Source organism: Microbacterium sp. AR7-10 (genome assembly GCF_001878835.1).
GTDB classification, from domain to species: Bacteria; Actinomycetota; Actinomycetes; order Actinomycetales; family Microbacteriaceae; genus Microbacterium; species Microbacterium commune.
In genome coordinates this window covers 1-56,697 of the sequence record NZ_MJIR01000060.1, presented here as the reverse complement: position 1 = coordinate 56,697, position 56,697 = coordinate 1, and the positions used below count along the sequence as shown (strand labels likewise).

The window sequence follows — 56,697 nt, the reverse complement described above, 5'->3', positions numbered from 1 at the left end:
CCACCGAGAACTCCCCCCTAGAGTTCGTCGGGAGCCCCGCGCGCCGAAGGCCACCAACCTCGCCGAGCGCGATTACGGCGTGTGCGACGTGTGCTTCATGGTGAAGAACGCTTCGGGACGGTGCGGCTGCGACGAGTGACGTCGGCGGCCGCTCAGGACAGCTGAGCCTGCACGCGACGTGAGATCTCGGCGATCGGCATCGACCGCGGGAACACGGCGACGACGACATCGTCATCCGACGGCGTGATCGCCTCGGGAAGCACACCGTAGCGGCGACGCACGTCGTCGAGCGCCTCCCGCAGAACGCTCAGCGGCACGCGGCCGCCGCGCAGCAGCTGGCGCAGCACGTGATTGTGCACGGCGGTGATCAGGGCAGAGAACCCGACCGCGTCGATCGGCGCGATCCCGGGCAGGGAGGCGCGCAGGTATTCGTCGAACAGCCGCTCATACCGGAACACCGTGACGATCTCGCGGTCGCGCAGCACGGGCACCTCGCGGACGACCTCGTAGCGTCGGCGGGCGAGCTCGGGGTCTCGCGCGAAGTGCGCGAAGACGCGCTCCGATGCCTCGCACACCGCCGCCCACGGGTCGTCGTGCGGCTCGGCGAGGAACTGCCGCAGCTCGTCGAGCAGGGCCTCGTGATCGATGAACACGACATCCTCCTTGCCGCCGAACTGGCGGAAGAAGGTCGACCGCGAGACGCCCGCGGCCTTCGCGATCTGCTCGACGGACGTCTGATCGAACCCCTGGGCGCTGAAGAGTTCGAGGGCCGCGGCGACGACACCGGTGCTCAGATCTGCGGATTCGTGCATGGCGAAAGCCTAGACCGCGGCGCCCCCCGGCGTCCGTCGACGTCGCGGGACGGCGACGGCGCGCTCAGACGGCGGTAGTAGGCTGGGGGACTGGTCGATGTCTCGACATCGAGAGAATCACCAGACCAGACAGCAGCCCAGTGAAGGAACCACAGTGGATCTGTACGAGTACCAGGCACGAGACGTTTTCGAGAAGTACGGAGTGCCGGTCCTCGCCGGCATCGTCGCCGACACCCCCGAGGAGGTGAGGGCGGCCGCCGAGAAGATCGGCGGTGTCGTGGTCGTCAAGGCTCAGGTCAAGACCGGTGGGCGCGGCAAGGCCGGCGGTGTCAAGGTCGCCAAGACCCCCGACGAGGCGTACGAGGCCGCGAAGGCGATCCTCGGCCTCGACATCAAGGGCCACGTCGTCAAGCGCGTCATGGTCGCGCAGGGCGCGCGCATCGCGGAGGAGTTCTACTTCTCGGTGCTGCTCGACCGCGCCAACCGCTCGTACCTGTCGCTGTGCAGCGTCGAGGGCGGCATGGAGATCGAGCAGCTCGCCGTCGAGAAGCCCGAGGCCCTCGCGCGCGTCGAGGTCAACCCGCTGACCGGCATCGACAAGGCCAAGGCCGTCGAGATCGCCCAGGCGGCGAACTTCCCCGAAGAGCTCGTCGAGAAGGTCGCCGACGTGTTCGTCAAGCTCTACGACGTGTACAAGGGCGAAGACGCCACGCTCGTCGAGGTCAACCCGCTGGTGCGCACCGAAGACGGCGAGATCATCGCCCTCGACGGCAAGGTGACCCTCGACGACAACGCGTCCGAGATCCGTCACCCCGAGCACGAGGCTCTCGCCGACAAGGACGCCGAGAACCCCCTCGAGGCGAAGGCCAAGGCATCCGGCCTCAACTACGTCAAGCTCGACGGACAGGTCGGCATCATCGGCAACGGCGCGGGTCTGGTCATGTCGACCCTCGACGTCGTCGCCTACGCCGGCGAGAAGCACGGCGGCGTGAAGCCGGCGAACTTCCTCGACATCGGCGGCGGTGCGTCCGCCACGGTCATGGCGGCCGGACTCGACGTCATCCTCGGCGACGAGCAGGTCAAGAGCGTGTTCGTGAACGTCTTCGGCGGCATCACCTCCTGCGTCGCCGTCGCCGAGGGCATCGTGAAGGCCCTCGAGATCCTCGGCGATGCGGCGACCAAGCCTCTCGTCGTGCGCCTCGACGGCAACCAGGTCGAAGAGGGTCGCGAGATCCTCGCCGCAGCCAACCACCCGCTGGTCACCCTCGCCGCCACCATGGACGAGGGTGCCGACAAGGCCGCCGAGCTGGCGAACGCCTGACGCGCCGGAAGGAATCACAGACATGTCGATCTTCATCAACAAGGACTCCAAGGTCATCGTCCAGGGCATCACCGGCGGCGAGGGCACCAAGCACACCGCCCTCATGCTCAAGGCGGGCACCAACATCGTCGGCGGCGTGAACGCCCGCAAGGCCGGCACGACCGTCGCGCACACCGACAAGGACGGCAACGCCGTTGAGCTCCCCGTCTTCGGCTCGGTCGCCGAGGCGATGGAGAAGACCGGGGCTGACGTCTCGATCGCCTTCGTGCCCGGCGCGTTCACCAAGGACGCCATGGTCGAGGCCATCGACGCCGAGATCCCGCTGCTCGTCGTCATCACCGAGGGCGTGCCCGTGGGCGACAGCGCCGAGGCGTGGGCGTACGCGACCGAGAAGGGCAACAAGACCCGCATCATCGGTCCGAACTGCCCCGGCATCATCACCCCTGACGAGGCGCTGGTCGGCATCACCCCGGCGAACATCACCGGCAAGGGCCCGATCGGTCTCGTGTCGAAGTCGGGCACGCTGACCTACCAGATGATGTTCGAGCTGCGCGACCTGGGCTTCTCGACAGCCATCGGCATCGGCGGCGACCCGGTCATCGGCACCACGCACATCGACGCGCTCGCCGCGTTCGAGGCCGACCCCGAGACCAAGGCCATCGTCATGATCGGCGAGATCGGCGGCGACGCCGAGGAGCGCGCGGCCGACTACATCAAGGCCAACGTCACCAAGCCCGTCGTCGGCTACGTCGCCGGCTTCACCGCGCCCGAGGGCAAGACCATGGGCCACGCCGGCGCCATCGTCTCGGGCTCGGCCGGAACCGCACAGGCCAAGAAGGAGGCCCTCGAGGCCGCCGGCGTCAAGGTGGGCAAGACGCCTTCTGAGGCGGCCGACCTGATGCGCGCCATCGTCGAGGCGCTCTGACCGCGACGCGTCCACCTGCGCACGATGGCCCCGGGATCCGCTCCCGGGGCCATCGGCGTCTCCGGGTGCAGGAGCGACGCCACGGGCGTGGCAGGATCGAGGCATGCGCTCCTCGAGGCTCCCGCTGCTGCTGCGCGGAACGTCAACGTGCCGCCGAGGCGGTAGACTCGTACACGAAGGCCCCGGGCTCCACCCCGGGGCCTTCGTCATACCCGCGACCGCGAGACGCCCGCTCAGCTGAGAAGCATCTCCACCGGTCCGCGGGCGAAGTAGATCACGAAACCGGCAGCCACGATCCACAGCAGCGGGCTGATCTCCTTCGCCTTGCCCGAGAACGCGCGTGCGGCGACCCAGCCGATGAAGCCGGCGCCGATGCCGTTGGCGATCGAGTACGTCATCGGCATCACCGACACGGTGAGGAAGACACCGAACAGTGCGGAGAAGTCGGTCAGGTCGATGAAACGGATCTGGCTCATCATGAGCGCTCCGACGATCACCAGCGCGGCGGCGGCCACCTCGGTGGGCACGATCGAGACCAGCGGGGTGAAGAACATCGCGATGAGGAAGAGCCCGCCGGTGACGAGGTTCGCGAAGCCGGTGCGGGCGCCTTCGCTGATGCCGGCGCCCGACTCGACGAACACCGTGTTCGACGAGGACGAGGTGGCGCCGCCGACCACAGCGCCGACGCCCTCGACGATCAGCGCCGACTTCAGACGCGGGAAGTTGCCGCGCTCGTCGGCGATCTCCGCCTCCTTCGCGAGGCCGGTCATGGTGCCCATGGCGTCGAAGAAGTTCGTGAAGACGAGGGTGAAGACGAGCATCAGGGCGGCCAGCGCGCCGATGCGACCGAAGCCGCCGAACAGGTCGAACTCGCCGACGAGCGACAGGTCGGGAAGGCTGACGAGCTGCGCGGGCAGCGCCGGCACCGACAGGCCCCAGCCGCCGGGGTTGTCGTCGCCCTTGGCGCCGATGTGCCAGATCGCCTCGACGATGACGGCCAGCACCGTCCCCGTGACGAGTCCGATGAGGATGCCGCCCTTGACCCGGCGCGCCACCAGCACGCCGGTGAGCAGCAGGGTGATCACGAACAGAAGTGTGGGCACGGTGGCGACCGAGCCGCCCACGCCGAGGGCGACCGGCGGCGAGGCGGCGGCCGTCACGAAGCCGGCGTTGACGAAGCCGATGAACGCGATGAACAGGCCGATGCCGACGGTGATGGCGATCTTCAGCTGCATGGGGACGGCGTCGAAGATCATGCGGCGCAGTCCGGTCGCGCTGAGCAGCACGATGATCAGGCCGTTGATGACCACCAGGCCCATCGCCTCGGGCCAGGTGACCTCGCCGACGACGGAGAACGCGAGGAACGCGTTGATGCCGAGACCGGCCGCGAATCCGAACGGCAGGCGCGCGACCAGACCGAACAGGATCGTCATGACGGCCGCGGTGAGGCCGGTCACCGCGCTCAGCTGCACGAAGTCCAGCTGGGCGCCGTCGATGTCGGTTCCGCTGGAGAGGATGATGGGGTTCAGGATGACGATGTACGCCATCGTCACGAACGTGACCACACCTCCGCGGATCTCGGCGGCGAAGCTCGAGCCTCGTCGGGTGATCTCGAAGAAACGGTCGATCGCATTACGCGGTTCGGCGTCAGGGCGCACAGGGGCATCAGTCATCGGGTGGACCTCCGAAGAGAATCTACCGGGTTCGCCGCACCGCGCGTGGCCGCAGCAGACCGGGCGGATGCACGACGTAGGCTCGATCCGTCATGCAACGCCTCATCGTCGCGCTCCTCGCCGCCCTCGACGCCGCCATCGCGGCCGCTGTCGGGCTCGCCGTCGTGCTCGCGCCCTTCACCCTGCTCTGGGTGCTGGCGTTCGGACTCGCCGCCGACTGGGGTTCGCTCTGGCCGGTGAGCGGCACGCTCTGGCAGTTCGGGCACGGGGTCCCTCTCGAGGTGGTGCTTCCGGATGCCGTGGTCTCCGCCCTCGCGATCCCGAAGGACGCGGCCCGATTCGCCCTCTCGGTGCCGCCGCTGGCGCTGCTGCTGTTCACCCTGCTCTTCGCGGCGCGGTCGGGCCGTCGTGCCGCCGTGGCCGGCCGGTGGGTCTCCGGTGTCATCGGGGGAGTGGCGGGGTTCACCGCCCTCTCGGTCGCCGTCGCGGTGACCTGCCGCTCTGACGTGCTGCGCGCGCCGCTGTGGGCCGCGATCGTCATCCCCGCCGCGGTCTACGCGGTCGGTGCGCTGGCCGGCGCGCTGCGCCACGCGTGGGCGGAGGGCGACGACGGGCTCATCGATCGGCTGCGTGACGTCGTCGACGCCTGGGGCGACTGGGCCGCGGTGCCCGGCGAGGCCGTCCGGGGCGCTGCCGTCGCCACGGTCGCGCTCACGGGCGCATCGGCCGTGGGCATCGCCGTCATGACCCTGCTGCGCGGCGGAGAGGTGGTGGCGCTGTTCGAGGCGGCGCACGTCGACGCCCTCGGTGCCGCCATGCTCACCCTCGGGCACCTGGCCTACCTGCCGACCCTGATCGTGTGGGCGGCGAGCTGGCTCGCCGCCCCGGGCTTCGCCCTCGGCGCGGGCACCTCGGTGTCGCCCGCCGGCACCGAGCTGGGTGTCGTCCCGGGCATCCCGGTTCTCGGGCTGGTGCCCGAGAACTCGTCGATCTGGATGCTGGTGAGCGTGCTCGTGCCGATCGCCTGCGGCGCGGTGGCCGGCTGGATGGTGCGCTCGAGGCTGGTCTGGGAGAACACCGCGGGCGGGCACGGCCCGCGAGCGGCGATCGCGGTCGCGATGGCCGGCCTGACCGCCGGCGTCGCCGCGATCGCGGCGGCACTGGCGTCCGGCTCGATCGGCCCGGGCCGACTCGCGCAGGCCGGACCCGCGCCCGGAGCGCTCGCGCTCGCGATCGGCATCGAGGTGCTCATCGGCGCCGGCATCCTGCTGCTCGCACCGCGGCACCGCGACGAGCTCGCCGAAGAGCGCATCGACCGCTGGAACACGGAGATGGCGGGGCTCACCACCCCGGTAGACTGACCGGGTGCTGACGCTCGCTGTTCTGATCTCCGGTACCGGCTCGAACCTTCGAGCCCTTCTGGAGGCGGCGAGTCACCCCGATTTCCCGGCCAGGGTGATCGCCGTCGGCGCCGACCGGGACGCGGAAGGGCTCGCGCATGCCGAGGAGTTCGGCATCCCCACCTTCACCGTGCCGTACACCGCCTACGCGAGTCGCGAGGAGTGGGGGCGGGAGCTGGCCGCCCAGCTGGACGCCTGGCAGCCGGACCTCATCGTGCTCAGCGGGCTGATGCGCCTGCTGCCGCCGGCGGTCGTCGAGCGCTACGCGCCGAACATCATCAACACGCATCCCGCGTACCTGCCCGAGTTCCCCGGCGCGCACGGCGTGCGCGATGCGCTCGCCGCCGGCGTCGCCGAGACCGGAGCGAGCATCATCGTGATCGACGACGGCATCGACAGCGGACCGATCCTCGCCCAGGAGCGCGTGCCCGTGCTGCCCGGCGACACCGAAGCCACCCTGCACGACCGCATCAAGCCCGTCGAGCGTCGCCTGCTGATCGATGCCGTGCAGCGCATCGCCACGGGCGACCTGACCCTCTCCCGCTGACCCGCACGACCTCCCCCGAACGAAGGAGCACCCCCATGGCCGGCCCCAGCCTCGACCCCTCGCTGTACCGCGACCGCGACCTGGTGCGGGTGAAGCGCGCCCTGGTGTCGGTGAGCGACAAGTCCGGCCTGATCGAGCTCGCCGAGGCGCTGACCGAGGCGGGCATCGAGATCGTCTCGACCGGCTCCACGGCGCAGACCATCCGCGACGCGGGTCACCAGGTCACGGATGTGGCATCGGTCACCGGGGTCGCCGAGATGCTCGACGGCCGCGTCAAGACGCTGCACCCGAAGGTGCACGGCGGGCTGCTCGCCGACCTGCGCCTCGAAGAGCACGAGCGTCAGCTCGAGGACTTCGGCATCGAGCCGTTCGAGCTCGTCGTGGTCAACCTCTACCCCTTCGTCGAGACCGTGGCATCAGGAGCACACCCCGACGCCATCGTCGAGCAGATCGACATCGGCGGACCCGCCATGGTGCGCGCCGCGGCGAAGAACCACGCCAACGTCGCGATCGTCGTGTCACCCGAGTCGTACCCCGCCATCATCGAGGCGATCGCCGAGGGCGGCACCACCCTCAGCCACCGTCGCGAGCTCGCCGCACGCGCCTTCGCGCACACCGCCAACTACGACTCGGCCGTCGCGCAGTGGTTCTCGGAGCGCACCCTCGCCGAGAGCGGAGACCTGCCGGCGCACCTCACGGTGAAGGCCGAGCGCCTGGCCACGCTGCGCTACGGCGAGAATTCGCACCAGCGCGGCGCGATCTACACCCGCGCCGGCGGCCACGGCATCGCGCAGGCGACCCAGCTGCAGGGCAAGGAGATGTCGTACAACAACTACGTCGACGCCGACGCCGCGCTGCGCGCCGCGTACGACATGGTGCAGCCGGCCGTGGCGATCATCAAGCACGCCAACCCGTGCGGCATCGCGACGACCGCGCGCAACGCCCTCGACCCTATCGCCAGCGCGCACCTGCGCGCACACGAGTGCGACCCGGTCTCGGCTTACGGCGGAGTGATCGCGGCCAACGGCACCGTGACCCTGAAGATGGCGGAGAACCTGAAGGACATCTTCACCGAGGTCATCGTCGCCCCGGCGTTCGAGCCGGCCGCGCTCGAGGTGTTCAAGGCGAAGAAGAACCTGCGTCTGCTGCAGCTGCCCGCCGACTGGAGGCAGGAGCGGATGGACGTGCGTCTGGTCTCGGGCGGTCTGCTGCTGCAGGATGCCGATCGGTTCCCCGACGACATCGTCTCGGTGGCGACGAACTGGGAGCTCGTCTCGGGCGAGCGGCCCGACGACGTCGAGATGGAGAACCTCATCTTCGCGTGGAAGGCCTGCCGTGCGGTGAAGTCGAACGCGATCGTGCTGGCGAAGGACAACGCGACCGTGGGCGTGGGCATGGGGCAGGTCAACCGGGTCGACTCGTGCCGCCTGGCCGTCGAGCGGGCCGGAGACCGGGCCGCCGGCTCGGTGGCCGCATCCGATGCGTTCTTCCCCTTCGCCGACGGCGCGCAGGTGCTCATCGACGCCGGCGTCACGGCGATCGTGCAGCCCGGCGGCTCGGTGCGCGACGAAGAGGTGGTGGATGCCGCCCGCAAGGCCGGCGTGACGATGTTCTTCACCGGAGAGCGTCACTTCTTCCACTGACCGGGAGCGAAGCGACCGGTCAGTGGAAGAAGTGGCCTCACAGCGGCCGAGCTGCGCGAGGGCGCAACCCGATCGTTGAGCGAGTTCGGCGGAGCCGATCGAGTCGAAACGTCGTGACCTGATCGCATGACTGCGATGTCCGATTTCCGCCAGCCGAGGGCGCGCGGGCGTGACAGCATGAAGACATGGGCAGCACCGCAGAGCACGACCGGCGCTACCGTGCGATCGCCGCGCGGGACACGCGCTTCGACGGGCAGTTCGTCACGGCGGTGCGCTCGACGCGCATCTACTGCCGCCCGAGCTGCCCCGCCCGCACCCCGAAGCCCGAGAACGTCACCTTCTACTCCACGAGCGCAGCGGCGCACGAGGCCGGGTACCGCGCCTGCAAGCGCTGCCTGCCCGAAGCCGCGCCGGGTTCGCCGGCGTGGGATCTGCGCGGAGACGCGGCCGGGCGCGCGATGCGTCTGATCACCGCGGGAGTCGTCGAGCAGGAGGGGGTGCCAGGGCTCGCCCGCCGGCTCGGCTACTCGCCCCGGCATCTGACGCGGATGCTGACCGCCGAGCTCGGCGCCGGCCCGCTCGCCCTCGCCAGGGCGCACCGCGCGCACACCGCGCGCATGCTGCTCGTCGGCACCGACATGCCCATCTCGGAGGTCGCGTTCTCCGCGGGATTCTCGAGCATCCGGCAGTGCAACGACACGATCCGAGAGGTCTTCGAGATGACCCCCGGAGAGCTGCGCGCGACGCGCCGTGCAGCCGCCCGCGGCTCACACGCTGCGGCGGACGGCGCCGAGACGCCGGGCGCCATAGACCTGCTGCTGCCGCACCGCGCGCCCATCGACGCCTCGGGCCTGTTCGTCTGGATGGCGGCGCGCGCTCTGCCCGGGGTGGAGACCGCCACGGCGACCTCGTTCGGTCGTCACCTGCGGATGCCGGGCGGCCCCGCGCACCTCGAGATCCGGCAGACGCCGGAGGGACAGCTGCGGCTGCGTGCGACGGTCACCAGGCTCGCCGACCTCGCACCCCTCGTCGCGACCGCCCGCCGGCTGTTCGACCTCGACGCCGACCCGCAGGCGGTCGACGACGCGCTCTCGGAGCACCCCGAGCTGGCGCCGCTCGTGGCCGCCGTCCCCGGCATCCGGGTGCCGGGCACGGCGGATCCGCACGAGATGCTCATCCGCGCCATGGTGGGACAGCAGATCACCGTCGCCGCAGCGCGCACCGCTCTCGCCGCGCTGGCCGAGCAGCTGGGCGAGCGCACTCCCACCGGCGGGCTGCTCTTCCCGACGATGGACGCCATCGCCGAGCACGGTGCCGAGGTGCTGCGCGGGCCTGCGGCGCGCATCCGCGCCATCACCGGCGCTGCCGCGGCGCTCGCCGACGGGCCGCTGACCCTCACGGTCGGCGATGACGCCGCAGCGCAGCGGGCCGCCCTGCTGGCGATGCCGGGCATCGGGCCGTGGACGGCGGACTACGTGCGGATGCGCGTGATCGGCGACCCCGACGTCTTCCTGCCCGGTGACGTGGCCGTGCGCGCGGGTGCCGTGGCCTCAGGGCTCCCCGGAGATCCGGCGTCCCTCACGGCCTGGGCCGCGCGCACGGCGCCCTGGCGCAGCTACCTCGCCGCGCACCTGTGGCGGGCGGTACCCGCCCGGCCGCCGCGCCGCTCCGCACGCTCAGCCCCGAAGGAGAAGCCATGACCGCGCTCGTGCAGACGATACCGACAGCCGACGGCGCCCTGACGATCCTCGTCGACGAGGCGCAGCGGGTGCTCGCCTCCGGCTGGACCGACGACCACGCGGCGATCATCGCGCGGGTGCATCCCGCGCTGCGCCCGACCGCGGTCGACGAGGGGGAGACGGATGCCGCACACGCGGCGCGCGCGTTCTACGCGGGCGACCTGCACGCCATCGACGCCGTGATCGTGCGCCAGCGCGGTACGACGATGCAGTCCGCCGGATGGGAGGCCCTGCGGCGCATCGAACCGGGACGCCCGCTCAGCTACCGCGAGTTCGCGGCCGAGCTCGGCAGCCCGCAGGCGGTGCGCGCGGCCGCGTCGATCTGCGCGCGGAACGCCCCCGCCCTGTTCGTGCCGTGTCACCGCGTGCTGCGCGCGGACGGGTCGCTGGGGGGCTTCGCATGGGGGCTCCCGGTGAAGCGGAGCCTGCTCGCCCGCGAGCGCGGCGAGATCTGATCGACGCGTCTGCCTTGCGCGTCGGACAGCGTCGGCAATAGGCTCGAAGGCTGTCGCGTCGACCGGGCGACGCAGCGGATGCCACGGCATCCGCCTCACCTTCGGCACCCACTCGCCACGCAACCGAGAGTCATGTCTGTCAGCTCGTCTTCGTCGTCCCTGTCCACATTCGCCGCGCTCTGGCGGCTGAAGCCCTTCGTGCAGCCGATCCTCGGCCGCCTGATCGGGGGTGCGCTCAGCGCGCTCGCCGCCGCGGTGATCGCCCTGATGATCCCGATCGTGCTCGAGCAGGTCGTGAAGAACTTCGATCTCGGCGGCGGCGCCGACGACTCCGTCGGATTCGTCATCGCCGGCGCGTTCGGCGTGCTGGCCCTCTCTCTGGGCGAGGCGGTGATGGTGTGGCTGCGCCGCTGGTTCGTGCTGACCCCCGCCACCGAGGTGGAGTACCAGATGCGCTCGCAGCTGTACTCGCGACTGCAGGGACTTCCCGTCGCCTTCCACGACCGCTGGCAGTCGGGGCAGCTGCTCAGCCGCATGATGCAGGACATCAACATCATCCGGCGGTGGCTGGCGTTCGGCCTGATCCTGCTCGTGGTCAACATCCTCACCATCGCGATCGGCGCCGTGCTGCTGTTCCGCTGGCACTGGCTGCTCGGCGCGATCTTCCTCGTCACCGGGGTGCCCATGTGGATTCAGGGCTACCTGTTCGAGAAGCGCTACGGCGCGCTCGCCCGGCGCAGTCAGGATCAGGCCGGCGACCTGGCCACCAGCGTCGAGGAGAGCGTGCACGGCATCCGCGTGCTCAAGGCCTTCGGGCGCGGCAAGCACGCGCTCGTGCGGTTCAGTCGCCAGGCCGAGACGCTGCGCGAGACCGAGCTGCGCAAGGGGCGCGCGGTCGCCGAGATCTGGTTCTGGCTCGACCTCATGCCGCAGATCGCGTTCGGGCTCAGCCTGATCGCGGGCATCTGGCTGATCGTGCAGGGGCAGATCGACGTGCCGCAGCTGTTCGCGTTCTTCGCGATGGCCGCCGTGCTGCGCTGGCCGATCGAATCGATCGGCTTCCTGTTCTCGTTCATGCTCGACGCGCGCACCGCGACCGACCGCGTGTTCGAGATCTACCAGGAGACGAACACCATCACCGACCCCGCGCAGCCGGTGCGGCTCGCCGAGCCCCGTGGCGAGCTGGCCTTCGAGGGCGCTCACTTCCGGTATCAGGACGCCGGCGCGCACGAGCGCGACCTGCTCGACGGGATCGACCTCGTGCTGCGCCCGGGGGAGACCATGGCCCTCGTCGGTCTCACCGGCTCGGGCAAGACGACGCTCACCACGCTGCCGGCGCGCCTGTACGACGTCACCGGTGGCCGGGTGACACTCGACGGCGTCGACGTGCGCGACCTCGAGCTGTCCGAGCTGCGCCGGCACGTGGCGATGGCGTTCGAGGACGCGACGCTGTTCTCGGCATCCGTGCGGGAGAACGTGCTGCTGGGCCGGGCCGATCTCGACATCCACGGCGACGAGGCGGAGCGGGTGCTGCGCGAGGCGCTCGATGTCGCCCAGGCCGGATTCGTCGACACGCTGCCCAACGGCGTCGAGACGGTCATCGGCGAAGAGGGGCTGAGCCTGTCGGGTGGGCAGCGTCAGCGCCTGGCGCTCGCCCGCGCCGTCGCCGCAGCCCCGAAGGTGCTCGTGCTCGACGACCCGCTCTCCGCCCTCGACGTTGACACCGAGGCGCTCGTCGAGGAGGCGCTGCGTCACGTGCTCGCCGAGACGACCGCGCTGATCGTCGCGCACCGCCCGTCGACCGTCGCGCTCGCCGACCGCGTCGCGCTGCTCGAGAGAGGGCGCATCACCGCCGTGGGCACGCACTCCGAGCTGCTGCGCACCAGCTCGCACTACCGCCACGTCATCTCGAGCCTCGAGGCCGAGGAGGCGGCGCGCACCGGCGCGATCGACATCGTGGCATCAGCAGACGAAGAGGAGGTGCAGGCGTGAGCATCGCAGGCACCCGGGGCGAAGACCGCTCCGACTACACCAGGAGCGAGAGCCGTGCGATCCGGCAGCGATCGCTGCGGCTGCTCGGCTCGCTCATCGCGCCGCTGCGGCTGCGCATCGTCCTCGCCGCGCTCGTGCTCGTCGTCTCGACCGCGCTGCAGGTGGCAGGTCCCATCCTCATCGGCATCGCGCTGGATCGTGCTCTGCCGCAGCTGCTGCAGACGGCCGACTGGATGCCGGCGGTCACCGTCACGATCGTCTACCTCGTCGCCGGGATCCTGGCCTCGGCGCTGATCGGGCTGTACGTCGTGCTCGCCGCCCGCATCACGCAGGCGGTGCTGCTGGATCTGCGCAAGCGGATCTTCCTGCACACCCAGCGCCTGAGCCTGGAGTTCCACGAGTCGTACACCTCCGGGCGCATCATCTCGCGTCAGACGAGCGACCTGGACTCCATCCGCGAGCTGCTCGACGGCGGTCTGAACAACCTCGTCTCCGGCCTGCTGTTCGGGCTGTTCACGTTCATCGCGCTGGTGATCGCGGACTGGCAGTCCGGGGCGATCCTGCTGCTCGCGGGCATCCCGCTGATCGTGCTCATGCGCTGGTTCTACACGCGCTCGCAGGCCGTCTACCGCGAGTCCCGAGTGATCAGCGCCAAGGTGATCGTGCAGTTCGTCGAGACCATGACCGGCATCCGCGCCGTCAAGTCGTTCCGCAAGGAGCCGCGCAACGACGCCTCCTTCCGCGCCGTCGCCGGCGACTACCGCGACGTCAACCGACGCTCCATGGTGCTGTTCGGCACGTTCGAGCCGGGGCTGATGGGCATCGCCGCGCTCACCCTCGCCGCCGTGGTGCTGTGGGGCGGTCTGCGTGTCGCCGACGGCGCGCTGGGCGTCGGGGTGCTGCTCGCGACGGTGCTGTACGTGCGCAACTTCTTCGCGCCCATGCAGGAGATCGCGATGTTCCTGAACTCCTACCAGTCGGCCACCGCGGCGCTGGAGAAGGTCTCCGGCGTGCTCGAGGAGCAGCCGACCGTGCCTGATCCGGAGAAGCCGGTGGACCTGTGGGAGTCACGCGGCGCGATCCGCTTCGACGACGTCACCTTCGCCTACAACGACGACAAGACGATCCTGCCGGACTTCTCACTCGACATCCCCGCGGGCCAGACGATCGCGCTCGTGGGCACGACCGGTGCGGGCAAGTCCACCCTCGCCAAGCTCGTCTCGCGCTTCTACGACCCGACCGCCGGGCGGGTGACGCTCGACGGCATCGACCTGAGGATGCTGCACCCGAAGGATCTGCGCCGCGCGATCGTGATGGTGACGCAGGAGGCCTATCTGTTCAGCGGCACGGTCGCCGACAACATCGCGCTCGGCAGGCCCGACGCGACGCTCGACGAGATCCGCGCCGCGGCGCGTGCCGTCGGCGCCGACGAGTTCATCTCGTCGCTGCCCGACGGCTACGGCACCGACGTCAACAAGCGCGGAGGTCGCGTCTCGGCCGGACAGCGGCAGCTGATCTCGTTCGCCCGAGCCTTCCTGGCCGACCCCGCGGTGCTGATCCTCGACGAGGCGACCGCGTCGCTCGACATCCCGTCCGAGCGACTGATCCAGGAGGCGCTGCAGACGCTGCTCGCCGACCGCACGGCGATCATCATCGCGCACCGTCTGTCGACGGTCGCGATCGCCGACCGGGTGCTGGTGATGGAGCACGGCCGGATCATCGAGGACGACACCCCCGCAGCGCTGATCGGCGGCACGGGGAAGTTCGCCCAGCTGCACGCCGCGTGGCAGGAGACCCTCGTCTGAGATCAGATCGGCGGGCGTGGCCGCGGACACCGGTCTGAGATTAGGTTAAAGGGGTGGACCCGATCCTTCTGCTGGCCACCGAGCTGTGGTGGGTCGCCCCGGCCGTCGCCGGAGTGGGAGCGAGCGGGTACGCGATCGTGCGAAGGCGGGGGACGGTGAACGGCAGACGGCTCGGCTACGACGCGGCGCGACTCGAGCTGCGCCAGGCCCAGGTCGAGGCCAGGGCGGCGGCGGACGCCGCTCGCATCGCCAGGGCGGATCTCGCGAGAGTGACCGCCGACCGAGCTGCAGCACGAGTGGATGCCTCGGCCGTGGCATCCGCTCGTCGTGCGCTGCGCGACGCCCAGCTGGCGGCGCGTGCCGCCGCCGCGCGCGTCAAGGCCAGCCGGGTGCGGGTCTCGACCGAGCGGTCGTCGATGTCGACCGGCGGCACGTCGCCACTCGAGCGGCTGCGCGGCCGCCACGACGCTCTGCTCGCGCGCTGGATGGAGTACGAGACGGATCCCGCTCGAGCGATCGCCTTCCCGCAGATGAGCGACGGACGTCAGCCCGCGACGGCGGCGTTCCTGGTCGCGCTGCGCCGAGCGCGCGACGCCAGGCTGAGCCCCGATTCGCGGAACAGTCCCGAGGAGTTCAGCATGTACCGAGCAGCGGTCGAGGATCTGGAGCGCGCCTTCGACATCGCCGAGCGCGCCGCCCGCGGCGAGCGGGTGGACGCCGAGCTGCCGGATGCCCTGTGGGACGCAGCGCGTACTCTCGTCATCCGCACGTCGGACTCGGTCATCGCCTGGACGATGAGGAAGCGCCGTAGGCCCTGAGCCGTGCCCGTCAGCCGTCGACGCGGATCTGCGCGATGACCTCGGAGTACTCGGTCTCGCCGACGGGCTGGAACCCGACACGGCGGAAGAAGGCCTCGGGCCCGTCCTCGCCGGCCTCGTAGATCACGTTCACGTGGTCGACACCGCGGGCGCGGGCCTCCTCGATGAGCGCCTGCACGGCGAAGCTGCCGACGCCGCGGCGCTGGTCGTCGGCGTCGACGTTGATCCGCCAGAGCACGCTGCGGAAGTGCTCCTCGGGGGTGTCGGCGTCGAAGCTCGCGCTGACGAACCCGACCACCTCATCGCCGTCGAGCACAACACGCTGCCACGACGTCTGAGGGTTCACGACCGTCGCGGCGATGCCGTACGACACCGGAGCGAGGAACTGCTCCTGGCCCGGACGCAGCGACAGATTGTTCACGGCGACGATCGTCGCAGCGGAGAGTTCTTCCACGCGCAGTTCCGACATGCCCCCAGGCTAGCGCGTCACCCGCGATCCGTGGCAGATCGGATCGAGCGGGCGCGACCCGGGCAGGCGCAGAAGACTCGGGTATCTTGGTATCGAGATAAATCTGCCCTCGCGAACGGAGATCCCCGGTGACCGACGACGCCATCATCTACACCTACACAGACGAGGCGCCGGCCCTGGCCACCGCTTCGTTCCTGCCCATCATCAAGGCCTACACCGGTCAGGCGGGCATCGAGGTGGAGACCCGCGACATCTCGCTGGCGGGTCGCATCCTCGCCGCCTTCCCCCAGAAGCTCACCCCCGAGCAGCAGGTCGGCGACGCGCTCGCCGAGCTCGGCGGCCTGGCCACGCTGCCCGAGGCGAACATCATCAAGCTGCCGAACATCTCGGCATCCATCCCGCAGCTCAAGGCGGCCATCGCCGAGCTGCAGGGGCAGGGCTTCGACGTGCCGGACTACCCCGACGAGCCGCAGTCGCTCGAGGAGAAGGACGTCCGCGCTCGCTACGACAAGATCAAGGGCTCGGCGGTGAACCCCGTGCTGCGCGAGGGCAACAGCGACCGCCGCGCCCCGCTCGCGGTGAAGAACTACGCCAAGAAGCACCCGCACCGCAACAAGCCGTTCGCCGAGGGCTCCAAGACCCGCGTGGTCACCATGGGCCACGACGACTTCAAGAGCAACGAGCGGTCGTGGGTGGCCGCCCACGACGACGTGCTGAGCTTCCAGCACGTCGCCGCCGACGGCACCGTCACCGTGCTGAAGGAGGGCCTGAAGGTCCTGCCGCGCGAGATCATCGACGCCACGTTCCTGTCGGCCGCCGAGCTCGACGCCTTCCTCGCCGAGACGCTCGAGCAGGCCAAGGCCGACGACGTGCTCTACTCGGTGCACCTCAAGGCGACCATGATGAAGGTCAGCGACCCGATCATCTTCGGCCACGTCGTGAAGGCCTTCTTCCGCGACGTCTTCGCGCAGTACGGCGACCAGCTCGCCGCGTCCGGCCTCAGCGCCAACGACGGTCTCGGCTCGATCCTCTCCGGCCTGTCGGGCATCGCCGGCGGCGAGGAGATCGCCGCGGCGTTCGAGCGCGCGATCGAGAACGGTCCGCGCCTGTCGTACGTCAACTCCGACAAGGGCATCACCAACCTGCACGTGCCCAGCGACGTGATCGTCGACGCCTCGATGCCGGCGCTGGTGCGCAACGGCGGCAAGCTGTGGGGTAAGGACGGCGGCGAAGCCGACACCATCGCGGTCATCCCCGACTCCTCGTACGCGGGCGTCTATCAGGCCGTCATCGACGATGTCATCGCCAACGGCCCGCTGGACCCCGCGACGATCGGCACCGTGCCGAACGTCGGACTCATGGCCCAGGCCGCCGAGGAGTACGGCAGCCACGACAAGACGTTCGAGATCGCGTCGGACGGCATCGTGCAGGTGCTCGACAGCGAGGGCACCGTGCTCATCGAGCACACCGTCCGTGCCGGCGACATCTGGCGTGCGACCCAGACCAAGCACATCCCGGTCATGGACTGGGTCAAGCTCGCCGTGACGCGGGCCCGCGCGACCGGCGCTCCGGCGGTGTTCTGGCTCGACGCGAACCGCTCGCACGACGCGCAGATCATCGCCAAGGTGCACCAGGGCCTCGCCACGCTCGACACCAAGGGCCTGACGATCACGATCCTCGCCCCCGAGGAGGCGACGCGGTACACGCTCGCGCGCATGCGGCACGGCCTCGACACCATCTCGGTGACGGGCAACGTGCTGCGCGACTACCTGACCGACCTGTTCCCGATCCTCGAGGTCGGCACCAGCGCCAAGATGCTCAGCATCGTTCCGCTGCTGGCCGGCGGCGGTCTGTTCGAGACCGGTGCGGGCGGCTCGGCGCCGAAGCACGTGCAGCAGCTGGTCGGCGAGAACTACCTGCGCTGGGACTCGCTGGGCGAGTTCTTCGCCCTGGCCGCGTCGCTCGAGCACTTCGCCGACCGGACGGGCAACGAGAAGGCGCGGATCCTCGCGGAGACGCTGGATGCCGCGACCGGCACCTTCCTCGAGGAGGACCGCTCGCCGGGTCGCGCGCTCGGCACGATCGACAACCGCGGCAGCCACTTCTACCTCGGCCTGTACTGGGCGCAGGAGCTGGCGAAGCAGACGAAGGACGCCGACCTCGCCGCCGCCTTCGCACCGATCGCGGAGACGCTCGCCGCGAACGAGCAGAAGATCGTCGACGAGCTGAACGCCGTGCAGGGGCAGCCGGTCGACATCGGCGGCTACTACCGTCCGGACACGGCCAAGGTGGATGCCGCGATGCGTCCGTCGGCGACGCTGAACGGCGTGATCGACGCGCTCTGACGCAGGGACGCAAGAGGCCGGATGCTCAGCATCCGGCCTCTTCTGCGTCACGGCGCCGATCGGCGCCGGGGGATCAGTCGTGCACCCAGACCTCGGTGCCCTTCGTCGCGAACTCCCACACGTAGCGGGCGGCATCGATGCTCATGTTCACGCAGCCGTGGCTCATCGGCGTGCCGAAGTTGCTGTGCCAGTAGGTGCCGTGCAGGGCCTCATCGCCGTTGAAGTACGTGATGTAGGGCACGTTCTCGGTGACGTACTTGCTGCCGTCGGCGTTCGAGCCGCGCATGTCCTGGGTGCGCAGCTGCGCGTACACGCGGAACCGGCCCTTGTCGGTGGGAGTGGCGCTCGTGCCGGTCGACACCGACCACGACTTCACAAGCTTCTCGTTCTCGTACAGGTACGTGCGCTGCTCGCTGAGGTCGACCTCGACGCGACGGAACAGGCTGGTCGACTCGAAGGGCGTCGCGGTCACGGGAAGCGCGAAGGTGGCGTCGCCGCTCGTCAGCTTCTCGGCGAAGTCGCCGGCGGTCGTCGAGGTGTCGCCGAGCACGCGACCCTCCTTGCCCTCGGTGAGCGCCTTGAGAACCGTGCCGTCCGAGTCGACGATGTTCCGCGCGTTGACGATCTCGCGGTTCACCTGGGCCGGGAGCGCGTCGACCGACGGCTGGATCTTGGCGGGATCCGCCGAGATCGTCAGCTCGCCCTCCACGGCGTCGACCGTGAGCCACGACGCGACGACCTCGGGCGCCAGGGGCACCGTGCGCTCCTCGCCGACGTAGAAGCCGGCCTGTGCCAGCATCCCGTTCAGCTGCTCGACGGTCGTGGCGGCCTTGCTGTCGGTGATCAGCGGCGGCACCTCGACCGGAGCGGCGGAGTAGTCGAACGAGCTCTCGCCCGCCGCGATCGCATCGGTGAATGCGGCGGCCAGGCCGTCGACCGACACTCCCGTGCCCGGCACGGCCGGCGTCGCGGTGTAGGCCTGCGCGGCCGCATCGAACACGACCGTCGCGTCGGTGGCCGGGGTGTAGCTGGAGGGGACGGCGGCGCGCAGCGCGCTGTCGGCGGTCTCGGCGTCGAGCGTCACGTCGGCGGTGATCGGCTCGCCCATCCAGGCGCCGAGATTCCACATCGGGCGCTCGGCGAAAGCCTCATCGGTCAGGGCGGCGGCATCGATGCTCGCACCGAGGTCGGCACCGGCGAGGGTCGCCCCATCACCGGCGTCCGTCAGCTGCACCTCGGTCGACGCCGTGCGCGCGCTGACGGCTTCTGCCGCCATGCCGGGTGTCATGAAGCCGACCGGCACACCGGCGACCGTCGTACCGGGGGCGATGAGCATCAGCGATGCGGCACCGGCGGCGAGAGCGAGTGCACCGGCACCCAGCCCGATCCACAGTCCGAGCCGACGCTTCTTGGGGGCAGGCTCCATCGGCGCCCACTCCATGGGGGGAGTGCCTGTCGACGGCGGCTGAGCCATCGTCTCGGTGTCAGATGAGACGGCGTTCGACTGGCCGGTGCCGGGTCCGGAGATCAGATCGGTCACGGACTCACCCCCCTAGATGCTTCGTGACATGTCTTTTCATGGTACGGGACGTGTGGTAACGGAGAGGCAACGTCGACGGGGCGCGGCCCGGGTGGGGGTAACGTTTCGATAAAGCGATGCGACGACGACGGGCGGGTGTTGCGCGGGGCCGGTTCGGAAGGTGTACTAACAAATGTGTCTCCCTTCCTTGATCGCGGATCGCCCGCCGTGGCGCCCGGTGCCCTGAGCGGCTCGTTCGGCGGCGGCGGCAGTCGCGGGCTGCGGGCGACGGGCAAGGTGCTGCCCGAGCAGGCACGGGCGCACAACCGCTCGCTCGTGCTGCAGACGCTGTACCACCGCGGTGAGATGAGCCGAGCGGATCTCTCCCGCGAGACCGGCCTGACCCGCGTCACCATCTCCGACCTGGTGGGGGAGTGCATCGCCGACGGCATCGTCCGCGAGATCGGCGTGCGCGAGGCGGCCGGCCCTGGCAAGCCGCCGATCGTCATCGACATCGATCGCGACGGCCACCAGATCATCGGCGTCGACCTCTCCGGCACAGACCGCTTCGAGGGCGCCGTGCTCAATCTCGACGGCGAGATCCTGCACCGTCGCACCGTCGCGCTACCCGCCGACGTGCTCGCCGATCAGGCCTACGCCGCAGTGACGGAGCTCGTGCGCGAGCTGATCGCGGACGCGGACCGGCCGGTGCTCGGCATCGGGGTCGGAAGTCCCGGCATCGTCCGTCCCGACGGAACCGTGCTCAGCGCTCCGAACCTCCACTGGAGCGACCTTCCCCTCGAGCAGCGCCTGCATGACGAGTTCGCCCTGCCGGTGCTGGTGCGCAACGACGCGAACGCGGCCGTCCTGGCCGAGTACACCTTCGGCGGCGCTCGATCCGACCTCATGCTCATCCGGATCGGGCGAGGCGTCGGTGCCGGGCTGATCGCCGGCGGACGGGCGGTGATCGGCGGACGCTTCGCCGCCGGCGAGATCGGGCACGTCGTGACAGGCACCGACGACGGCCCGCCGTGCGCATGCGGGAGGCGCGGCTGCCTCGAGGCCTGGGTCAGTGCCCCGCACCTGCAGAGCACGATCGACGCCGACCCCTCGCGTCGTCCGGATGTCCTCGCCCACGCCGGCGCTCGTCTGGGCATCGCTCTCGCGCCCATCGTCGCGGCTCTCGACCTCTCGCAGGTGGTGCTGGCGGGATCCCCCGAGCTGCTCGAGGGCGACTTCGTCGACGCCGCGACACGCACGCTGCACGAGCGCACGCTCGACGGCGTGTTCGCCGACGTCGTCATCCGCCTCACCCGGCAGGAGGACATCGTGCTCAGGGGCGCCGCGGTGATGGTCCTCTCCGCGCAGCTGGGGGTCTCGTGATCGGCGGGGCTGCGGCGATCCGCCATCGAGACGCCGTTTCCTCCGTCGCTGCGGCTCGATGAGAGAATCGAGCTGGTGCCCGCCGATTTCCCGGTCGCGGCGATCGGCGCTGCGCTGCTGAGCTCTGCGCTCGCCGAGATCGACCCCTTCGAAAAGGAGATGCCCGTTCATGGCTGAAGTCGTGATCCTCGAGAGCAAGGCCGCCGCCGGCGCGCTCGTCGCGGACGAGATCGTCCGTCTCATCGACGAGGTGAAGAACCCGGTGCTCGGACTCGCCACGGGGTCCACCCCGCTGCCGGTCTACCAGGCCCTTCGTGAGCGGCTGGCCGGGCACGATGTGTCGCACGTGCGCGGCTTCGCCCTCGATGAGTACGTCGGACTCGACGCCGCACATCCCGAGAGCTATCGGTCGGTGATCACCCGCGAGGTCATCGAACCGCTCGGGCTCGACCCCGATCTGATCCGCGTTCCGAACGGCGACCTCGAGACCATCCGCCACGCCGGCGATGACTACGAGCGCGACATCATCGAGGCGGGCGGCGTCGACATCCAGCTGCTGGGCATCGGCACCGACGGGCACATCGGCTTCAACGAACCGGGCTCGTCGTTCGCGTCCACCACGCGTCTCAAGACCCTCACCGAGCAGACCCGCGAGGACAACGCGCGCTTCTTCGACTCGCTCGACGAGGTTCCGCGTCACTGCATCACGCAGGGGCTCGGCACCATCCTGCGCGCACGTCACCTCGTGCTGCTCGCGTTCGGCGAGTCGAAGGCGGATGCGGTCGCCGCCGCTCTCGAGGGACCGGTGAGCGCGATCCTGCCCGCGTCGGCCGTGCAGCTGCACCCGCACGTGACGGTCGTGCTCGACGAGGCCGCCGCCTCGAAGCTCGCCCTGCGCGACTACTACCGCTACAGCTACGACAACAAGCCGTCCTGGCAGGGCATCTGACCGGGCCCTCCGCCGATCGCCTGGATCAGGTCCAGGCGATCGGCAGCAGGTGCTCCGTGCTGAGCGGCGCGAGCGGCACGCTCGTCCAGTCGCCGGGCTCGAGCCAGCGCAGCTCGGCGAGCTCGGCCTGCACGACCACGTCGTCGGGCCGGGCGCGCAGCGCGAACGCGTCGGCGATCACCCGATGATCGGGCTCGTTCGCCGCTGCCGAGACGAACGTGCCCAGCGGCGTGAGATCGGCCTCGACGACCTGCAGCGACAGCTCCTCGTCCAGCTCGCGGATGAGGGTGGCGGCGGCGCTCTCTCCCGGCTCGGGCTTGCCACCCGGCTGCATGAACCTCGTGGTGCCGCGCTTGCGCACGACGAGGGCGCGCCCGCGGTCGTCGACGATCACGGCGGCGCTGACCCTGATGTCAGGCATCCGCGAACACCTTGCCGGGGTTGAGGATGCCCTGAGGGTCGAAGACGCGCAGGATCTGCCGCTGGATCTCCCACTGGTCGTCGCCGAGCTCCTCGGCGAGCCAGCGGCTCTTCAGGATCCCGACCCCGTGTTCGCCGGTGAGCGTGCCACCGAGGCGGATCGCGGCGCGGAACAGCTCGTCGGCCGCAGCCCAGATGCGCGGCGGCACGATCTCGCCCTCGAAGATGAAATTCGGATGCAGGTTGCCGTCGCCGGCATGCGCGACGGTCGGGATGCTCACGCCGAACTCGCGCTCGATGGCCGCGATCTCGTCGAACATCGCCGCCATCGCGCTGCGGGGCACCGCGACATCCTCGATCAGGGTGGTGCCGAGCGCCGCCATGGCCGGATGCATCGAGCGGCGCACCGCGAGAAGGCGCTCGCCCTCGATCGGGTCGTCGGTGAGCACCACCGAGCCGCCGGCCTCGCGAAGCACGCTCGCGATGCGCTCGGCGTCCGCGCGGGCCGCGGGGCCGTCGGTCTGGATGGTCAGCTGAGCGGCGCCCGACGCCGGGGCGGGCAGCAGCAGCAGCGCGTGCACGGCCGCGAGCGAAGCGGCATCCATCAGCTCCATGATCGACGGCTGCACACCCGCGGCGGTGACGGCCGCCGAGCCCGCGGCGGCGTCGCGCACGGTGGGGAACGCCGCGGTGATCGTGCACACCGCCCCCTCCACGAGTCGGCGCAGTTTGAGGGTCGCGCCGACGATGACGCCGAGCCTGCCCTCCGAGCCGATCACGAGCGAGGTGAGATCGAGGCCCGTGACGCCCTTGACGGTGCGGTGGCCGAGCCGCAGCAGCCGACCGTCGGCGAGCACGATGTCGACGCCCAGCACGGCATCGCGGACGACTCCGTACTTCGCGCAGAGCAGTCCGCCGGCCCCGGTGGCGATGTTGCCGCCGACCGTCGAGATCTCGCGGCTGGCGGGGTCCGGCGGCCACCACAGATCGTGCGCGGCCAGCTGCGCGTTCAGCTCGGCGTTCAGGATGCCAGGCTCGACGACCGCGAGCAGGTCGTCTTGACGCACCTCGAGGACCCGGTTCATCCGCGCGGTGGACAGCACGATCTCTCCCGGGCCCGCGTTGGCGGCACCCGCGAGACCCGTTCCCGCACCCCGCACCACGACGGGGGTGCCCGTGGCGGACGCGATGCGCATCACCCGCTGCACGTCGTCGACCGAGCGGGCGTGCACGACGGCGATCGGCGCTCCCGAGGAGCGATGGCCGCTGCGATCCGCGCGGGCGTCGTCGAGCACGTCGGCGGCGGTGTCGACGATGTCGCCGAGCTCGCGCTCAAGACGCTCGAGGACGGTCATGCTCGGGCCCGCTGCACGACGGATCAGTCCAGTGCTCGTCGTCCGGCGATGACGCCGGAGGTGACGGCGACGACAGCGAACGCGATCCCCGCCCAGGCCTGACCCATCGACCACCATGCCAGGGTGACACCGACGTAGATGAGCACCTCGACCACCGCACGCAGGAACGGGTGCAGGCGCAGCACCGGGCGGGGGGAGAGGAAGAGAGCCCAGATCAGCAGCGTCGCCACCGGCGCCCCGATGCCGACGACGATGCTCCACGGCATCGGCCATTCACCGAAGCCCCACAGCGCGAGCGAGGCGAGGGCGGCGATCAGCACCAGAACACGGACGATGTCGAGCGGAGTGATCGTCGGACGCTGGACGCCCGGTTCTGCGGCGGTGTTCTGGGACATGCTCCCAGTCTATTCGGCGCTCTGCGGGACGCCATTCTCGTCGGTCGGTGCCCGCCCGCTCAACGGCGTGCGGCGTCTCCGACCCACACGCGCGCCACCTCGAACCCGGCGCTGAGCAGCACCGCATCCGCGACCATGCCGGGCCGCAGCGCACCCAGCGAGTCACCGCGGCCGATCGCCCGCGCGGGGGTGGCGGTGAGCGCCTGGACGGCGTCGCCCAGAGGAACCCCCGCCTCCACCGCCCGGCGGAGCGCCACGTCCTGGGTGAGCGTCGACCCCGCGATGGAGCCGGTGCCGTCGGTGCGAGCCATGCCGTCCTTCACCGTCACCTTCACCGCCCCGAGGTCGTAGTGCCCGTCGGCGCTGCCGGCCGCGGCCATGGCATCCGTGATCAGCGCGACGCGACCCGGCGCGATGTCGAAGAGCAGCTTGATGACGGCGGGGGAGAGGTGGAAGTTGTCGGCGATGCCCTCGAGCACGACCCGGGGGTCGGCCGCGGCGGTCAGCACGGGGCCCGGCGCGCGGTGGTGGATGCCGTTCATCGCGTTGAACGCGTGGGTGAGGATCGTCGCCCCGGCGTCGAACGCCCGACGTGCGATGTCGGCATCGGCATCCGTGTGCCCGACCGCCGCCGCCGCTCCGGCGGCGACGACCAGGCGCACCGCGTCGAGTCCACCGGGCAGCTCGGGGGCGATGGTCACCTGTCTGACGGTCCCCCGTCCGGCGTCGAGCAGCCGCGACACGTCGGCGGACTGCGGATGCCGCAGCAGCGACGGTTCGTGCGCGCCCTGGTGCCCCGGATCGAGGAAGGGACCCTCCAGGTGGCTGCCGAGGATGTCGGCGTCGGTCTCGACGAGGTCGGCGATCGAGGCGACCTGCTCCGCCAGCTCGTCGACCGTCGCCGTGACGAGCGAGATCACCGCGCGCGTCGTGCCGTGGCTGCGATGCATGTCGCGTCCGCGGCGGATGGCCTCGATGCCGTCGTCGTATGCGACACCCGCTCCGCCGTGACCGTGGATGTCGATGAAGCCGGGGGTGAGCAGGGCATCCGGTCCCGCGACCGCGGTCGCGTCGATCACCTCATCGGCGGGCGCCCAGTCGTCGCCGGTGCCGCGCGCTGCCACCCGTCCGTGCTCGAAGCGCACCCAGCCGTCCTCGACGATGCCGGCGTCGCCGTCCACGATCCGCGCGGAGTGGATCACGCGCGAGCCGCGGAAGTCGGTGGTGATCGCCTGTGTCAGGGGCATCGTCTGCTCCGGAATCTGTCGAGTGCCCGGCCGCCCGAAGCGCGGGGGGCCCGAGAGGATGATGAACCGAATGTATCGCGGCGAGGGAATGTGACGCGGAGGGCGCCCGCGCGCGGGGGACACCAGGCCTCGATCCGCTAAGCTTCTTGCGTCGCGACTGGCGTCTGGGTGGGTCACCACCGGGGAGCGGCCTCATAGGAATCGACCGCGCGCCTGGGCCGATGAGGAACACCCCTATTTCCCGTGTGAACAGGAGACCGTCATGACCGACCGCTACTTCAACGCCCCGCTCGCCGAGGTCGACCCCGAGATCGCCGAGGTCCTCGATCGCGAGCTGAAGCGTCAGCAGACCTTCCTCGAGATGATCGCGTCCGAGAACTTCGTGCCCGTCTCGGTGCTGCAGTCGCAGGGCTCGGTGCTCACCAACAAGTACGCCGAGGGCTACCCCGGGCGCCGCTACTACGGCGGCTGCGAAGAGGTCGATGTCGCGGAGGAGCTCGCGATCGCCCGCGCCAAGGAGCTGTTCGGCGCCGAGTTCGCCAACGTGCAGCCGCACTCCGGAGCCACGGCCAACGCCGCCGTGCTGCACGCCATCGCGCGCCCCGGCGACACGCTGCTCGGCCTCTCGCTCGACCAGGGCGGCCACCTGACGCACGGCATGAAGATCAACTTCTCGGGCCGGCTGTACGACATCGTCGCCTACGGCGTGAACCCCGAGACCTCGACGATCGACATGGACGAGGTGCGTCGCCTCGCCCTCGAGCACAAGCCGAAGGTCATCATCGCCGGCTGGTCGGCCTACCCGCGCACCCTCGACTTCGCCGCGTTCCGCGCGATCGCCGACGAGGTCGGCGCTCTGCTGTGGGTCGACATGGCGCACTTCGCCGGCCTCGTCGCCGCGGGCCTGCACCCGAACCCCGTGCCGCACGCGCACGTGGTCTCGTCGACCGTGCACAAGACCATCGGCGGCCCCCGCTCGGGCTTCATCCTCACCAACGACGCCGACATCGCGAAGAAGATCAACTCCGCCGTGTTCCCCGGTCAGCAGGGCGGCCCGCTCATGCACGTGATCGCGGCGAAGGCGACCGCGTTCAAGATCGCCGGCACTCCGGAGTTCAAGGAGCGCCAGGAGCGCGTGCTGCGCGGTGCGGCGATCATCGCCGAGCGCCTCTCGCAGCAGGACGTGAAGGACGCCGGCATCGCCGTGCGCTCGGGCGGCACCGACGTGCACCTCGTGCTCGTCGACCTGCGTGACGCCGAGATCGACGGCAAGCAGGCCGAAGACCTGCTGCACGAGATCCACATCACGGTGAACCGCAACGCGGTGCCCAACGACCCCCGCCCGCCGATGGTCACCTCGGGTCTGCGGATCGGCACCCCCGCGCTCGCGACCCGCGGCTTCGGCGACGCCGAGTTCACCGAGGTCGCCGACGTGATCGCGCTGGCGCTGCAGCCCGGCGCCGACGTCGAGGCGCTGCGCGCCCGCGTGGACGCGCTCGCCGCCGGCTTCCCGCTGTACCCCGACCTGCAGCAGTAAGCCGCACGAACACGCGTGAGAAACCACGTCGCGCGTGAGACACCCGTTGCGACGCGGTGTCTCACGCGGAATGTGGTCTCTCGATGAAGGGAGCGGTCATGACCGCGAAGATCCTCGACGGGAAGGCGGCCGCCGCCGCCATCAAGACCGAGCTGGCCGAGCGCGTCGCGGCGCTGCGCGAGCGCGGCATCGTGCCCGGCATCGCGACGGTGCTGGTCGGCGCCGATCCGGCGTCGCAGCTGTACGTCGACATGAAGCACAAGCAGTCCGAGGCGATCGGGATGAACTCGATCCAGCGCGAGCTGCCGGCGGATGCCACGCAGGCCGACGTCGAGGCTCTGATCGACGAGCTGAACGCCGATCCCGACTGCCACGGGTACATCGTGCAGCTGCCGCTGCCGAAGCACCTCGACACCGATGCGATCCTCGAGCGCATCGACCCGGCGAAGGATGCCGACGGACTGCACCCGACCAACCTCGGGCGGCTCGTGCTCAACGTCAACGGCCCCATCCACACGCCGCTGCCGTGCACGCCGCGCGGCGTGATCGAGCTGCTGCTGCGCAACGACTACGACCTGAACGGCAAGCACGTGGTCGTGGTCGGCCGCGGGGTGACGATCGGCCGTCCGATGGGGCTGCTGCTCACCCGCCGCGCCGTCAACGCCACGGTCACCCAGGTGCACACCGGCACTCCCGACATGTCGCCGTACCTGCGTCAGGCCGACGTGATCGTCGCCGGTGCCGGGGTCAAGCACCTCATCAGGGCGGAAGACGTGAAGCCGGGGGCCGCGGTGCTCGATGTGGGCGTCACCCGCGAGGACGACCCAGAGACGGGGAAGTCCCGCGTCTACGGCGACGTGCACCCGGATGTCGCTGAGGTCGCCGGCTTCGTCTCGCCGAACCCCGGCGGCGTCGGCCCGATGACCGTCGCCCTGCTCATGACGAACGTCGTCGAGGCAGCGGAGCGCGCCGCCGGCTGATCAGGCGGTGCGGCGCCGGAGGCGGGTGGGGCCGTCTGGTGCCGGAGGCCGGCCGGCTGTCCGATGCGGGAGGCAGGTCAGGCTGTCGCCGAGAGCCGACCGCGGATGCCGGTGATGCGCGCGTACTCGTCGAAGTCGAAGGTCGCAGACCCCGTGGCGTCGGTGACCTCGGCCGCCGAGAACGCCTCGTCGGCCCACTCCAGCCGCCACCCGGCCAGGCGCGCGAGATCCCACACCGACGAGCGCGGATCGCTCAGCTCGAGGTCGCTCAGCACGCGGGGGAGGGCGGCGACCGCGGCGGCGACGGAGAGCGGGGGCAGCGGCACATCGAGCAGCAGCACCGCCCTGGACCCGCCGCCGAACGGCGCGGAGTAGTACGGCGAGCGGCCCGTGATCTCGACGGCGGCCGCGCCGATCACGTCCGCGATGTCGACGATCCACGCGTCCACGTCATCGCCGACGTCGTCGGGGAACGCCTGCTCGCCCCGGGTCAGCTCGGTGATGCCGTGCTGCTCGCCGTACACACGCAGCGCGTCGGTGATGCCGCTGCGGTCGCCCTGCGGCAGCGCCCACGACCACATCAGCGAGCGCGGACCGGGCGCGATGGAGACGAGCAGGTGCGGCACCGCCTCGAGGGTGCGGGCGAGGTCGTCGTGCGCGGTGAACGCGAACGTGCCCGTGGCCAGATCGGCATCCCAGCGGTGCTCGCCCAGCGACGAGGTCGCGGCGGCGAGCTGATCCTGACGGAGGGCGGTGAACAGGGCGGCGCGGTCGGCCAGCGCGCGAAGCGTCTCGAAGCTCATGCTTCCAGTCTGGCGGCGGATGCTATGACCCGCCGACGCGTCTTCTGAAAGGTGGCTATGGTCACGTCGTCGCCTGGATCAGTCCCGCGCGGTCGCCGCCTCGGTGCGGCCCATCCGCCACACGCTCGGCACCATGACCGTCGCGAGGGCGATCGCGGCGTACAGGATGCCCGAGGTGATCAGCACGGTCGCGGGGGCGGCGTGCGTGATCAGCCAGCCGTACACGAGCGTGCCGATCGGCATGACGACGAAGCTGCCGAGCATGTCGTAGCTCGAGACGCGGCTGAGCTTGTCGAGCGGGATGTTCTCCATCATCGCGACGTTCCACCCGGTGCTGAAGACCTCCGCACCGGCGCCGGCGAGGAACGCGGCGATCGCCACGATCACCACCGCGGGGTGCAGCCCGAGCATGGTCAGCGGGATCGCGAACAGGCTCATCCCCAGCATCCCGAAGCGCAGCGGCCGCCTCAGCGGGAACCACATCAGCACCAGCGTCATCAGCAGCACGCCGAGACCCTCCGCGCTGACCACCCAGCCCCACCCGGCGATGCCCAGGCGCTCGTCGTTCTTCGCGATGTAGGGGCCGACGACGCCCCACGCGCCGACGTGGATGGCGTTCATGATCATGAACGCGAGCACGACGACGACCAGCCACGAGCGGCTCCAGAACTCCGACCAGCCCTCGCGCAGATCGGCGAACAGCGAGAAGCCGCCGTCGCCGGCCGGCGGAGGCAGCCGGACCATGGCGAGGATCGGGATGGCGAGAAGCCAGCCCGCCATCTGCACGATCATCGCCCAGGCGGGGCCGACCGTGGTCACCAGGATCCCGGCGATCACCGGGCCGCCGATCGTGACGGCCGAACGCACGAACGAGAGCATGGCATTGGCCTGCTGCAGATTCTCGGCACTGGTCAGCTGCGGGATGATGCCCTGCATGGCCGGCATGACGAACGCCGTCGACGCGCCGTTCACCGCCGCGAGTGCGGCGACCGCGGGGATGCTCGCGGTGCCGGTGAACAGCAGCACCGCGATCGTGCCGATCGAGAGGATGTCGAGCACGTAGCAGACCTGGATCACCAGCGCGCGGGGAAGACGGTCGGCGACCACCCCGCCGAACAGCAGGAAGACGACGTTGGCGACTGTGAACGCGGTCAGCACGAGCGACAGGCTGAACGGGTCGTTGTCGATCTCGAGTACGGCGAAGGCCAGGGCGATCGACGACATCGCCCCGGCCACCATCGTGATGGCCCTGGCGAGGAAGAACCAGCGGAAGTTGCGGTCGGCCATCGCCGCGAGCCCGCGGCTCACGACGGCATCCTCGGGTCCTGCACCCGTCCATCCTGGCACCGGGACGTCAGTAGGTGTCGGTCTCGTCGGCTCCGGAGGCCGGGATGAAGCGCGCCGCGAGCGCCTCCGCGCCTCGGGCGAGGATGGTCACATCGGCGCTCGCCGACAGGAAGTGCGCGCCTGCGGCGAGGTACGAGTCGGCGCCGGCCGGATCGAACGCGTTCACGCCGACCTTCTTGCCCGCGGCCGTGNNCACGGCCGCGAGCACGTCGGGGTGCGACTGCTGACCGGGAAGGCCCATGGACGCCGCGAGGTCGGCGGGTCCGACGAGCACGCCATCGACACCGTCGACCGCGGCGATGTCGGCGGCCGCGTCCACGGCATCCGCGGATTCGATCTGCACGAGCAGCGAGATCGTCTCGGATGCGTTCGGCACGTACCCGGCCACCCGGCCCCAGCGGCCGCTGCGGGCGAGGCCCGAGCCGACGCCGCGCACGCCCTCGGGCGGGTAGCGGACGGCCGCGACCGCGGCCTGCGCCTCTGTGGCGGAGCCGACCATCGGCACGAGCAGGTTCTGCGCACCCGTGTCGAGCACCTGCTTGATGATCACCGCGTCGTTCACCGGCACCCGCACGATCGTCGGCACCCGGTACGCGGCGATCACCTGCAGCTGCTGCTGCACGGAGACGACCGTGTTCGGACCGTGCTCCATGTCGATCAGCAGCCAGTCGATGCCCGACCCCGCGCAGATCTCGGCGTTCAGCGCCGTTCCGGTGCTCAGCCACATGCCGATCAGCGGACGATCGGCGGCGGCCAGCGCGTCGCGGAAGGTGGGCTCTAGACGAAGCGGCATGCGATCGTTCCCATCTCGCGGTAGTCGCACAGCACCTCGTCGCCGCGCTCGACCCACATCGGCCGTGTGAACGATCCTGCCAGGATGATCTCGCCGGCCTCCAGCCGCGCGCCGTGCTGGTGGAACTTGTTCGCCAGCCACGCCACGCCGGTGGCGGGATGCCCGAGCACGCCGGCGGCGACACCGGTCTCCTCGATCTGACCGTTCTTCGAGAGCACGCCGGGCACCCAGCGCAGGTCGATCTCGTCCGGTCGCATGTGCACGTCGCCGAGCACCATCGCGCCGTAGGCGGCGTTGTCGCTGATCGTGTCGACGATCGTGCGCCCCTCCAGCTCGATGTGCGAGTTGAGCACCTCCAGCGCGGGCACGGCGTAGTCGATCGCCGCGAGCGCGTCGTCGAGCGTGCAGTCCGGCCCCTCGAGGGGCGAGCGCAGCACGAATGCGAGCTCGACCTCGATGCGCACGTTCGAGAAGTCGTCGAACGGGATCTCCGACCCGGTCGGGTAGACGGTGTCGTCGAACATCACGCCGTAGTCGGGCTCCGTGATCCCCGTCGCCTGCTGCATGGCGCGCGAGGTCAGGCCGATCTTGCGCCCCACCAGGCGACGCCCGGCGGCGACCTGCGAGTCGCGCCAGACGCCCTGGATGGCATAGGAGTCCTCGATCGTGGCATCCGGGTACCGGGCCGTGATGCGCGGCATCACGCCGCGCGTCCGCTCGGCCTCGGCCAGCTCCGCCGCGAGAGCGGCGATCGTCTCGGCCGGGAGGGTCACAGCTGGTGCCCGAGCTTGTACTCGCCCTGCTTCCACTGGGGCATGGACTCGTCGCCCTCGTCGGGACGGGTGTACGAGAAGCCGTCCGCGCCGATGGTCACGGCCATCTCGCTCGAGTCGGTGCGGGCGCGCACGGGCTGAGGGTTGCCGTCGAGGTCGAGCACGAGCGACGCGTCGGTGTACCAGCTGGGCACGACGGGGTTGCCCCACCAGTCGCGGCGCTGGTTGTCGTGCACGTCCCACGTGACGACCGGGTTGTCGGGGTCGCCGGTGTAGTAGTCCTGGGTGTACACCTCGACGCGGTGGCCGTCGGGGTCGCGCAGGTAAAGGTAGAACGCGTTGCTGACGCCGTGGCGACCCGGGCCGCGCTCGATCGCGTCCGAACGGCGCAGCGCGCCGAGCTTGTCGCAGATGGCGAGGATGTTGTGCTTCTCGTGCGTCGCGAAGCACACGTGGTGCATGCGCGGGCCGTCGCCGCCGGTCATCGCGGTGTCGTGCACCGTGGGCTTGCGGCGCATCCACGCCGCGTAGACGGTGCCCTCGTCGTCCTGGATGTCCTCGGTGACGCGGAAGCCGAGGTCCTGCATGTAGCGCACGGCGCGTGGCACGTCGGGGGTGACCTGGTTGAAGTGGTCGAGGCGCACGAGCTCGCCGGGGATGTGCAGGTCGTAGCGCCACGACATCCGCTCGACGTGCTCGCTCTGGTGGAAGAACTCGTAGGGGAAGCCGAGCGGGTCGACCACGCGCACCGAGTCGCCGATGCCCTTCACGAACCCGTCCGGGTTGCGGCGCACGTCGCAGTCGAGCTCGGTGTAGAACTCGACGGCGCGATCGAGGTCCTCGGGGGTGCGCACCCGGTACGAGAACGCCGCGACGGCTGCGATCTCGCCCTTGCGCAGCACGAGGTTGTGGTGGATGAACTCCTCGGTCGAGCGGAGGTAGATCGCGCTGTCGTCCTCTTCGGTCACGTACAGGCCGAGCACGTCGACGTAGAACTCGCGCGAGGCGGCGAGGTCGGTGACGACGAGCTCCATGTAGGCGCAGCGGAGGATGTCGGGCGGGCTCGCGACGGGCGTCGCGATGGGATCGTCGGTGTGGATCGGCGCCTCCTGGCTCACGTAGAAGCCGGAGGAGGTGAGGGTCTTGCCTGCGTGGTCGGTCATGTCAGCGTCCTTGCTCTGTGAGTTTCTTCGGAACCGCCCTTCGCTCCGGTATGAGTTGGTGCCGCCTGATCGGCGTCGCAGCGGCACGAACTCATACGGGAGCGAGAGGCGGGTGCGGGTCAGCGGGGGTCGGGGTCGTCCAGGTCCTGCTTGCCGAATGCGGGGTTGTGCGGTGCGCCGAGCGTGATGTGCACGCTCTGCTGGTCGGTGTAGAAGTCGATCGAGCGATACCCGCCCTCGTGCCCGAGCCCGGATGCCTTGACGCCGCCGAACGGGGTGCGCAGGTCACGCACGTTGTTCGAGTTCAGCCACACCATGCCGGCCTCGACGGCGCCGGCGAAGTTGTGGGCGCGCTTGAGGTCATTGGTCCAGATGTACGCGGCCAGTCCGTACCGCGTGTTGTTCGCCAGCGCCAGCGCCTCCTCCTCGGTGTCGAAGGGCGTGATCGCGACGACGGGGCCGAAGATCTCCTCCTGGAAGATGCGGGCATCGGGGGCCACGTCGGCGAACGCGGTCGGGGCGACGTAGTTGCCGGTCGGGAAGCCCTCGGGACGGCCGCCGCCGGCGATCAGGCGGCCCTCGGTCTTGCCGATCTCCACGTAGCTCATGACCTTCTCGTAGTGCTCGGGGTGCACCAGGGCGCCGACCTCCGTGGTCGGGTCGTGCGGGTGGCCGACCTTGACGCGCTGGGCGATCGCGGCGAAGCGCTCGACGAACTCGTCGTAGACGCCGCGCTGCACGAGGATGCGGCTGCCCGCGGTGCAGCGCTCGCCGTTGAGCGAAAAGACGCCGAAGACGCAGGCATCCACCGCGGTGTCGAGGTCGGCGTCGTCGAAGACCACGGCGGGGCTCTTGCCGCCCAGCTCCATCGACAGGCCCTTCAGGAACGGAGCCGCGTTGCCGAAGATGATCTGGCCGGTGCGGCTCTCGCCGGTGAACGAGATGAGCGGCACGTCCGGATGCTTGACGAGTGCGTCTCCGGCGTCCTCGCCGAGGCCGTTGACGAGGTTGAACACACCCTGCGGCAGTCCCGCCTCTTCGAAGATCCCCGCCCACAGCGATGCCGACAGGGGAGTGAACTCGGCGGGCTTGAGCACCACGGTGTTTCCGGTGGCGAGTGCGGGGCCGAGCTTCCACGACTCGAGCATGAAGGGGGTGTTCCACGGCGTGATGAGACCCGCGACGCCGATCGGCTTGCGGTTGACGTAGTTCATCTGCTTGCCGGGCACCTTGAACGCGTCGTCGGCCTGAGCGACGATCAGGTCGGCGAAGAAGCGGAAGTTCTCGGCGGCGCGGCGGGCCTGGCCGAGCGCCTGCGTGATCGGCAGACCCGAGTCGAACGACTCGAGCTCAGCGAGGCGCGCGTCACGCGACTCGACGATGTCGGCGATGCGGTGCAGCACACGCGAGCGCTCGCGGGGCAGCATGCGCGGCCACGGGCCCTCGGTGAACGCGCGACGGGCGGCGGCGACGGCACGGTCGATGTCGGCCTTCTTGCCGGCTGCGGCGCGCACGTACGTCTCGTTGGTGACGGGGTTGAGCACCTCGAACGTGTCGCCGTCGATCGAGTCGACGAATTCGCCGTCGATGTAGTGCTGGATCTTCGTGGGGAGGTCTGCGGGGGTGTAGACGTCGGTCATCATCGTCCTTCTTCGCTGGTGTGGGAGTGCCGGGCAGCCAGGAACGCGTCCCGGGTGCGCCAGCGATGGCTTCGTGCGGACAGCTCGATCTCGAGCGGCTCGGCGCCGTCGCGGATCAGCTGGAGGATCTGCTCGTGCTCTTCGACCGAGTGCCGGGCGCGCCCCGGCACGTAGGCGAAGGTGGTGTCCCGGATGCCCGAGAGCCGGGCCCATCCGCGGTGCACGAGGTCGAGGATGTGCGGGTTGGGGCACGGCTCGAACAGCACCGCGTGGAACTGCTGGTTCAGCTGGGTGAAGCGGTGCGCGTCGAAGTGGTCGAGCAGGGCGCGCATCTGATCGTTGATCTGCTCGGCGCGAGCCAGCGCGTCGTGGTCGAGCAGGGGCGCCGACAGCGCGGTCGCGGAGCCCTCGACCAGGCCCAGAGCCTGCATGGTGTGCGCGTACTGGTCTTCGTCGATCAGCGAGACGTACGCGCCCACGTTGCGCTCGAAGGTCACGTACCCTTCGGCCTCCAGGCGCCGGATGGCCTCGCGCACCGGCACGACGCTCATCTGCAGCTCGCGCGCGATCCCGCTCAGCACGAGCCGGTAGCCGGGCCCGTACGCGTGCGAGGCGATCCGCGAGCGCAGCCATGTGTAGGCCTGCTCGGACTTGCTGACCTCCCGCACGAGGGTGCTCATCGTTCCGCCGGTTCCTGCGCGAGCGACGCGAGATGAAGGGAGTACTTCGCGCGCCACTCGGCGTTCATCGGGAACAGCCCGTCGACCGCGTTGCCCGCGGCGACCTGCTCGGCGATCCAGGCATCCTCGTCCTCCTGCGCCAGCGCCGCGTCGGCGACCTCCTCGGCGAGAGCCGCGGGGATGACGATCACCCCGTCGCCATCGCCGACGATCACGTCGCCGGGCTGCACGGTGGCTCCACCGCAGCCGATCGTGACGTCGAACTCCCACGGCACGTGCTTGCGGCCAAGCACCGAGGGGTGCGCGCCCTTCGAGAAGACCGGGAGGCCGATCTCTGCGACGGCGTCGAAGTCGCGGACTCCGCCGTCGGTGACGACGCCGGCGGCACCGCGGGTCTTCGCGCGCAGCGCGAGGATGTCGCCGAGCGTGCCGGTGGTCTCGTCGCCTCGGGCCTCGATGACGATGATCTCGCCCTCGTCGACCGCGTCGAAGGCGCGCTTCTGCGCGTTGTACCCGCCGCCGTGGCTGGTGAAGAGGTCTTCGCGCGCCGGCACGAAGCGCAGGGTCTTGGCCGTGCCGACGATCTTCGCGCCCGGCAGGTTGGCGGAGAGGCCGTCGATGAAGCAGGAGCGCAGACCGCGCTTGCGCAGCTGGCTGGACAGGCCGGCGGTCGGGGCGGCCTCGAGCTTCGCGCGCAGCTCGGGGGACAGGCCGCTCTGCTGCTCGACGGCGGGCAGACCCGCGAGCTCGCGCGAGCCCCATGCCTCGGCGCGCTGGAGGTCGTCGACGGCGGGCATCGAGCCGAGTGCGGGGTCGAATTCGACCTCACCCTGCGTGACCGTCGTGCGCAGCCGCCCTGACGACGGGGCGCCGGGGGCATCCGGAGCATCCACCTCGACCTCGACCACGTCGCCGGGCACGATCACGCTCGACCCGGCCGGGGTGCCGGTGAGGATGATGTCGCCCGGTTCGAGCGTGAAGTGCTGCGAGAGGTCGGCGACCAGCTGGGGGAGGGGGAAGAGCAGGCCGGCGGTGGTGTCGTCCTGGGCGAGTTCGCCGTTCACCCACGCGCGCACCCGCAGCGCTGCCGGGTCTACCGATGCGGCGGCGATGAGCTCAGGCCCGACGGGTGTGTACCCGTCGCCGCCCTTCGACCGCACGTTCGAGCCCTTGTCGTTGGCGCGCAGGTCGTACAGGCCGAGGTCGTTCGACGCGGTGACGGATGCCACGTGCGCCCACGCCTCGTCGACCGAGACGCGGCGGGCCGCGGTGCCGATGATCAGTGCGATCTCGCCCTCGAAGGCGAGCAGTTCGGTGCCGGCGGGGCGCTCGACCACGCCGTCGGTGGCGGCGAGAGAGCTGGCGGGCTTGAAGAAGTACGAGGGGGCGGCGGGGCGACGGCCGCGCTGGTCGGCACGGGAGACGTAGTTGAGGTGGATCGCGATGATCTTGCCTGGTCGGGCGAGCTCGGTCATAGGGCGCCTCCTTGCCGGGTGCACGGGCGACTCTGAGGAGTCCTTGTGCGTCGTATTCGAAATCGTATATGATCCCTCTGCGGGTGGCAAGCATTCCTGCAGACCACCCCCCGACAGAGCCGTCAAAGGAGCATCATGAACGAGCAGTCCCGCCGTTCCCGGGCATCGCGACCCCCCGAGGGATTCACCCCCACCGGCACGATCGCCAATGCGGCCGATCGTCGCCGCGTCGTGTTCGCGACGGTGGTCGGAACCACCGTCGAGTGGTACGACTTCTTCATCTACGCGACCGCGGTCGGACTGGTCTTCGGCCAGCTCTTCTTCGCGCCGCTGGGCGCGAACAGCATCCTGATCGGCTTCGCGACCGTGGGCATCAGCTTCCTGTTCCGTCCGCTCGGCGCCTTCCTCGCCGGGCACTTCGGCGACAAGGTCGGCCGCAAGGTGGTGCTGATGTGGACGCTGATCCTGATGGGGGCGGCGACCGCACTGATCGGCGTGCTGCCCACCTACGACGCGATCGGCATCGCCGCCCCGCTGCTGCTGGTGCTGCTGCGCATCCTGCAGGGTCTGTCGGCGGGAGGCGAGTGGGGTGGCGCGGTGCTGATGGCCGTCGAGCACGCACCCAAGGCCAAGCGCGGCATCTTCGGCGCCTCGCCCCAGATCGGTGTCCCGCTCGGTCTGCTGCTGGCCTCGGGCGTGATGGCGATCATGACGGCGGTCGCTCCGGGCGAGCAGTTCCTGGCCTGGGGCTGGCGCATTCCGTTCCTGCTCAGCGTCGTGCTGATCCTCATCGGCTACTACGTGCGACGCAACGTCGAGGAGAGCCCCGTGTTCGCCGAGCTCGCCGAGCGCAAGGAGGAGGCGCGGATGCCGGTCGTGCAGCTGTTCCGCAAGCACCTGCTGCTCGTGATCGTCGCGGCGCTCGTCTTCGCCGGAAACAACGCCGTGGGATACATGACCACCGGTGGCTACATCCAGAACTACGCCACGAACCCGGACGGCCCGCTCGCTCTCGAGCGCGGACCGGTGCTGTGGGCTGTCACCGGCTCGGCGGTGACCTGGCTGCTCTCGACGCTGCTGGCGGGCTTCGTCAGCGACAAGCTGGGGCGCCGCACCACCTACATCATCGGGTGGGTGATGCAGCTCGCCGGTGTGTTCGCGCTGTTCCCCCTGGTCAACACCGGCGACATCGGTCTGATGTTCGCGGGTCTCGCCGTCCTCACCCTCGGACTCGGCTTCACGTATGGCCCGCAGGCGGCGCTGTACACCGAGCTCTTCCCCGCCAGCATCCGCTTCTCCGGAGTGTCGATCTCGTACGCGATCGGCGCGATCGCCGGCGGTGCGTTCGCCCCGACCATCGCGACTGCGCTGGTGCAGGCGACCGGGACGACGATGTCGGTCACGTGGTATCTCGCGGGCATGACCGTGATCGGACTCATCGCCACGCTGCTGCTCCGCGATCGCAGCGGCATCCCGCTCGGTCCCGACCACGAGGCCGAGCAGGCGGTCAGCCCGATCCGCGGCCTCGCCAGGGCCTGACCTCCCTCGCCTCCGGCTGCTGAACCTCCGCGGGCCTGGAGGCGACTCGCGTCGTCCTCCAGGCCCGTCTTCGTCGTCCGGGGGCCGGTGCGCGCTCAGCCGTCGAGAGCGGCCCGGATGACGTCCACAGAGCGCTGCAGGCGCGCGGCGATGTCGGCATCCGCGACCCGGGATGCCACGTGCACCACCGCGAGAGCCGCCGGACGAACGCCGCGCAGCGGCAGCGGCACGGCGATCGACTTGAGATTCGGGATCACCTCGTCGTGGCTGAGCGCGTAGCCGCGCACGCTCACGGCCTCGACCTCGACGCGCAGCGCCGCATCGACGGCGGGCCACTCGGCATCGCGCAGCTGGGCGAGGATCGCCTTGCCCGGCGCGCCGACCGTGACCGGATGCCTGGTGCCCGGCCGCTGCGCGACATTCGCGACGGCATGGCGCGGCTCGACGCTGGTCAGGGTGATCACCTCGTCCCCGTCGAGCACGGCGAGGAAGGCGGTGTGGCCGAGCTCGTTCGCCACCGCGGTCAGCTCGGGCAGGGCCTCGGCGTGCAGGTCGTGCGCGACGCCGGCGGCGAGCGCCGCCATGCGCGGCCCCAGGGCCATCCGCCCGGACGCGTCGCGCACGACGAGCCGGTGGTCTTCGAGCGTGCGCAGCAGGCGGTACGCGATCGAGCGGTGCACGTCGAGTCGGGTCGCGACCTCGTCGATCGACAGCGGGCCGTCGGCGAGGACCTCGAGGATCCGGATGCCGCGGCTGAGCGTCTGTGAAGCGGGGGCGGCCGTCATCGGCGGCTCCTGTTCTCTTGTGGCGGCCTGCGCCGTCGTATACGATCTGTTCAATAGTAGAACGCTGTGTTCCAATATAGAACACGCCGGAAGGAATCGACGACGATGCAGTTCCACCACCACGGCTATGTCTCCCACGACCCGCGGGTTCTCCCCGCCGAGGGGCTGGGAATCGACCGGCCCGACGCCCTTCCCGACGAGGTGGACGTGCTCATCGTCGGCTCCGGGCCCGCCGGCATGCTGCTCGCCGCCCAGATGTCGCAGTACCCGCACGTGAACACCCGCATCATCGAGAAGCGCGACGGTCGCCTCGTGCTCGGTCAGGCCGATGGCATCCAGCCGCGCAGCGTCGAGACCTTCCAGGCCTTCGGCTTCGCCGAGCGCATCGTCGCGGAGGCGTACAACATCGGCTGGATGAACTTCTGGGGACCCGACCCCGAGAACCGCCAGAACATCGTCCGCACCGCCCGCACGGCCGACTACGCGTACGACATCTGCGAGTTCCCGCACCTGATCGTCAACCAGGCGCGGGTGCTCGACTACTTCGCCGAGGCCGCCGCCGACGGACCGGGACGCATCGTGCCCGACTACGGCGTGGAGTTCGTCGGCCTCACGGTGCACGGCGAGGGGGAGTACCCCGTCGAGGTGCAGGTCATGGATGCCGGCGAGGAGCGCACAATCCGCGCGAAGTACGTCGTCGGCTGCGACGGCGCCCGCAGCGGGGTGCGCAAGGCGATCGGGCGCAAGCACGTCGGCAACGCCTCCGCGCACGCATGGGGCGTCATGGACGTGCTGGTGAACACGGACTTCCCCGACTGGCGCACCAAGTGCGCCATCAACGCCGAGGCGGGCAACATTCTGCACATCCCGCGCGAGGGCGGCTACCTCAGCCGGATGTACATCGACCTCGGCGCGGTCGCCGCTGACGACGACCACCGCGTGCGCCAGACGCCGATCGAGGAGATCATCCGCAAGGCGAACGAGATCCTGCATCCGTACTCCATCGACGTGAAGGACATCGCCTGGCACAGCGTGTACGAGGTCGGCCACCGGGTCACAGACGGGTTCGACGACGTGATCGACGGCAGCGGCCGCACCCCGCGCGTCTTCCTCACCGGCGACGCCTGCCACACGCACAGCGCGAAGGCCGGCCAGGGCATGAACGTCTCGATGCAGGACGGCTTCAATCTCGGGTGGAAGCTCGGCTCGGTGCTCACCGGCCGCAGCCCCGAGTCCCTGCTGGCGACCTACGGCGCCGAGCGCAAGCCGGTCGCGCAGCAGCTGATCGACTTCGATCGCGAGTGGTCGAGCCTGATGGCCCGCAAGCCCGAGGAGATCTCCGACCCGCAGGAGCTCGCGACCTTCTACCTGGGCACGGCCGAGTTCCCCTCCGGGTTCATGACGCAGTACACCTCGTCGATGATCATCGGCACCGACGCGCACCAAGCGCTCGCGGCCGGCTTCCCGCTGGGCAAGCGGTTCAAGTCGGCCGAGGTCACCCGGGTCTGCGACGGCAATGTGATCCACCTCGGCCACCACGCCCGCGCTGACGGACGCTGGCGCGTCTACGCCTTCGGCGACGCGTCGGGAGAGCGACTGAACACCTGGGCTTCGCAGGCCGCCGACGTGTTCGCGCGCTTCACCCCGGCCGACGGCGATGCCGATGCGGTGTTCGACGTGAAGGCGATCCACCAGGGCTCGTACGAAGACGTTGAGGTGACGACGGCACCCGAGCTGTTCGCCCCGAAGACCGGGCCGCTGGGGCTGACCGACTGGGAGAAGCTCTACGCGGCGGCCCCGAGCAAGTGGAACGACACCGACATTTTCGAGACGCGCGAGCTGTCGCGCGACGGAGTCGTGGTCGTCGTGCGCCCCGACCAGTACGTCGCCGCGATCCTGCCGCTGGACGCGGTCGACGAGCTCGGCGCGTTCTTCGACGGGGCGCTGCTGCCGGCATCCTGAACCTGGCCTGAGCGCGAGGCATGACGAGTGTCATGCCGAGATCGTGACACTGCCCTCCGGATGCCGTCGTGCCGAGCGGCCACGCTGGAAGCATGCCCACAGTCGCTGAGAGACCACCTGCCGCCCAGCCGAACGACGTCGCCCGACCGAACGCCGTCGGGGGCGACACCGCGCCGCCGATCGCCGTCGAGTTGCGCGGCGTCCGCCGCCACTTCGGCTCCGGTGACCAGCGCGTCCGCGCCGTGGACGGACTCGACCTCACCATCCGCCGCGGCGAGGTGGTCGCGCTGCTCGGGCCGAACGGGGCCGGCAAGACCACCACGCTCGACATGCTGCTCGGCCTCAGCGAACCCGGCGAGGGCAGCGTGCGCGTGCGGGGGATGGTCCCCGCCGCGGCTGCGCGCCGGGGAGCGATCGCCGCGGTGCTGCAGACGGGCGGACTGCTCGCCGACCTCACGGTCGGCGAGACCGTGCGCCTCATCGCGTCGCTGCACGGTGCGGCGGCGATGGCACGCGTTCCGTCTGTGCTTACGAAGGCAGACCTGACCGCGCTCGTCGGCCGCCGGGTCGCTAAGTGCTCGGGCGGCGAGCAGCAGCGCGTGAAGTTCGCCCTCGCTCTGGTCGCCGATCCCGGCATCCTCGTGCTCGACGAGCCCACCGCGGGCATGGACGTGACGGCGCGGCGTCGGTTCTGGGATGTGATGCGAGCGGATGCCGACGCCGGGCGCACGATCATCTTCGCCACGCACTACCTCGAGGAGGCGGAGCAGTTCGCCCATCGCACGGTGGTGATGCACCGTGGCCGAATCGTCGCAGACGCCCCGACCGCGCAGCTTCGCGTCGGGCTCGGCGCGAGGGGTATCGCCGCATCTCTGCCCGCCGATGATGAGGATGCCGCCGGCATTCTGCGCCGGCTCCGCGAATCGGAGGACGCCACCGATGTGCGCGTTGACGCCGGGCGGCTGACGCTGCGAGCGAGCGACTCGGATGCCATCGCCGCGGCGCTCCTCGCGGCCGGCTGCCGCGACCTCGAGATCACGGCGCCTACGCTCGAGACCGCCTTCACCGCTCTCACGGAGGACTGATATGACCATCGCCACGACCGCGCCGCCGCGGCTCTCACTCACCATGCTGCGCATCGAGGCCATCCGGCAGCTGCGTAACCCGTACACTCTCGCGTTCACACTCGCCATGCCCGTCGTGATGTACCTGCTCTTCGGTGCGACGGCCGGCTACGCCGAGCTGTCGGCCGGAAACGGCAACGTGTCGTTCTACGTGATGATCTCGATGGCGGCATACGGAACCGCGGTCGCGATGAGTTCGCTGACCTCACTGGCGGCCGCTGAGGCGCAGCAGGGCTGGGGGCGCCAGCTCGCGATGACCCCGCTGAGCACGGCCGGCTACGCGCTGACGAAGCTGCTCAACGCGCTGGGGTTCGCCGCGCTCGCCCTGGCTGCTGTGTTCGTCACCGGCATCCTCACAGGTGCGGCGGCCGACGAGACCTGGCGCTGGTTCGCCGTCGCGGGGATCGTCCTCGGAACCGGGCTGATGTTCGGACTGTACGGGCTGGGGGTGGGGCTCTTCTTCAACACCGACTCCTCCGCGGCGCTGGCATCGATCTCGATGACCTTCTTCGCCTTCTTCGGCAACGTGTTCATGCCGCTCGACGGCGTCATGCTCGACATCGCCCGACTCACCCCGCTGTACGGCTTCGTGGCGCTCAGCCGCTGGCCGCTCACCGACGGCACCCTCACCACCGGGCAGACCGACCCGCTCTGGGCGGTGCTGGTGAACATCGTCGTCTGGGTGGCCGTGTTCGCGGCTCTGGTCTTCGCGGGTGTGCGGCGCTCCCGCCGGCGGCGATGAGCACGGTGCGGATGATCAGTAGGTTGGAGTCATGACAGCGCAGCAGGGCGGCACCGAGCGCCCCGCCGCGATCACGTCGCACTGGGATCGCTACGGATGGCTCATGGCGGTCGTCTGGATGATCTTTCTGGCGTACCCGGTGATCGCTCTGCTGCGCTCCGACGCGTCGCGCGCGTGGATCGTCACCGGGTGGGTGGCACTGGTCGTGTTCGCCGCTGTGTACGTCGTCGGGTTCGTGCGGGGCAGTCGCGGTGGCGGCGGACTCGGCTCTCCGCCTGTGCCCGGACAGTGGATGCTCTTCGCCGTACTGACCGTCTGCGCGGCGCTGTCGGTGCCGGCGGAGGGGCCGCTGGCGCTGAGCTTCCTGCCCTTCATCATGTCGTTCGCCTCGTACGGCCTCACGCGCGCGGCGCACTGGGTCACCTCGATCGTCGCCGTGCTGATGACTGCCGCCTGCATCTTCCTGCTGCCCGGTGGCACGTCGTACTTCGCTCTGCTGGTGGTCGTGATGCTGCTCGGGGTGGTGAACACCGTCTCGACCTGGCTGATCATCCGTTCGGCGCAGGCCGAGCGGCTGGGGCTCGAGCTGGCCACGAGCGAGGGGCGGGAGGCGCTCGCACGCGACGTGCACGACCTCATCGGACACTCGCTCACCGTGGTGCAACTGAAATCACAGCTCGCCGCGCGTCTGATCGATTCCGATCCTGAGCGGGCGAAGACCGAGCTCGCCGCCATCACCGCCCTGACCGCAGAGGCGCTCGCCGCCGCACGCGCCACGGTAGCCGGAGCGCGCAGCACCACACTGGGCGAGCAGCTGGCCAGCAGTGGCGAGGCGCTCGCTGCCGGGGGAGTGACGCTGCAGGTGCGTGGAGCACCTGACGCGCTCTCACCCGCACAGGAGCTGACGGCGAGCTGGATTCTGCGCGAGGCGACCACGAACGTGCTGCGACACAGCGCTGCCCGTCAGGCGCGGGTGACAGTGTCGCCGGGCCGGCTCGTGATCGAGGACGACGGACGCGGTCTCGACGAGGGTCAGACGGCGGCAGCAGAAAGCAGCGGCATCCGCGGCATGCGCGAGCGCGCCGCAGCTGCGGGCGCAGCGTTCCGCATCGGACCCGCTGCGGAGGCGGGCACGCGAGTGGAGGTGCGCTGGTGAATCGGACACCCGCATGCACGCCGACCGACAGCATCCGCCTGCTCGTCGCCGACGACCAGGCCCTGGTGCGCGGTGCGCTCGCCGCGCTGCTCGAGCTGGAGCCCGACATCGACGTGGTCGGCGCGGCAGCGGACGGCGAGGAGGCGCTGCGCCTCGCGGTCGCCCTCACGCCTGACGTCTGCCTGATGGACATCCAGATGCCGGGGATCGACGGCATCGAGGCGACCCGTCGCCTGCGCGAGGCCAGCCCGGCCACCCGGGTGCTGATCGTGACGACATTCGCCCGTCCCGGCTACCTGCGAGATGCACTGGAGGCGGGCGCGAGCGGATTCATGGTGAAGGATGCGCCCGCCGAACAGCTCGCCGACGCCGTGCGACGCACGCATGCCGGACTGCGGGTGCTCGATCCGGCGCTCGCCGAGAAGAGCCTGTTCGAAGGGGCGAATCCGCTCAGCGACCGGGAACGGCAGGTGCTGCGGCTGGCCGCCGACGGCAGGTCGGCGGCAGCGATCGCAGCAGAGGTCTTCCTCTCCGCCGGAACGGTGCGCAATCACCTGTCGGCCGCGATCGGCAAGACCGGCGCCGGAAACCGCGCGCAGGCGGTGCGCGTCGCGCAGGACAAGGGCTGGATCTGAGCCGTCGCCCGGGGTGACACCCGGAGGCCCCGCTCAGGAGTTCACGCGGATGATCTCCTCCTGGTACGGGGCGATGACCTTGCCCGAGATTCGCAGGTCGAGCACGAGGAAGCGGCGGTCGGCCGGATCTTCGGATGCCCAGGTGCGCAGCCGCTCGAGGTCGGCGAGTGTGCGCACCACGACGCCCTCCGCGCCGACGGCTGCTGCGAACGCGGCGAAGTCGACCTCGGGGATGAGCATCGGCTCTTCGGCGAGGCCCTTGAGTCCGTACAGATTGACCTCGGCACCGTAAGCCGCGTCGTTCCAGATCACCGCGACGCCCCGGCCTGCGGCCGCGCGCACGGCGGATTCGAGGTCGGCGATCGCCATCAGTCCGCCGCCGTCGCCCGAGGTCAGCACGATCGTCTGCTCGGGACGGGCGCGGGTGGCGCCGACGACGCTCGGCCAGCCCTGCCCGATCGACTGGAAGGCCGTGCCGATCATCATCATGCGGTCGGGAGCGGCGACCGGCCAGTACATGTTGGCCCAGCCGATGAAGTGGCCGCCGTCAGAGACGACGACGCGGTCCTCCGGCAGCAGCTCGGCGATGCGGCGTGCGGCAGAGCGCGGGTCCAGCCGCCCGTCGGGCGCGAGTTCGTCGCCTTCTGCGTAAGCGCGAGCGGATGCCACGTCGACCGATTCGCGCCAGGCGGCGTGCCCATCGGCAGCGGATGCCGGGCTGAGCCTCTCGACGAGCGCCTCGGCCGCGAGACGTGCGTCCGCGCGCACGTAGCCGCCGATGTGCGCGTGCGTCGCGGCCGGTGCCACGTCGATCTGGAAGACGCGCGTGCCGGGGGCGAACAGTTCGCCGAAGCGCATCGTGAACTGGTTGAGGGAGGCGCCGAAGACGACGGCGACGTCGGCCTCGCGCACCAGCTGCATGGCGCCGTCGGCGCCGAATCCGCCGGTCACGCCGAGGTCGTAGCGGGCGTCGGGGAAGACGCCCCGGCCGAGGGCGGTGGATGCCGTGAGCGCCCCGGTCGACTCCGCGAGCGCACCGAGCGCGTCGCTCGCGCCGGCCAGCCAGGCGCCCCGGCCGGCGAGCAGGAACGGGCGCTCGGCTGAGCGCAGCGCGTGGGCGATCTCGTCGAGCATCCCGTAGGCGAACTCACCGCGCGGTGCGAGGGGTGCCGGGAGGCGCGGCTCGGGTGCCGCAGCGACGGGGCCCGCCTCGAGCGCGGCGACGTCGTAGGGGATGGCGAGCACGACGGGCACGCGATAGGTGAGGGCGTGCTCGATCGCGATGACGGTGGTGGCGGCGGCATCCGCATGCCCTGTCGTGTAGGTGCGCGCGCCCACGGCCGAGGCCATCGCGATCTGGTCGACGTCCCAGGGGCGGGGTCCCGAGGTGGGCTCGTCGCCGACGACGAGCACGAGCGGAACGTGCGCCTGCACAGCCTCGGCCAGAGCGGTGAGCGTGTTCGTGAAGCCGGCGCCGTACGTCGAGGTGGCGGCGGCGATCCGGCCGGAGGCGCGGAAGTGCGCGTCCGCGGCGACCACGGCGCCCTGCTCGTGGCGCACGGCGGTGAAGACGGCGCCGGTCTGCTTCTCGATCGCGTCGAGGAAATACGCGTTGCCGTTGCCCATCACGCCGAAGACGTGATCGATGTGCTGAGCGAGAGTGAGTGCCACGTGGGCCGAGACGGTGGGCATGGTGAAGCGCCTTTCAAGACAGGGAACGGAGGGATCCGTATGTGTCTCGCGCCTCACGCCGCGTCGCGGAGTGCTTCGTGCCCCTTTTTCGAGCACCGGCCTCAGGGGCCGGACGTTCCGATTCTAACCGGCGGTTCGGGCCCGGCTGAGCGCATCTCGGCGCCGCAGGATAGCCTCGGCGGCGCCGTGCGTCGAGCCCGTGGCACGAGCCATCCGCGTCAGCGAGAGTGGTTCGCTCAGCAGCAGGAACGCACCAGCACGGAGGGCGTCATGTCCGGAAACCTCGAGCAGCCGGCATCCCAGAGCGATGCCGAGACCAGCACCGCGAAAGAGCGGCAGGCGCCGCCGCCCGACGACGCGCGCAAGCCGCAGACGCCGCAGCAGATCGACAAGCCCTCCTGGACGTACGCGCTCAAGCGGGCCGTCTCGGAGTTCTCCCGCGACCGGTGCACCACCCTCGCTGCCGCGCTGACGTACTACAGCGTGCTGGCGATCTTCCCCGCGCTGCTCGCCGTCGTCTCGCTCGTCGGCCTGTTCGGTCAGGCGAAGCAGACGACCGACCTGCTAGTCGGCGTGCTGCGACGGGTGACCGATGAGTCGGTCGTGCAGGTCCTGCGCCAGCCGATCGAGCAGCTGGCTCAGTCGGATACCGCGGGATTCGCGCTCATCATCGGTCTGGCCGGCGCCATCTGGTCGGCGTCGGGCTACGTCGGCGCGTTCTCGCAGGCGATGAACACCGTCTATGAGATCGACGAGGGCCGCCCGTTCTGGAAGCTGCGGCCGATGGTGCTCCTGCTGACCGTCATCCTGCTGGTGATCGCGGTGGCGATCGTGCTGCTGCTGATCGTTTCGGGCCCGATCGCCGAGGCCATCGGAGAGGCCATCGGGCTCGGCGGCGTGGCGCTCACGGTGTGGAGCATCGCCAAGTGGCCGGTCATCGCGATCCTCGCCGTTCTCGCCCTCGCGATCCTGTACTACGGCAGCCCCAACGTGAAGCAGCCGAAGTTCCGCTGGATGAGTCTCGGAGCGTTCGTGGCGCTGCTGATCATGGTGATCGCCTCGCTCGGCTTCTTCTTCTACGTGATCAACTTCGGCAACTATCAGAAGACGTACGGCAGCATCGCCGGCGTCATCATCCTGCTGCTGTGGCTCTGGATCGTGAACCTGTCGCTGCTGTTCGGCGCCGAGTTCGACGCCGAGATGGAGCGGGGTCGGCAGCTGCAGGCCGGCATCGAGGCGGAGGAGAGCATCCAGCTGCCGCCGCGCGACGACCGGCAGAGCAAGAAGATGCAGGAGAAGGAGCAGAAGACCATCGAGGAGGGCCGGGAGCTGCGCGAGCAGGCCGACAGGCACCGTCGCTGAGCCGGCCGGGCCGGCCGTCGCTCCTCAGCCGTGCAGGGCGTGAGCGGCGGCCAGCTCGAGGGTCGAGACCGAGCGATCCGCGAGCCGGATGGAGGTGACGGACTCGGACGGCAGGGCGGTCCACCCGGCGCCGGCGACACCCGTCGACCCGACCGCGATCGTGCCGTCGGCGCTCTGGCGCCACCGCAGCGCGAAGTAGTCCTCGTTGTGCTCGCTGGGCAGCACATCGGCCAGCGGGGCGAGGCGGGAGAGATCGTGGTCGGTGAGGATGCTGGTGGCGCTGGCATGCACGACGACGAGCTGCTCTTCATCGAGCACCAGCGCGTTCAGGCTGGCGAGCGGGAACAGCTCTCGCAGCATCGCGGCGACCCGCGTCGTCGCCTCGTGCAGGCCGAGACCCTCGGCGACCTGCTCGCGGATGAGCGCGAAGTACATCTCGCTGTCGGTGGTGCCGGTGAGCGACGCGACGCTCTCGGGCGAGAGCAGCGACCTCAGCTGGTCGAGCGGCTTGATCGAGCCGTTGTGCGCGAAGGCGATGCCGTCGGCGGTGAAGGGATGCGCGTTGCAGTCGAGCACAGGCAGGCCGGCGGTGGCCCAGCGCAGGTGCACGACGGCCGCACGGCACTCGGCGTGCATCGCCTGCTCGAACGCCGCATCGCCGACGGCGGATCGCGCCGACCGGTGCGCCGCGGGCGGCTGCCCGGGGGCGCCGACGCCCGCCCAGCCCCAGCCGTCGCCGTGCAGGCGCGCCAACGAGAGCAGGCTCTCCATGCCGTCTCGGCCCAGCTCCCGGTGGGCAGTGGAGCGATCGGGCGAGACGAAGGCGAACAGGCGGCACATGGTGGAAAGACCTCGGAAATCGGGATGAGGGATGCGGCGGGCGACGCGATCCCTCCTTCGTTTCTACCTCATCCCGGCTGGACAGGCGCGGAATCCGTTCGCCGGTCCGTCATCGGTGTAACAGAATGGAGCGATGACTGAGGCAGCGATCGAGCGCGAGACGCTCACCTGGGACGGATTCGGCGATGCGACACGCGACCTGGCGCGTCGGATCATCGACAGCGGCTTCGTGCCGGAGGTGGTCGTCGCGATCGCTCGAGGCGGTCTGCTGCCTGCGGGGGCCATCGCGTACGGGCTGGGTGTGAAGAACTGCGGTGCGATCAACATGGAGTTCTACACCGGCATCGGCACCGTGCTCGACGCGCCGGAGGTGCTGCCGCCCGAGCTCGACATGGAGTACCTGAACGGACGGCGCGTGCTGCTCGTCGACGACGTCGCCGACTCGGGGCGCACGCTCGCGCTCGCCGTGCAGCTGCTGAAGGAGAAGGGCGCCGACGTGCGCTCGGTCACCATCTACACGAAGCCGTCGACGATCATCCAGCCGGACTTCGCCTGGAAGGACACCGATCTCTGGATCAACTTCCCGTGGTCGTTCAAGGGCACGGTCGTCGAGGAGGATCAGGGGCTGCCGGCGTCGGCGTGATGCGTTTCGACGCGGTCAGCCGCGCAGGAGCGACCTGAGCGACTGGATGGTGTCGGCCTCGCCGGCACTCTTGTCAGGACGGTAGCCCTTGACCCGCGCGAATCGCAGCGCGATGCCGCCCGGATAGCGGGGTGAGCGCTGCACACCGTCGATCGCGATCTCGACGACGGTCTCGGGCCGCAGGAAGAGCGTGCTCGCCGTGCGTCTGGTCTCGAGCGCGGGAAAGGTCTCGGTCTGCCAGCGCAGCAGCTCGTCGGTGAGCCCCTTGAAGGTCTTGCCGACCATGACGAACCCGCCCGGCTCGCCGAATTCGCCGTCGGGGTCCCGTGCGCCGAGGTGCAGGTTCGACAGCATCCCGGTGCGCCGACCCGAGCCCCATTCGACGCCGAGCACGACGAGGTCGTACGTGAGGACGGGCTTCACCTTCACCCAGGACTTCCCGCGGCGCCCGGCGGTGTAGGTCGATTCGACGGCTTTGACCAGCACGCCCTCGTGTCCGGCGGCGAGGGCATCGCGCGACAGCCGCTCGGCCTCAGCCGGATCGCCGGTGACGACGCCGGGCATCCGCCACTCGCCCGCGACGCGTTCGAGCTCGGCCAGTCGCACGCTGAGGGGCTCGTCGATGAGGTCGCGGCCGTCGACATGCAGGATGTCGAAGAACCACGGACGCAGCGCCAGCTCACGCGCGACGTCGGCGCCGAACCGCGACATCGTCTCCTGGAACGGCCGCGGACCGCCGTCTTCATCGAGCGACAGCGTCTCGCCGTCGAGGATCACATCGTGTGCGGGCAGTGAGCGAACAATGTCGACCAGCTCGGGCACGCGGTGCGTGACGTCGGCGAGACTGCGGGTGTAGACGCCGACCTCATCGCCGCGCCGGTGCACCTGGATGCGCGCCCCATCGAGCTTGTACTCCACCGACGCCCGCCCGGTGATCTCCAACGCGGCGGTCGGCGTGGCGGCGGTGGAGGCGAGCATCGGCATGACGGGGCGTCCGACGGCCAGCCCGATCGCGTCGAGATCGCTCTCGTCTCCGGTGAGGGCGACGGCGGCCGTCTCGCCGAGGTCGCCCGACAGCATCGCCGCGCGACGCACGGTCGCCACCGGGCGATCCGACGCGCGGGCGATCGCGTCGATCAGCACGCCGCTGAGCGCGCCGGTGCGCAGCTCTCCCATCATCGCCCGCGAGAGCAGATCCCATTCCGCCGCGGTGCACCGCGCGGCCACCCTCTGCAGCACGCTCTGCCGTGCGGCCGTCGAGCCGGTTCCGGAGGTCTCGGCAAGGGCATCCAGCGCCTGATCGACCTCTGCGATCGTCAGGGTCGGCGCGTCCGCGTGCGCGACCTCGAGTCCGGCCAGCGTGCGCCACCCGACGCCGAGCCGGCCCTGGCGGGGTGCGGCGAGCAGCAGCCCGATCAGCGGACGCAGCTCGTCTGCGGGAGCGGCCGCCAGCAGTCGCGCGAGAGCGTCGATCTTGGCCAGGCGGGAGGACGTGGCGGCGACCTCGTCGGTCGCGGCGAGCAGCTCGGAGAGCATCATCCCGGCATCCTCGCACCGGCCGCCGACATGGATGCAGGGGGTTGCGCAGCGAGCCGGAGTCAGCGCCCGCGGAACTCGGGCTCGCGCTTCTGCTGGAACGCGGCGAAGCCCTCGCGGTAGTCGTCGGTGTCGCAGAGCGCGGCCTGCGCGGCGTTCTCGATGTCGATCGACTCCCACAGCGCCAGCCGCTCGTCGCGGATGCGGGCGATCAGCCTCTTGCTGGCGAGGAACGCCGCGGTCGCGCCGTGGGCGGCGGCGCGGGCGGCGTCCTCGGCGGCCGTGTGCACCGCCTCGTCGGGGAAGACGCGGGAGAAGAGTCCGGATGCCACGGCCTCGGAGCCCGACATGAGCCGCCCCGTGTAGATGAGGTCGAGGGTCTTGTGCGCGCCGAGCCGCTCGGCGAACAGGGCGTGCCCACCGGAGTCGAGCGTCGCACCCAGCGCGGCGAACGGCGAGCCGATCTTCGCCGACTCGGCGACGTACACGACGTCGGTCGCGATGAGCAGGCCGAGCCCGACACCCAGACACGCACCGTGCGCGACCGCGAACGTGGGCGCGGGGAACTCCGCCATGCGCTTCAGCAGCGGGGTGACGATGCCACCGAGATAGCCGATGACGTCGTCGTCACGCGGGTCCACGGCGGAGATGTCGCGGCCGGCGCAGAACGATCGGCCTTCGCCGCGCAGGACGAGAGCGCGCACGCCGGCGCGTTCGGCCTCGTCGTACGCCGCCCGCAGCTGGTGCAGGGCCTGCTCGTCGAGCGCGTTGAGATGCTCCGGAGCGTTCAGCGTGATCCGGGCGACGTCGTCGGAGATGCGGATGTCGATCATGACGGCTCCTGGGGCGATGGGGGCTCAGACGTCGTAGTCCACGACGAGACGGTCGCTGGTGGGGTGGGACTGGCAGGTCAGCACGTATCCGCGCTCGATCTCGTCGGGTTCGAGAGCGTAGTTCTCGGTCATCGTCACGCTGCCCTCGAGCACCCGCGCCCGGCACGTGCCGCACACCCCTCCCGAGCAGGCGAACGGGGCACCCGGTCGCACGCGCAGCGCCGCGTTCAGCACCGACTCGTGTGCGTCGACAGGACTCTCGACGGTCGATGAGACGCCGTCGAGGTTGACCTCGATGCGGTACGACTTCTCACCCGCCCGCACCTCGACCCGGCGCGGTCCGCGTTCGGCGCGGGCATCGCCGGTGGTGAACAGCTCGAACCGCACGTGCTCGTTCGGCACGCCCCGCTCGGCCAGCACCTCACGGCACAGGTCGACGAGCGCGAACGGCCCGCAGAGGAACCATTCGTCGACCGTCGACGGCAGGATGAGCGAATCGAGGATGGTGCGCAGCTTCTGCTCGTCGATGCGGCCCGAGAGCACCGGGGCGGTGCGCTGCTCACGGGAGAGCACGTGATGCAGCACGAGTCGGGTGGGGTAGCGGTCTTTGAGGTCGGCGAGGTCCTCGAGGAACATCACGTCGCTGGTCGACCGGTTCGTGTACAGCATCGTGAAGCGCGTGCTGTCGGATGCCGCGAGCAGGGTGCGCGCGAGCGCCATCATCGGCGTGATGCCCGACCCTGCCGCGATGCCGACGACGTGCGCGCCGTCGAGATGCTCGAGCCCTGATGTGAACGTGCCCTGCGGGCTCATCACATCGATCCGGAATCCGGGGGTCAGCTCGGTCTGCGCCCAGGTGGAGAACAGCCCGCCCTCGTCGCGCTTGACCGCGACGCTGAGGCTGGTCGCGCCGTCGCGCACCGGGGCGGGCGGGCGGCACAGCGAGTACGAGCGGCGCACCTCGGTGCCGTCCAGCTGCACGCGCAGCGCGACGTACTGCCCGGGCAGGTAGGCGTAGTCGTCGGCGAGATCGGCCGGCACGGCGAAGGTCACCTCGACCGCGTCATCGGTGAGCCGGCGCACGTCCGAGACGGTGAGGGCGTGGAACCGGGCGCGGTGGCGGTCACCCGCCCGGTGCGGGGCGCTCTCGTCGTCGACCGTGGCAGCGGGCATCCGGAACAGCGGCATCAGATCGCCTCCATCAGATCACCTTGAAGTGGTCGAAGGGCTCGAGGCACGCGCGGCACTCGAACAGCGCCTTGCACGACGTCGAGCCGAAGCGCGACACCTCGCGGGTGTCGAGGGAGCCGCACCGGGGGCACTTCACCGCGAGGGTCACCCGGATGGGACCCTCGCGATGGGCCGCGCGGCCGGACGGCGGGGCGATGCCGTACTCGACGAGCTTGCGCCTGCCGTCCTCGCTCATCCAATCGCTCGTCCAGGCGGGGGAGAGCACGAGACGCACCTCGACGTCGGCGAACCCGTCGGCGGTCAGCGCGAGGATGATGTCGTCGCGAATGGCGTCCATCGCCGGGCATCCGGAGTAGGTGGGGGTGATGTCGACCACGACGCGCTCGCCGTCGACTCGCACGTCGCGCAGCACCCCGAGGTCGGCGATGCTGAGCACAGGGATCTCGGGGTCGGCGACGGCGGCCGCGAGGGCGCGGGCGCGGCCGGTGCGTTCGGTGGTGGTCACCATGTCGCCCCCGGATGCCGTCGGGCGAGCACCTGCATCTCGGCGAGCAGGTGACCGAACGGGGTGGCGTGCGAGCCGTGGCGGCCGCCCGCGCGGGATGCCTTCGCGTCGGGCCTCACGAGCTCGGCCTCGGCGAAGACCGTGTCGATCACAGCGTCGAAGCCGGGGTGCAGGGTCGAGGGGCGCGCGGCGACGCCGTCGAGCCGGTCGATCAGCGGCTCGTCGCGGAACAGCTCGTCGACGTACGGCCACACATCCGCCAGCGCCCGGATGATCTTCTCGCGTGAGAGCACGGTGCCGCCGGCCAGGCGCAGCACCCACTGCACGGCGTGGTCGCGGTGGTAGTCGACCTCTTTCAGCGACTTCGCGGCGATCGCGGCGAAGGTCTCGTCGGTCGATCCGCGCAGCGCCGAATACAGCTCGTACATGTACGTCGACGCGACCAGCTGGCGTGCGATGGTCTGCGCGAAATCGCCGTTCGGCTGCTGCACGATCCACGCGCAGCGGAACTCCGGCTCGTCGCGGAAGTACGCCAGGTCGTCTTCGGTGCGTCCGTCCCACGATCCGGCGTAGCGCAGCAGCGAGCGCGCGTGGCCGAGCAGGTCGAGGGCGATGTTGCCGAGCGCGACGTCCTCCTCGAGCTCGGGGGCGCGCGAGATCCACGCGCCGAGCTGCTGCGAGAGGATCAGCGCGTCATCGCCCAGCCACAGGGCGTACTCGGCGATATCCGCCGAACCGGCGCGAGTGTCGCCGCCGGCGAGTTCGGATGCCAGGTGCAGCTCCGCGACGGAGACATGGACGTCGTCGGTCACAGGTGCGGCACCCCCTCCGACGCCGTGTAGTACACGGCGTGCCGGTAGTTCTTGCCCTCCGAGGTCTCGAAGTAGGCATCCTTGGCATCCGGATCGCTGGTGGTGACGGCATCCGCCGGAACCACCCAGATCGACACACCCTCTCCGCGGCGCGTGTAGAGGTCGCGGGCGTTGCGCACGGCCATCTCGGCATCCGGAGCCAGCAGCGATCCGACGTGCACGTGGCTGAGTCCCCGGTTGGCGCGCACGAACACTTCCCAGAGAGGCCAGGGGGTCTGCTCGGTCATGACGCGACCTGCGTTCGCAACGCATGCTTCCGGGCGTACTCGGTGGCCGCTTCGCGCACCCACGCGCCGTCCTCGTGCGCCGTCCGGCGACGTTCGAGGCGCTCGGCGTTGCACGGGCCGTTGCCCTTCAGCACCTCGAAGAACTCGTCCCAGTCGATCTCGCCCATGTCGTACTGCTGGGTCTCGTCGTTCCACTTCAGGTCGGGATCGGGCAGGGTGATCCCGAGGATCTCGGCCTGCGGCACGAGCATCCCGACGAAGCGCTGGCGCAGGTCGTCGTTCGAGAAGCGCTTGATCTTCCACTTCATCGACTGGGCGGAGTTCGGCGACTGGTCGTCGGGCGGGCCGAACATGGCCAGGCTCGGCCAGTACCACCGGTTCACGGCATCCTGCGCCATCTCGCGCTGCTCGTCAGTGCCCTGCATCAGCGTGAGCAGGATCTCGAATCCCTGCCGCTGGTGGAACGACTCCTCTTTGCAGATCCGCACCATCGCCCGCGCGTACGGGCCGTACGAGGCGCGGCACAGCGGCACCTGGTTGACGATGGCGGCGCCGTCGACGAGCCACCCGATCGCTCCCATGTCGGCCCAGGTGGGGGTGGGGTAGTTGAAGATCGACGAGTACTTCGCCTTCCCGTCGATGAGCTGGCGCATCATCTCCTCGCGCGTGGTGCCGAGGGTCTGCGCGGCGGAGTAGAGGTAGAGCCCGTGGCCGGCCTCGTCCTGCACCTTCGCCATCAGGATGGCCTTGCGCTTCAGGCTGGGTGCGCGGGTGATCCAGTTGCCCTCGGGCTGCATCCCGATGATCTCGGAGTGCGCGTGCTGCGAGATCTGCCGGATCAGGGTCTTGCGGTACGCGTCCGGCATCCAGTCGCGCGGCTCGATGCGCTGCTCGTTCGCCACGAGCTCGTCGAAGCTGTGCTCCTCGTCGGAGGGTGCGTGGTGCACGAGGGAGAGGTCTGCGGGGCTGGTCATCGTCGACTCCATCGGTTTACTGACCGTTCGTTTGGTAATTCTCGCACGCCGGAGTCGGGCGGGCAAGACGGGTGTCAGCGAGCGCGGCGCAGCAGGGTGAGCAGCGCCTGCCCGTAGGCTTCGGCAGGTTCGGGATGCTCGAAACCCAGGCGTTCCCCGGCGATCTCGATCTCGACGACGAACGCGTCGGGCAGGCGCCGCAGTGAACGGAACGTGCCACGCAGCAGCTCGCGCAGCTGATCCTCCCTGGGCAGCCAGACCGCCTCCGACAGCTGCACGGCGTCGAGCGCCCACTCGGTGGTGCCGTTGAAGGCGAGGTCGGTGCCCGACGGGGTCGTGCGCGCTTCGATCGTCATCTCGCTGACGGTGAAGATGTCGGCCTCGGCCTCCAGCTCGATCTCATCGGGCAGATCGAGGACGAAGCGATCGCCGCTGGCCGGATGCCAGATGAGACCCGTCTCGCGCAGGGCGACGGCCAGTTCGCGGCTGATCATGCCTCTACGGTAGGCGACCGCGGCGCGAGCGAGGCTGGTGTCGGCGGGTCTCGGCGCGTCTCGGCAGTGTTGGCGGGACCGCGGTGGTGTCGGCGGGGTGCGGCAGAGTGGAGGGCATGACCTCCACGACCTCGACCGACATCCGCGATGCCGCGCTCGCCGCGCTGCGCGAGCTGGTCGGGCGCCCCGACGCGACGTTCCACGACGGGCAGTACGAGGCGATCGAGGCGCTGGTCGCCGGGCGCCGCCGTGCGCTGGTCGTGCAGCGCACCGGCTGGGGCAAATCGGCGGTGTACTTCGTCGCGACGCTGCTGCTGCGCAGGCAGGGGGCTGGGCCGACGGTGCTCGTCTCGCCGCTGCTCGCTCTCATGCGCGATCAGATCGCGGCGGCCGAGCGAGCCGGTGTGCGTGCCGTGGCGATCAACTCGACCAACGCGCACGAGTGGGCCGATGTCATCGGGCGGCTCGACCGCGATGAGGTCGACGTGCTGCTCGTGTCGCCCGAGCGGCTGAACAACCCGTCGTTTCGCGAGAATCAGCTGCCCGCGCTGGTGCGCCGGATCGGCATGCTCGTGGTCGACGAGGCGCACTGCATCAGCGACTGGGGGCACGACTTCCGTCCCGACTATCGCCGATTGCGCGAGCTGATCGCCGAGATGCCAGCCGGGGTGCCGGTGCTCGCCACCACCGCGACCGCGAACAGCCGGGTGGTCGCGGATGTGGCGGAGCAGCTCGGCGGCTCGCAGGCGGATGCCGGGGTGCTGACCATCCGCGGGCCGCTGGCCCGGGCATCCCTCCGCCTCGGCGTGCTGCAGCTGCCCGCCTCTGCGCAGCGACTGGCCTGGCTGCTCAGCCACTTGAACGACCTGCCCGGCTCGGGCATCATCTACGCGCTCACGGTCTCGGCCGCGGTCGACACCGCGCGGCTGCTGCGCGAGCAGGGGCATGAGGTGCGCGCGTACACCGGCCAGACGGATGCCGAGGAGCGCGAGGAGTCGGAGGGGATGCTCAAGCGCAACGAGGTCAAGGCTCTCGTCGCGACCAGCGCCCTGGGCATGGGCTTCGACAAACCGGATCTCGGGTTCGTCGTGCACCTCGGCGCCCCGTCGTCGCCGGTCGCCTACTACCAGCAGGTCGGTCGTGCCGGCCGTGCCAGCGACAGCGCCGACGTGCTGCTGCTGC

General features: G+C 70.3%; 51 protein-coding genes, 1 pseudogene and 1 riboswitch. Of the genes and pseudogenes, 24 read left to right on the top strand and 28 right to left on the bottom strand.

Going from position 1 to position 56,697, the window contains the following annotated elements; translation table 11 throughout:
• Positions 1-152 precede the first annotated feature (152 nt).
• Complete coding sequence (locus BFN01_RS08485) at positions 153-812, bottom strand: TetR family transcriptional regulator (protein WP_071643540.1); 660 nt, start codon at positions 810-812, stop codon at positions 153-155.
• A gap of 154 nt (positions 813-966) precedes the next feature.
• On the opposite strand from BFN01_RS08485, the gene sucC reads away from it, so the two are divergent.
• Complete coding sequence (gene sucC / locus BFN01_RS08480; protein WP_071643539.1) at positions 967-2,133, top strand: ADP-forming succinate--CoA ligase subunit beta; 1,167 nt, start codon at positions 967-969, stop codon at positions 2,131-2,133.
• Positions 2,134-2,155: 22 nt separating this feature from the next.
• Positions 2,156-3,058 carry a succinate--CoA ligase subunit alpha gene (sucD, locus tag BFN01_RS08475; protein ID WP_071643538.1) on the top strand — a complete coding sequence of 301 codons (903 nt, stop codon included), beginning with the start codon at positions 2,156-2,158 and terminating at the stop codon, positions 3,056-3,058.
• Between the two features lie 233 nt (positions 3,059-3,291).
• On the opposite strand, the gene BFN01_RS08470 is transcribed toward sucD, so the two are convergent.
• Positions 3,292-4,731, bottom strand: a complete 1,440-nt coding sequence (locus BFN01_RS08470) for an NCS2 family permease (protein WP_071643537.1) — start codon at positions 4,729-4,731, stop codon at positions 3,292-3,294.
• 92 nt (positions 4,732-4,823) lie between these two features.
• Here BFN01_RS08470 and BFN01_RS08465 point away from each other — a divergent pair, with 92 nt between their 5' ends.
• The 8 genes from BFN01_RS08465 to BFN01_RS08430 all read left to right on the top strand — a co-directional run bounded on the left by BFN01_RS08465 (position 4,824) and on the right by BFN01_RS08430 (position 15,130).
• Positions 4,824-6,092 carry a DUF6350 family protein gene (locus BFN01_RS08465; RefSeq protein WP_071643536.1) on the top strand — a complete coding sequence of 423 codons (1,269 nt, stop codon included), beginning with the start codon at positions 4,824-4,826 and terminating at the stop codon, positions 6,090-6,092.
• Positions 6,093-6,096: 4 nt separating this feature from the next.
• Positions 6,097-6,678, top strand: coding sequence for a phosphoribosylglycinamide formyltransferase (gene purN, locus BFN01_RS08460; RefSeq protein ID WP_071643535.1), 582 nt, complete (start codon positions 6,097-6,099; stop codon positions 6,676-6,678).
• Positions 6,679-6,713: 35 nt separating this feature from the next.
• A complete protein-coding gene (gene purH / locus BFN01_RS08455) occupies positions 6,714-8,321 on the top strand; it encodes a bifunctional phosphoribosylaminoimidazolecarboxamide formyltransferase/IMP cyclohydrolase (RefSeq protein ID WP_071643534.1) in 1,608 nt (535 codons plus the stop codon).
• Between the two features lie 185 nt (positions 8,322-8,506).
• The gene (locus tag BFN01_RS08450; RefSeq protein ID WP_071643533.1) at positions 8,507-10,021 is read left to right on the top strand and encodes a DNA-3-methyladenine glycosylase 2 family protein; all 1,515 of its coding nucleotides are present in this window, start codon (positions 8,507-8,509) and stop codon (positions 10,019-10,021) included.
• Positions 10,018-10,515: a methylated-DNA--[protein]-cysteine S-methyltransferase gene (locus BFN01_RS08445; RefSeq protein WP_071643532.1), complete on the top strand. Its 498-nt coding sequence runs from the start codon at positions 10,018-10,020 to the stop codon at positions 10,513-10,515. The genes BFN01_RS08450 and BFN01_RS08445 overlap by 4 nt, the downstream gene beginning before the upstream one ends.
• Positions 10,516-10,647: 132 nt before the next feature.
• Positions 10,648-12,507, top strand: coding sequence for an ABC transporter ATP-binding protein (locus tag BFN01_RS08440; RefSeq protein WP_071643531.1), 1,860 nt, complete (start codon positions 10,648-10,650; stop codon positions 12,505-12,507).
• Positions 12,504-14,312 carry an ABC transporter ATP-binding protein gene (locus BFN01_RS08435; protein WP_071643530.1) on the top strand — a complete coding sequence of 603 codons (1,809 nt, stop codon included), beginning with the start codon at positions 12,504-12,506 and terminating at the stop codon, positions 14,310-14,312. Before BFN01_RS08440 ends, BFN01_RS08435 begins: the two co-directional genes overlap by 4 nt.
• Before the next feature lie 53 nt (positions 14,313-14,365).
• Positions 14,366-15,130 (top strand): hypothetical protein, encoded by a 765-nt coding sequence (locus tag BFN01_RS08430; protein WP_071643529.1) that lies wholly within the window; start codon positions 14,366-14,368, stop codon positions 15,128-15,130.
• Positions 15,131-15,140: 10 nt separating this feature from the next.
• Here BFN01_RS08430 and BFN01_RS08425 read toward each other — a convergent pair whose 3' ends face one another.
• Positions 15,141-15,599 (bottom strand): GNAT family N-acetyltransferase, encoded by a 459-nt coding sequence (locus tag BFN01_RS08425; RefSeq protein WP_071643528.1) that lies wholly within the window; start codon positions 15,597-15,599, stop codon positions 15,141-15,143.
• Positions 15,600-15,727: 128 nt separating this feature from the next.
• Between BFN01_RS08425 and BFN01_RS08420 the strand changes: the two genes are divergently transcribed.
• Positions 15,728-17,944, top strand: a complete 2,217-nt coding sequence (locus tag BFN01_RS08420; RefSeq protein WP_071643527.1) for an NADP-dependent isocitrate dehydrogenase — start codon at positions 15,728-15,730, stop codon at positions 17,942-17,944.
• Between the two features lie 73 nt (positions 17,945-18,017).
• Here the strand turns inward: BFN01_RS08420 and BFN01_RS08415 are convergent, their stop codons facing one another.
• Positions 18,018-19,484 (bottom strand): L,D-transpeptidase family protein, encoded by a 1,467-nt coding sequence (locus BFN01_RS08415; protein ID WP_256221087.1) that lies wholly within the window; start codon positions 19,482-19,484, stop codon positions 18,018-18,020.
• Between the two features lie 207 nt (positions 19,485-19,691).
• Between BFN01_RS08415 and BFN01_RS08410 the strand changes: the two genes are divergently transcribed.
• Both BFN01_RS08410 and nagB read left to right on the top strand, forming a co-directional pair.
• Entirely contained in the window at positions 19,692-20,846 is a 1,155-nt protein-coding gene (locus BFN01_RS08410) for an ROK family transcriptional regulator (RefSeq protein WP_256221086.1), read from the top strand.
• Positions 20,847-21,015: 169 nt separating this feature from the next.
• Complete coding sequence (gene nagB, locus BFN01_RS08405; RefSeq protein WP_071643526.1) at positions 21,016-21,795, top strand: glucosamine-6-phosphate deaminase; 780 nt, start codon at positions 21,016-21,018, stop codon at positions 21,793-21,795.
• Positions 21,796-21,820: 25 nt separating this feature from the next.
• Here the strand turns inward: nagB and BFN01_RS08400 are convergent, their stop codons facing one another.
• The 4 genes from BFN01_RS08400 to BFN01_RS08385 are packed head-to-tail and all read right to left on the bottom strand — an operon-like array spanning position 21,821 to position 25,212.
• Positions 21,821-22,216, bottom strand: coding sequence for an NUDIX domain-containing protein (locus tag BFN01_RS08400; protein ID WP_071643525.1), 396 nt, complete (start codon positions 22,214-22,216; stop codon positions 21,821-21,823).
• Entirely contained in the window at positions 22,209-23,570 is a 1,362-nt protein-coding gene (locus tag BFN01_RS08395) for an FAD-binding oxidoreductase (protein ID WP_071643524.1), read from the bottom strand. Before BFN01_RS08395 ends, BFN01_RS08400 begins: the two co-directional genes overlap by 8 nt.
• 23 nt (positions 23,571-23,593) lie before the next feature.
• Positions 23,594-23,965: a YrdB family protein gene (locus BFN01_RS08390; RefSeq protein WP_071643523.1), complete on the bottom strand. Its 372-nt coding sequence runs from the start codon at positions 23,963-23,965 to the stop codon at positions 23,594-23,596.
• Between the two features lie 59 nt (positions 23,966-24,024).
• The gene (locus BFN01_RS08385; protein ID WP_071643522.1) at positions 24,025-25,212 is read right to left on the bottom strand and encodes an N-acetylglucosamine-6-phosphate deacetylase; all 1,188 of its coding nucleotides are present in this window, start codon (positions 25,210-25,212) and stop codon (positions 24,025-24,027) included.
• A 143-nt stretch (positions 25,213-25,355) separates the two neighbouring features.
• Positions 25,356-25,438, top strand: a riboswitch (ZMP/ZTP riboswitch).
• 36 nt (positions 25,439-25,474) lie between these two features.
• On the opposite strand from BFN01_RS08385, the gene glyA reads away from it, so the two are divergent.
• Positions 25,475-26,749 (top strand): serine hydroxymethyltransferase, encoded by a 1,275-nt coding sequence (glyA, locus tag BFN01_RS08380; RefSeq protein ID WP_071643521.1) that lies wholly within the window; start codon positions 25,475-25,477, stop codon positions 26,747-26,749.
• Between the two features lie 98 nt (positions 26,750-26,847).
• Positions 26,848-27,729, top strand: coding sequence for a bifunctional methylenetetrahydrofolate dehydrogenase/methenyltetrahydrofolate cyclohydrolase (locus BFN01_RS08375; RefSeq protein ID WP_071643544.1), 882 nt, complete (start codon positions 26,848-26,850; stop codon positions 27,727-27,729).
• A 77-nt stretch (positions 27,730-27,806) separates the two neighbouring features.
• Here the strand turns inward: BFN01_RS08375 and BFN01_RS08370 are convergent, their stop codons facing one another.
• The 9 genes and pseudogenes from BFN01_RS08370 to BFN01_RS08335 all read right to left on the bottom strand — a co-directional run bounded on the left by BFN01_RS08370 (position 27,807) and on the right by BFN01_RS08335 (position 36,403).
• On the bottom strand, positions 27,807-28,532 hold the full coding sequence (locus tag BFN01_RS08370; protein WP_071643520.1) for a DUF6882 domain-containing protein: 726 nt from the start codon (positions 28,530-28,532) through the stop codon (positions 27,807-27,809).
• A 78-nt stretch (positions 28,533-28,610) separates the two neighbouring features.
• The gene (locus tag BFN01_RS08365) at positions 28,611-29,840 is read right to left on the bottom strand and encodes an MFS transporter (protein ID WP_083428727.1); all 1,230 of its coding nucleotides are present in this window, start codon (positions 29,838-29,840) and stop codon (positions 28,611-28,613) included.
• Between the two features lie 46 nt (positions 29,841-29,886).
• Positions 29,887-30,070: pseudogene (locus BFN01_RS15825) on the bottom strand (2-dehydro-3-deoxyglucarate aldolase); the annotation flags it as partial.
• Positions 30,071-30,072: 2 nt separating this feature from the next.
• A partial coding sequence (locus BFN01_RS08360) for an HpcH/HpaI aldolase/citrate lyase family protein (protein WP_256221085.1) occupies positions 30,073-30,672 on the bottom strand: 600 nt, incomplete at its 3' end.
• A complete protein-coding gene (locus BFN01_RS08355; protein WP_071643518.1) occupies positions 30,657-31,445 on the bottom strand; it encodes a fumarylacetoacetate hydrolase family protein in 789 nt (262 codons plus the stop codon). The genes BFN01_RS08360 and BFN01_RS08355, both read right to left, overlap by 16 nt.
• Entirely contained in the window at positions 31,442-32,608 is a 1,167-nt protein-coding gene (hpaD, locus tag BFN01_RS08350; RefSeq protein WP_071643517.1) for a 3,4-dihydroxyphenylacetate 2,3-dioxygenase, read from the bottom strand. Before hpaD ends, BFN01_RS08355 begins: the two co-directional genes overlap by 4 nt.
• A 119-nt stretch (positions 32,609-32,727) precedes the next feature.
• Positions 32,728-34,248, bottom strand: a complete 1,521-nt coding sequence (gene hpaE, locus BFN01_RS08345) for a 5-carboxymethyl-2-hydroxymuconate semialdehyde dehydrogenase (protein ID WP_071643516.1) — start codon at positions 34,246-34,248, stop codon at positions 32,728-32,730.
• Entirely contained in the window at positions 34,248-34,928 is a 681-nt protein-coding gene (locus tag BFN01_RS08340) for a GntR family transcriptional regulator (protein WP_071643515.1), read from the bottom strand. The genes hpaE and BFN01_RS08340 overlap by 1 nt, the downstream gene beginning before the upstream one ends.
• On the bottom strand, positions 34,925-36,403 hold the full coding sequence (locus BFN01_RS08335; protein ID WP_071643514.1) for a fumarylacetoacetate hydrolase family protein: 1,479 nt from the start codon (positions 36,401-36,403) through the stop codon (positions 34,925-34,927). Before BFN01_RS08335 ends, BFN01_RS08340 begins: the two co-directional genes overlap by 4 nt.
• Before the next feature lie 135 nt (positions 36,404-36,538).
• Between BFN01_RS08335 and BFN01_RS08330 the strand changes: the two genes are divergently transcribed.
• Positions 36,539-37,942, top strand: a complete 1,404-nt coding sequence (locus BFN01_RS08330) for an MFS transporter (protein ID WP_071643513.1) — start codon at positions 36,539-36,541, stop codon at positions 37,940-37,942.
• Between the two features lie 95 nt (positions 37,943-38,037).
• Here BFN01_RS08330 and BFN01_RS08325 read toward each other — a convergent pair whose 3' ends face one another.
• Positions 38,038-38,727 carry an IclR family transcriptional regulator gene (locus tag BFN01_RS08325; RefSeq protein ID WP_071643512.1) on the bottom strand — a complete coding sequence of 230 codons (690 nt, stop codon included), beginning with the start codon at positions 38,725-38,727 and terminating at the stop codon, positions 38,038-38,040.
• A 105-nt stretch (positions 38,728-38,832) separates the two neighbouring features.
• Between BFN01_RS08325 and BFN01_RS08320 the strand changes: the two genes are divergently transcribed.
• The 5 genes from BFN01_RS08320 to BFN01_RS08300 all read left to right on the top strand — a co-directional run bounded on the left by BFN01_RS08320 (position 38,833) and on the right by BFN01_RS08300 (position 44,346).
• On the top strand, positions 38,833-40,689 hold the full coding sequence (locus tag BFN01_RS08320) for an FAD-dependent monooxygenase (protein WP_071643511.1): 1,857 nt from the start codon (positions 38,833-38,835) through the stop codon (positions 40,687-40,689).
• Positions 40,690-40,781: 92 nt separating this feature from the next.
• A complete protein-coding gene (locus BFN01_RS08315) occupies positions 40,782-41,774 on the top strand; it encodes an ABC transporter ATP-binding protein (protein ID WP_083428726.1) in 993 nt (330 codons plus the stop codon).
• 1 nt (position 41,775) lies between these two features.
• A complete protein-coding gene (locus BFN01_RS08310; RefSeq protein ID WP_071643510.1) occupies positions 41,776-42,555 on the top strand; it encodes an ABC transporter permease in 780 nt (259 codons plus the stop codon).
• 31 nt (positions 42,556-42,586) lie between these two features.
• Positions 42,587-43,711: a sensor histidine kinase gene (locus tag BFN01_RS08305; protein ID WP_071643509.1), complete on the top strand. Its 1,125-nt coding sequence runs from the start codon at positions 42,587-42,589 to the stop codon at positions 43,709-43,711.
• Positions 43,708-44,346, top strand: coding sequence for a response regulator transcription factor (locus tag BFN01_RS08300; RefSeq protein ID WP_071643508.1), 639 nt, complete (start codon positions 43,708-43,710; stop codon positions 44,344-44,346). Before BFN01_RS08305 ends, BFN01_RS08300 begins: the two co-directional genes overlap by 4 nt.
• A gap of 33 nt (positions 44,347-44,379) precedes the next feature.
• Here BFN01_RS08300 and BFN01_RS08295 read toward each other — a convergent pair whose 3' ends face one another.
• Positions 44,380-46,038, bottom strand: coding sequence for a thiamine pyrophosphate-binding protein (locus BFN01_RS08295; RefSeq protein ID WP_071643507.1), 1,659 nt, complete (start codon positions 46,036-46,038; stop codon positions 44,380-44,382).
• A 270-nt stretch (positions 46,039-46,308) separates the two neighbouring features.
• Here BFN01_RS08295 and BFN01_RS08290 point away from each other — a divergent pair, with 270 nt between their 5' ends.
• Positions 46,309-47,400, top strand: coding sequence for a YihY/virulence factor BrkB family protein (locus BFN01_RS08290; protein WP_071643541.1), 1,092 nt, complete (start codon positions 46,309-46,311; stop codon positions 47,398-47,400).
• A gap of 24 nt (positions 47,401-47,424) precedes the next feature.
• On the opposite strand, the gene BFN01_RS08285 is transcribed toward BFN01_RS08290, so the two are convergent.
• Positions 47,425-48,240 (bottom strand): class II glutamine amidotransferase, encoded by an 816-nt coding sequence (locus BFN01_RS08285; RefSeq protein ID WP_071643506.1) that lies wholly within the window; start codon positions 48,238-48,240, stop codon positions 47,425-47,427.
• A gap of 133 nt (positions 48,241-48,373) precedes the next feature.
• On the opposite strand from BFN01_RS08285, the gene BFN01_RS08280 reads away from it, so the two are divergent.
• Entirely contained in the window at positions 48,374-48,883 is a 510-nt protein-coding gene (locus tag BFN01_RS08280) for a phosphoribosyltransferase (protein WP_071643505.1), read from the top strand.
• A gap of 15 nt (positions 48,884-48,898) precedes the next feature.
• On the opposite strand, the gene BFN01_RS08275 is transcribed toward BFN01_RS08280, so the two are convergent.
• From BFN01_RS08275 to BFN01_RS08240, 8 genes are all read right to left on the bottom strand, one after another.
• On the bottom strand, positions 48,899-50,422 hold the full coding sequence (locus BFN01_RS08275; protein WP_071643504.1) for an ATP-dependent DNA ligase: 1,524 nt from the start codon (positions 50,420-50,422) through the stop codon (positions 48,899-48,901).
• Positions 50,423-50,481: 59 nt separating this feature from the next.
• Positions 50,482-51,252 carry an enoyl-CoA hydratase/isomerase family protein gene (locus tag BFN01_RS08270; RefSeq protein WP_071643503.1) on the bottom strand — a complete coding sequence of 257 codons (771 nt, stop codon included), beginning with the start codon at positions 51,250-51,252 and terminating at the stop codon, positions 50,482-50,484.
• A 24-nt stretch (positions 51,253-51,276) separates the two neighbouring features.
• Positions 51,277-52,440: a 1,2-phenylacetyl-CoA epoxidase subunit PaaE gene (gene paaE, locus BFN01_RS08265; RefSeq protein ID WP_071643502.1), complete on the bottom strand. Its 1,164-nt coding sequence runs from the start codon at positions 52,438-52,440 to the stop codon at positions 51,277-51,279.
• Between the two features lie 13 nt (positions 52,441-52,453).
• Complete coding sequence (gene paaD, locus BFN01_RS08260) at positions 52,454-52,951, bottom strand: 1,2-phenylacetyl-CoA epoxidase subunit PaaD (RefSeq protein WP_071643501.1); 498 nt, start codon at positions 52,949-52,951, stop codon at positions 52,454-52,456.
• On the bottom strand, positions 52,945-53,760 hold the full coding sequence (gene paaC, locus BFN01_RS08255) for a 1,2-phenylacetyl-CoA epoxidase subunit PaaC (RefSeq protein ID WP_071643500.1): 816 nt from the start codon (positions 53,758-53,760) through the stop codon (positions 52,945-52,947). The genes paaD and paaC overlap by 7 nt, the downstream gene beginning before the upstream one ends.
• Positions 53,757-54,047, bottom strand: coding sequence for a 1,2-phenylacetyl-CoA epoxidase subunit PaaB (gene paaB, locus BFN01_RS08250; protein WP_071643499.1), 291 nt, complete (start codon positions 54,045-54,047; stop codon positions 53,757-53,759). The genes paaC and paaB overlap by 4 nt, the downstream gene beginning before the upstream one ends.
• Positions 54,044-55,021 (bottom strand): 1,2-phenylacetyl-CoA epoxidase subunit PaaA, encoded by a 978-nt coding sequence (gene paaA, locus BFN01_RS08245; protein WP_143187203.1) that lies wholly within the window; start codon positions 55,019-55,021, stop codon positions 54,044-54,046. Before paaA ends, paaB begins: the two co-directional genes overlap by 4 nt.
• 74 nt (positions 55,022-55,095) lie before the next feature.
• A complete protein-coding gene (locus tag BFN01_RS08240) occupies positions 55,096-55,515 on the bottom strand; it encodes a pilus assembly protein CpaE (protein WP_071643497.1) in 420 nt (139 codons plus the stop codon).
• Positions 55,516-55,631: 116 nt separating this feature from the next.
• On the opposite strand from BFN01_RS08240, the gene BFN01_RS08235 reads away from it, so the two are divergent.
• Positions 55,632-56,697 (top strand): ATP-dependent DNA helicase RecQ (locus BFN01_RS08235; RefSeq protein WP_143187202.1); only part of this gene is annotated, 1,066 nt, incomplete at its 3' end.

Excerpts from the sequence above, each read along its gene's own strand:
- BFN01_RS08485 (WP_071643540.1), bottom strand. The coding sequence starts at position 812 with ATGCACGAATCCGCAGATCTGAGCACCGGTGTCGTCGCCGCGGCCCTC.
- BFN01_RS08470 (WP_071643537.1), bottom strand. The coding sequence starts at position 4,731 with ATGACTGATGCCCCTGTGCGCCCTGACGCCGAACCGCGTAATGCGATC.
- paaE (WP_071643502.1), bottom strand. The coding sequence starts at position 52,440 with ATGCCGCTGTTCCGGATGCCCGCTGCCACGGTCGACGACGAGAGCGCC.
- BFN01_RS08340 (WP_071643515.1), bottom strand. The coding sequence starts at position 34,928 with ATGAGCACCCTCGTGCGGGAGGTCAGCAAGTCCGAGCAGGCCTACACA.
- BFN01_RS08465 (WP_071643536.1), top strand. The coding sequence starts at position 4,824 with ATGCAACGCCTCATCGTCGCGCTCCTCGCCGCCCTCGACGCCGCCATC.
- BFN01_RS08280 (WP_071643505.1), top strand. The coding sequence starts at position 48,374 with ATGACTGAGGCAGCGATCGAGCGCGAGACGCTCACCTGGGACGGATTC.
- BFN01_RS08330 (WP_071643513.1), top strand. The coding sequence starts at position 36,539 with ATGAACGAGCAGTCCCGCCGTTCCCGGGCATCGCGACCCCCCGAGGGA.
- BFN01_RS08285 (WP_071643506.1), bottom strand. The coding sequence starts at position 48,240 with ATGTGCCGCCTGTTCGCCTTCGTCTCGCCCGATCGCTCCACTGCCCAC.
- BFN01_RS08370 (WP_071643520.1), bottom strand. The coding sequence starts at position 28,532 with ATGAGCTTCGAGACGCTTCGCGCGCTGGCCGACCGCGCCGCCCTGTTC.
- BFN01_RS08400 (WP_071643525.1), bottom strand. The coding sequence starts at position 22,216 with ATGCCTGACATCAGGGTCAGCGCCGCCGTGATCGTCGACGACCGCGGG.
- BFN01_RS08240 (WP_071643497.1), bottom strand. The coding sequence starts at position 55,515 with ATGATCAGCCGCGAACTGGCCGTCGCCCTGCGCGAGACGGGTCTCATC.
- purH (WP_071643534.1), top strand. The coding sequence starts at position 6,714 with ATGGCCGGCCCCAGCCTCGACCCCTCGCTGTACCGCGACCGCGACCTG.
- paaA (WP_143187203.1), bottom strand. The coding sequence starts at position 55,021 with ATGACCAGCCCCGCAGACCTCTCCCTCGTGCACCACGCACCCTCCGAC.
- BFN01_RS08385 (WP_071643522.1), bottom strand. The coding sequence starts at position 25,212 with ATGCCCCTGACACAGGCGATCACCACCGACTTCCGCGGCTCGCGCGTG.
- BFN01_RS08275 (WP_071643504.1), bottom strand. The coding sequence starts at position 50,422 with ATGATGCTCTCCGAGCTGCTCGCCGCGACCGACGAGGTCGCCGCCACG.
- BFN01_RS08390 (WP_071643523.1), bottom strand. The coding sequence starts at position 23,965 with ATGTCCCAGAACACCGCCGCAGAACCGGGCGTCCAGCGTCCGACGATC.
- BFN01_RS08310 (WP_071643510.1), top strand. The coding sequence starts at position 41,776 with ATGACCATCGCCACGACCGCGCCGCCGCGGCTCTCACTCACCATGCTG.
- BFN01_RS08325 (WP_071643512.1), bottom strand. The coding sequence starts at position 38,727 with ATGACGGCCGCCCCCGCTTCACAGACGCTCAGCCGCGGCATCCGGATC.
- BFN01_RS08445 (WP_071643532.1), top strand. The coding sequence starts at position 10,018 with ATGACCGCGCTCGTGCAGACGATACCGACAGCCGACGGCGCCCTGACG.
- BFN01_RS08395 (WP_071643524.1), bottom strand. The coding sequence starts at position 23,570 with ATGACCGTCCTCGAGCGTCTTGAGCGCGAGCTCGGCGACATCGTCGAC.
- sucD (WP_071643538.1), top strand. The coding sequence starts at position 2,156 with ATGTCGATCTTCATCAACAAGGACTCCAAGGTCATCGTCCAGGGCATC.
- BFN01_RS08440 (WP_071643531.1), top strand. The coding sequence starts at position 10,648 with ATGTCTGTCAGCTCGTCTTCGTCGTCCCTGTCCACATTCGCCGCGCTC.
- BFN01_RS08320 (WP_071643511.1), top strand. The coding sequence starts at position 38,833 with ATGCAGTTCCACCACCACGGCTATGTCTCCCACGACCCGCGGGTTCTC.
- paaB (WP_071643499.1), bottom strand. The coding sequence starts at position 54,047 with ATGACCGAGCAGACCCCCTGGCCTCTCTGGGAAGTGTTCGTGCGCGCC.
- paaD (WP_071643501.1), bottom strand. The coding sequence starts at position 52,951 with ATGGTGACCACCACCGAACGCACCGGCCGCGCCCGCGCCCTCGCGGCC.
- BFN01_RS08315 (WP_083428726.1), top strand. The coding sequence starts at position 40,782 with ATGCCCACAGTCGCTGAGAGACCACCTGCCGCCCAGCCGAACGACGTC.
- hpaD (WP_071643517.1), bottom strand. The coding sequence starts at position 32,608 with ATGACCGACCACGCAGGCAAGACCCTCACCTCCTCCGGCTTCTACGTG.
- hpaE (WP_071643516.1), bottom strand. The coding sequence starts at position 34,248 with ATGACCGACGTCTACACCCCCGCAGACCTCCCCACGAAGATCCAGCAC.
- BFN01_RS08305 (WP_071643509.1), top strand. The coding sequence starts at position 42,587 with ATGACAGCGCAGCAGGGCGGCACCGAGCGCCCCGCCGCGATCACGTCG.
- BFN01_RS08375 (WP_071643544.1), top strand. The coding sequence starts at position 26,848 with ATGACCGCGAAGATCCTCGACGGGAAGGCGGCCGCCGCCGCCATCAAG.
- glyA (WP_071643521.1), top strand. The coding sequence starts at position 25,475 with ATGACCGACCGCTACTTCAACGCCCCGCTCGCCGAGGTCGACCCCGAG.
- BFN01_RS08335 (WP_071643514.1), bottom strand. The coding sequence starts at position 36,403 with ATGACCGAGCTCGCCCGACCAGGCAAGATCATCGCGATCCACCTCAAC.
- BFN01_RS08295 (WP_071643507.1), bottom strand. The coding sequence starts at position 46,038 with ATGCCCACCGTCTCGGCCCACGTGGCACTCACTCTCGCTCAGCACATC.
- BFN01_RS08290 (WP_071643541.1), top strand. The coding sequence starts at position 46,309 with ATGTCCGGAAACCTCGAGCAGCCGGCATCCCAGAGCGATGCCGAGACC.
- BFN01_RS08425 (WP_071643528.1), bottom strand. The coding sequence starts at position 15,599 with ATGTCGGAACTGCGCGTGGAAGAACTCTCCGCTGCGACGATCGTCGCC.
- BFN01_RS08270 (WP_071643503.1), bottom strand. The coding sequence starts at position 51,252 with ATGATCGACATCCGCATCTCCGACGACGTCGCCCGGATCACGCTGAAC.
- nagB (WP_071643526.1), top strand. The coding sequence starts at position 21,016 with ATGGCTGAAGTCGTGATCCTCGAGAGCAAGGCCGCCGCCGGCGCGCTC.
- BFN01_RS08450 (WP_071643533.1), top strand. The coding sequence starts at position 8,507 with ATGGGCAGCACCGCAGAGCACGACCGGCGCTACCGTGCGATCGCCGCG.